This window comes from Caballeronia glebae (assembly GCF_001545035.1).
GTDB lineage: Bacteria > Pseudomonadota > Gammaproteobacteria > Burkholderiales > Burkholderiaceae > Caballeronia > Caballeronia glebae.
In genome coordinates, this window is sequence record NZ_FCOJ02000055.1 from 1 (window position 1) to 52156 (window position 52156).

Sequence of the window (52156 nt, forward strand, 5' to 3'; positions counted from 1 at the left end):
GTCGATGAGCGTCGCGGCCGCATCGGCGCCATCGAGCGTGACGGTTTCCGCGCCGAGTTCGGAGGCGAGCTTGAGCGCGTCGAGCGTGCGGCGGCGCTGGTCGTCGGAGAGACGCTGCAACTTCGGCGTTTCGACGTACACCGCGAGCCAGTCGGCCTTGAGCGCCGCGGCGAGCCGCGCGGCCGCGCGCACGAGCGTCGCGCTCTCCGGTCCCGGCCCGATGCACGCGATCAGCCGTTCGCGCGCGCGCCAGATGCGTTCGATCGACTGATCGGCGCGGTACTCGCGCATCTGCGCATCGACGCGGTCCGCCGTGCGGCGCAACGCGAGTTCGCGCAGCGCGATCAGATTGCCCTTGCGAAAGAAATTGCGCACGGCGTGCTCGGCCTGCGTCGGCAAATAGACCTTGCCTTCGCGCAGACGGTCGAGCAGTTCCTCGGGCGGCAGATCGACGAGCGTGACTTCATCGGCGAGATCGAACACGCGATCGGGCACGGTCTCCCAGACGCGAATCCCGGTGATGCGCCCAACGATGTCGTTCAGGCTTTCGAGGTGCTGGACATTGACGGTCGTATAAACGTCGATGCCCGCGTCGAGCAGTTCTTGCACGTCCTGCCAGCGCTTCATGTGGCGCGAGCCCTGGACGTTCGAGTGCGCGAGTTCGTCGACGAGAATGAGTTGCGGCTTTCTTGCGAGCGCGGCGTCGAGATCGAATTCGGCGAGCAGACGGCCACGATATTCGATGCGCGCGGGCGGCAGCGTTTCGAGGCCTTCGACGAGCGCCAGCGTTTCCTTGCGCCCGTGCGTTTCGATCACGCCGACGACCGTCTCCGCGCCCTCGTCGCGGCGGCGGCGCGCGGCTTGCAGCATCGCGAAGGTCTTGCCTACGCCAGCGGAAGCGCCGAAGAAGACCTTCAGCCTTCCGCGCTGGCGTTTTTCTTCCTCGCGATGGAGTTTGTCGAGGAGTTCGTCGGGTGTTGGACGGGGCATGGTTCAGGTTTTTGCTGGCGCTCGGGGGTTTTCGTTCGCCTGGGGTTTCGTGAAGCCCGGCCGACTCGATGAACCCGCCACTACTTCGCCGCATCCAAAGCGAGATTCAATTTAAGCACATTCACCCTGGGCTCTCCGAGGAGACCAAACTGCCGCCCGCTCGTGACCTGCGCGACGAGCGCCTCGACCTGCGCCGCCGGCATCCCTCGCGCTTTCGCCACGCGCGCCACCTGATACGCGGCCGCCGCCGGACTGATCTCCGGATCGAGTCCGCTGCCCGACGACGTCACCAGGTCGACGGGAACAGCCGCGCCGTTGCCCGGATCGGCATCGTGCAAGGCGGCAATGCGCGCCTTGATTTCATCCGCGAGCGCCGGGTTGGTCGGCCCGAGATTCGAGCCGCTCGAACTGCCCGCGTTATACGGATTCGGCGTCGTCGCGGATAAACGGCCCCAGAAGTATCGAGGCGCATCGAACTGCTGCCCGATGATCTCCGAGCCGACCGCGCGGCCGTCAAGCTCGATCAGACTGCCGTTCGCCCGATGCGGGAACGCCGCCTGTCCGATCGCGGTGACGACCGCCGGATACACCACGCCCGTCACGACGGTCAGCGCGACGAACAGCACCAGCATGGGACGCAATAAGTTCTTCATGATGTTCAACTCCAGCCAAGGGCCGTAATGACCATATCGATGAGCTTGATGAACGGGAACGGCAACACAAGACCGCCCAGCCCGTAGATCAGCAGGTTGCGGCGCAACAGCGACGCGGCGCCCAGTGCGCGATACTTCACGCCCTTCAATGCAAGCGGAATCAGGAACACGATGATCAGCGCATTGAAGATCACCGCCGACAGAATCGCCGATGACGGCGACGCCAGATGCATCACGTCCAGCACGCGCAACTGCGGATACGTCGTCGCGAACGCGGCCGGGATGATCGCGAAGTACTTGGCGACGTCGTTGGCGATGGAAAACGTCGTCAGCGAGCCGCGCGTCATCAACATCTGCTTGCCGATCTCCACGATCTCGATGAGCTTCGTCGGGTTCGAATCGAGATCGACCATGTTGCCCGCTTCCTTCGCGGCCTGCGTGCCGGTGTTCATCGCCACGGCGACATCGGCCTGCGCGAGCGCGGGCGCGTCGTTGGTGCCGTCGCCCGTCATCGCGACGAGCCGTCCCTCGGCCTGATGCGCGCGGATCGTCGACAGCTTCGCTTCGGGCGTCGCTTCGGCGAGGAAGTCGTCGACGCCCGCTTCCGCCGCGATCGCCGCGGCGGTGAGGCGGTTGTCGCCCGTCACCATCACCGTCTTGATGCCCATCTTGCGCAGTTCCGCGAAGCGCTCCTTGATGCCGCCCTTCACGATGTCCTTCAGCTCGATCACGCCCAGCGCGCGCGTCGCATCGTTCACGCGTTCGGCGACGACGAGCGGCGTGCTGCCGCGGCGCGCGACCTCGTCAACCGCGTTCTGCACTTCCTGCGGGAAGCGTCCGCCGCGCTCCTCGATATAGCGCTTCACGGCGTCGGCGGAACCCTTGCGAATCTCGCGCCCGGGCAAGTCCACGCCGCTCATGCGCGTCTGCGCGCTAAACGCGAGGAAGGTCGCGTGCAGCGTCGCCATGTCGCGCTCGCGGATGTTGAAGCGCTGCTTCGCCAGCACGACGATGCTGCGGCCTTCCGGCGTTTCATCGGCGAGCGATGCGAGTTGCGCCGCGTCCGCGAGATCGCGCTCCGCGATGCCCGGCGCCGCCACGAACATCGACGCCTGACGATTGCCGAGCGTGATCGTGCCGGTCTTGTCGAGCAGCAGCACGTCGACGTCGCCGGCCGCTTCGACCGCGCGGCCCGACGTCGCGATCACGTTCGCCTGCATCATGCGGCTCATGCCCGCGACGCCGATCGCCGAAAGCAGCCCGCCGATGGTCGTCGGAATCAGGCACACGAGCAGCGCAACGAGCGCGGTGATCGTGACGACGTGGCCCTGCTTCGCGGCATCGACGGAAAACATCGAGAACGGCAGCAGCGTCGCGGTCGCGAAGAGCAAGACGAGCGTCAGCGCGACGAGCAGAATCGTCAGCGCGATTTCGTTCGGCGTCTTCTGACGCTTCGCGCCTTCGACCATCGCGATCATGCGGTCGAGAAACGCCTCGCCCGGATTCACCGATACGCGCACGACGATCCAGTCCGAGAGCACGCGCGTGCCGCCCGTCACCGACGAGAAGTCGCCGCCCGACTCGCGGATCACCGGCGCGGATTCGCCCGTGATCGCGGATTCGTCGACCGAGGCGACGCCTTCGATCACGTCGCCATCGGCGGGAATCACGTCGCCCGCTTCGACGAGCACGACATCGTTTTTACGCAGATCGGTGGACGTCGTGATGCGGATCGGCGACTTCGGATGCGGCTCGTTGAGCTTCTTCGCCATCACGTTGTGCTTCGCGCTGCGCAGCGATGCCGCCTGCGCCTTCGAACGCCCTTCCGCGAGCGCTTCGGCGAAGTTCGCGAAGAGCACCGTGAACCACAGCCACAGCGCGATCGCGAGGATGAAACCCGCGGGCGCTTCGGCCTGGCCCGCGAGCGCGGCGATCCAGAGCACCGTCGTCAGAATGCTGCCGACGTACACGCAGAACATCACCGGATTGCGCAATTGCGTGCGCGGCCCGAGCTTCCTGAACGAATCGACGATCGCCGGCGTAACGAGCGCCGGATCGAACATCGAGCGTACGGCCGTGCGTGCCTGCCCCAGATTGTCGGGACGGTGCAGCGGCGTTTGATTCTCTTGATTCATGCTGTCCTCGGAAATCAATGGCCTGCGATCATCGTGATGTGCTCGACGATGGGCCCGAGCGCGAGCGCGGGCACGTAGGTGAGCGCACCGACCAGAAGGAGCGTGCCGAGCAGGAGCACCACGAAGAGCGGACCGTGCGTCGGCAGCGTGCCGGCCGTCACGGCGAGACGCTTCTTCGCCGCGAGCGAGCCCGCGATCGCGAGCACCGGCACGATCGAGCCGAAGCGGCCGAACCACATCGCAATGCCGAGCATCGCGTTATAGAACGGCGTGTTCACCGAAAGGCCCGCGAACGCGCTGCCGTTGTTGTTGGCGGCGGAGCTGAACGCGTAAAGCACTTCGGAGAAGCCGTGCGCGCCCGGATTGGCGATGCCCGCGGTGCCCGCCGTCGTGAGCACGGCGATCGACGTGCCCGCGAGCACGATGAGCGGCGTGAGCAGGATCGCGATCGACACCATCTTCATCTCGAACGACTCGATCTTCTTGCCGACGTACTCCGGCGTGCGTCCGATCATCAGACCGGCGATAAACACCGCAAGCAGCGCGAAGACGAGCATGCCGTACAGACCCGAGCCGACGCCGCCGAAGACCACTTCGCCGAGCTGGATGAGGAGCATCGGCACGAGGCCGCCCAAAGGCGTCAGCGAATCGTGCGTGTTGGAGACCGCGCCGCACGATGCGGCCGTCGTCGCGACCGTGAAGATGCCCGATTGCGCGATGCCCAGACGCGTTTCCTTGCCTTCCATGTTGCCGCCCGCCTGCAACGCGGACGCCTTCGTATCGACGTGCAGCGACGCGAAGAGCGGATTGCCCGCCTGCTCCGCCGAAATCTCGCCGACGCACGCGGCCGCGAACGCGATGGTCATCGCCGCGAGCACGGCATAGCCCTGGCGCTTGTCGCCTATCGTGCGCCCGAACACGACGCACAACGCCGCCGGAATGACGAGCATGGCGAGCATCTGCATGAAGTTCGAGAACGGCGTCGGGTTCTCGTACGGATGCGCCGAGTTCGCGTTGAAGAAGCCGCCGCCGTTAGTGCCAAGCATCTTGATCGCTTCCTGCGAGGCGACCGGGCCCATCGGCAGCGTCTGCTTGTCGGCCTTCACGTCCTGCATCACCGGATTGCCTTGGGCGTCCTTCACGGCGTTGCCTTGCGCGTCCGTCTTCGGCGTCTGATACGTCGTGACTTGCAGCGTCGACACGTCCTGATACGCCTTGAAGTTCTGGATCGCGCCCTGACTCACGAAGACGAGCGCGAACACCACGGCGAGCGGCGCGAGGATATACAACGTCGTGCGCGTGAGATCGACCCAGAAGTTGCCGATGGTCTTCGCGCTATGCCGCTTGAAGCCGCGAATCAGCGCGATGACGACCGCGATGCCCGTCGCCGCCGACAGGAAGTTCTGCACGGTGAGCCCGAGCATTTGCGCGAGATAGCCGAGCGTGCTTTCGCCGCCGTAGTCCTGCCAGTTCGTGTTGGTCACGAAGCTGATGGCGGTGTTGAACGCGGCATCGGGCGTCATGCCGGCCATGCCTTGCGGATTGGCCGGCAATACGCCTTGCAGACGCAGCAGCGCGTACAAAACCAGTGCGCCGAGCACGTTGAAGAGGATCACGGCCAGCGCGTAATGCTTCCATGACATCTCGGATTCGGGATCGACGCCGGCGATGCGATAGAGCATCGATTCGACCGGCCGGCCGATCCTGCGCACGACGACGGACGATCCATCGAGCACGTTTGAGATATAGCGGCCGAGCGGAATGGCCAGCGCAATCAGCACGACGATGAAAATCGCCGTCTGCATAAACGTGTTGGCGTTCATTCGAGATCCTCCGCACGCAAAAGCGCGTACACGAGATACACGAAGAGCAGCAGCGTGGAAGCCGCCGCGAGCCACATCATCCAGGCGCTCATGGACGGCCTCCCGTCGCGCGGCGGCTCAGTCGCTCGCAGCCGCGCGTAAGCGCCACGCAAAGTCCCCAGAACAGGACGATGCCGGCGAGGTAAATAAAGTCCATTTTGGTGTTCTCCCCTTGTGCGGTTCAGGACAGGGTGGAGATTAAGGAAATGGACGTAAAGGGCGGGAAAAGAGTCGGAGGCGGGGTGTAAAAATCGTGTAAAGACGCGGGATGCCGCTAAGCGGAACTAGGCGCGCCGCTCCGATAGAATCGAGCCTTCAGCGCACGGCCGCGCTTTACGAAGAAGACAGGCATTCATGAAAATCGCCACCTGGAACGTCAATTCCCTCAAAGTCCGCCAGCAGCACGTCATCGACTGGCTCGCGCTCTCGGGCGTCGACGTACTGTGCCTTCAGGAACTGAAGCTCCCCGACGAGAAATTTCCCCGCGCCGACCTCGAAGCCGCGGGCTACAAAAGCTGGTTCGCCGGACAGAAGACGTACAACGGCGTCGGCATTCTGGTGCGCGCCGACGCGGGCTTCGAAGTCGATGAAATCAGCGTCGTGCGCAACATCCCGGGGTTTGAAGATCTGCAGCAGCGCGTGATCGCCGCGACGATCGACGGCGTGCGCATCGTCTCTGCGTATTTTCCGAACGGACAGGCGCCCGGCTCCGAGAAATTCGCCTACAAGATGCGCTGGCTGGATGCATTGCGCGAATGGCTGCGCGAGGACATGGCGCGTCACCCGCAACTCGCGCTACTGGGCGATTACAACATCGCGCCGGAAGACCGCGACGTGCACGATCCGAAAGCGTGGGAAGGCCAGAACCTCGTGTCGCCCGAAGAGCGCGCGCACTTCGCGCAACTCGTCGATCTCGGCCTGACCGATGCCTTCCGCAAGTTCGAGCAGCCCGAGAAGCTCTTTACGTGGTGGGATTATCGGATGCTGGCGTTTCGGCGCAACGCGGGGCTGCGCATCGACCACATTCTGTTGTCGGCGGAACTGGCTGCGCGCTGCACGTCATGCGAAGTCGACAAGGTGCCGCGCAAGTGGGACCAACCGTCGGACCACGCGCCCGTGATCGCGACGATCGGCTAATCCCGCCAGAGACGCTCACGCGTCGAGATGCAACTCCTGAATCTTGCGCGTGATCGTATTGCGGCCGATACCCAGACGCTCCGCCGCCTCCACCTTGCGCCCGCGCGTGAAGTCGAGCGCCTCGCGGATCACCGCGGCTTCGAAACGGCGCGCGAGTTCGTCCATGACATCGGCGGAATTCTCGCGCAACAGACGCGCCACTTCCGTTCGCAAGCCGTTTTCCCACACGCTCGCCGCAACGCCGGCCGGCGCCGCCGCGATCGGTGCGGACGCCACGCCGTTGACCGAATTCGGAAGCGCCGCGACCGCGCCATCCGTCGATACGGCGAAACTCTCCGCGCTGACGTCCTGACGCGACGTGAGATCGGGCGGCAGATCCTTCTGCTCGATCACCTGCGCGGGCGCCATCACCGTGAGCCAGTTGCACAGGTTTTCGAGTTGACGCACGTTGCCGGGAAACGGTAGCGACGCGAGGTACGCAAGCGCATCGTCCGACACGCGCTTGGGTTCGACGCCCAGATCGCGGGCGCTTTTCTGCAAGAAGTGTCGCGTGAGTAGCGGAATATCCTCGCTGCGCTCGCGCAACGCCGGCAGACGCAGGCGAATCACATTCAGCCGGTGATACAAGTCCTCGCGAAACAGGCCTTGCCGCACGCGCGATTCGAGATTCTGATGCGTCGCCGCGATCACGCGCACGTTCGCCTTGAGCGGATTGTGCCCGCCCACGCGATAAAACTGCCCGTCCGACAGCACGCGCAACAGACGCGTCTGCAGGTCGAATGGCATGTCGCCGATTTCATCGAGAAAGAGCGTGCCGTTCTCCGCCTGCTCGAAGCGGCCCTGACGCATCGCCTGCGCGCCGGTGAACGCGCCGCGCTCGTGGCCGAACAGTTCGGACTCCAGCAGATCCTTCGGAATCGCCGCCGTGTTCAGGGCGATGAACGGCCCGTTCGCGCGTGGGCTATGTCGGTGCAAGGCGCGCGCAACAAGCTCCTTTCCGGTGCCTGATTCGCCCGTGATGAGCACGGTCGCCGCCGAATGCGACAGGCGGCCGATCGCGCGGAACATGTCCTGCATCGCGGGCGCCTGGCCGAGCATCTCGGGCGTCTCGGTCACGCGCTCGTCGATCGCTGCTTCGCCGCGCATGCTTTCGTCGACGGCGCGGCGGATCAACTCCACGGCCTTGTCGACATCGAACGGCTTGGCGAGGTATTCGAACGCGCCGCCCTGAAATGCGGCAACCGCGCTGTCCAGATCCGAGAACGCCGTCATGATGATGACGGGCAAGCCCGGCAAGCGGTCGCGCACGGTCTGCAGCAGCTCCAGCCCGGAGCCGCCCGGCATGCGGATGTCCGAGACGAGCACTTGCGGGCTCTCTCCCTCGAGCGCGGCGAGCGCGTCGCGCACGCCGGAGAAGCTGCGCGTCGTGAAGTTTTCTCGTGCGAGCGCTTTTTCCAGCACCCAGCGGATGGATTGGTCGTCGTCTACTATCCAGATCGGCTTCATATCGTTCGGCGAGAAGTCTTCGTGTGGTTCGGTGTGAGCCCGTCGAAACGGTCGGGCTGTGCGGCCCGATGTGTCACGTGCATGGCGTGAAGTCGCTGGTCGATCGTGATCAACTCCCAAACGGCAACAAGATGGCGAATTCGGTGCAGCCGGGCCGGCTCTCCACTTCGATCAAGCCATCGTGCTGATGCACGAACGACTGCGCGAGCGTGAGGCCGAGACCGCTGCCGTCTTCCCTGCCCGAAACGAGCGGGAAGAAAATCCGGTCGCGGATTTCGCTGGGGATGCCCGGACCGTTGTCAGTGATATGCAAGTCCAATGCCAGTTTGTGCAGCTTTTTGCCGATCGTCACCTTGCGCGCGATGCGCGTGCGCAACTCGATCTTCGCGTCGCCTTGTGAAATGCGTTCCTTAAGCGCTTCGGCCGCGTTGCGCACGACGTTCAGCAGCGCCTGAATCAACTGTTCCTTGTCGCCGCGCAAGTCGGGCACGCTCACGTCGTAGTCGCGCTCGATCGTGAGGCCGCGCGGAAACTCCGCGAGAATCACCGCGCGCACGCGCTCGCAGACTTCGTGGATGTTCACGTCGCCGACGATATGCGGATGCCGGTGCGGCTCCAGCAAGCGATCGACGAGCGTCTGCAAGCGATCCGATTCCTTGATGATGACCTGCGTGTATTCGCGCAGCTCGTCGCGTTCGCGCGCGCCCAGCTCGAATTCGAGCAACTGCGCCGCGCCGCGAATGCCGCCGAGCGGATTCTTGATCTCGTGCGCGAGATTGCGGATGAGTTGCTTGTTGACGGCGGTGAGATCGTGGATGCGCTCTTCGCGGTCCGTGCGCAGATGGCGCTCGTTCTCGAAGAGTTCGAGCAGCACGTAATCGGGCGCCGCTTCGAGATAGCCGACGATCGCGTGCACATGCACCGGCTCGCGATTTTGCCGTTCGAGCACCGCATCGAGCCGCGTCGCGTTGAAGCGATTCTCGGCAATCGACGCGATCGTGGTCGCCAGTTCGTCCGCGTTCGCGAAAAGCTCCGGCCAGTTCGTCTGCGTCAACTGCTTGCGCGACATCTCCAGCATGGCTTCGGCCGAAGGGTTCGCGTATGCAATCCTGAGATTGCGCATGTCCAGAACGAGCACGTTCGTGGGCAGCGCCTCGAAGCCCGGCAGCAGTCCGCTCGCCGCCAGTTGCGTGTCGTCGGAGAGCGCGTCGGCGTGGCCTTTGCGCGCCTTGATCAGATTCTTGAGCACCATCGTGCAGTCAATGAGGTCGTTCGTGATACCGATCTTCTTCTCGTTTTCATGACACTCGGCAGCGATTAAAAAAGGGACGGCGCGCCGTCCCTTTGGTTCACTGCGTAGCGCACGTCGCGCGCTTCATCGGACTGCTCATGACAAAACGCGCTTCGACCATGCTGCTTACAACGAGTAGTACATCTCGAACTCGATCGGATGCACCGCCTGACGATAACGCTGCAGCTCGTTGGTCTTCAGTTCGATGTATGCGTCGAGCATCGAATCCGTGAACACGCCGCCGCGCGTCAGGAACTCGCGATCCGCGTCGAGCGCGTCGAGTGCCTGGTCGAGGCCCGCGCACACGGTCGGGATCTTCTTGTCTTCTTCCGGCGGCAGATCGTACAGATTCTTGTCCGCGGCTTCGCCCGGATGAATCTTGTTCTGCACGCCGTCGAGACCCGCCATCATCAGCGCGGAAAAGCACAGGTACGGGTTCGCCAGCGGATCCGGGAAACGCGTTTCGATACGGCGGCCCTTCGGGTTCGAGACGTGCGGAATACGGATCGATGCCGAACGGTTGCGAGCCGAGTAAGCCAGCTTCACGGGCGCTTCGAAGTGCGGCACGAGACGCTTGTACGAGTTCGTACCCGGGTTCGTGATCGCGTTCAGCGCGCGCGCATGCTTGATGATGCCGCCGATGTAGAACAGCGCGAATTCCGACAGTCCTGCGTAGCCGTTGCCCGCGAACAGGTTCTGACCGTCCTTCCAGATCGACTGGTGGACGTGCATGCCCGAACCGTTGTCGCCGACGATCGGCTTCGGCATGAACGTCGCCGTCTTGCCGTACGTGTGCGCCACGTTATGGATGATGTACTTCATCTGCTGCAGCCAGTCCGCGCGCTGAACCAGCGTCGAGAACTTGGTGCCGATTTCGTTCTGGCCCTGGCCCGCCACTTCGTGGTGGTGCACTTCGACCGGAATGCCGATCTGTTCGAGCAGCAGACACATTTCCGAGCGGATGTCCTGGAACTGGTCGACAGGCGCGACCGGGAAGTAGCCGCCCTTCGTGCCCGGACGGTGGCCGGTGTTGCCGCCTTCGAATTCCTTCGCTGATGACCACGGTGCCTCTTCCGAACCGATCTTCAGGAACGTTCCCGACTGGTCCGTGTTCCACTGCACCGAGTCGAAAATGAAGAATTCCGGCTCCGGACCGAAGAAAGCGGTGTCGCCCAGGCCCGAGTTCTTGAGATACGCTTCGGCGCGTCGCGCGAGGGAACGCGGGTCGCGTTCGTAGCCCTTGCCGTCAGCCGGCTCGACCACGTCGCAGGTCAGCACAAGCGTCGATTCTTCGTAGAACGGGTCGATGAACGCGGTGTCCGCGTCCGGCACGAGCAGCATGTCCGACGCCTCGATGCCCTTCCAGCCTGCGATGGACGAACCGTCGAAAGCGTGGCCGCTTTCAAATTTGTCTTCGTCGAATGCCGAGACCGGCACCGAAACGTGTTGTTCTTTGCCGCGCGTGTCGGTGAAGCGGAAGTCGACGAACTTGACGTCCTCGTCCTTGACGAGTTGCATGACGTCGGCCACGGATTTACTCATTACCTATCTCCTGATTAACAAAAGTCGGCGAATCGCTCCGCCGCCCCGACCAATCCTGTACATCGATCCAATCGAGGATGGAAAAGCAGCTTCCGTGCCAAGCGCACCATCTTTGCGCTAAGCGCTTGAAGCAGCGCGCGTTTTGGGTGAAACAACTTCGCTTTTGGTTGCGGCTGTTGCTTGGTCGCTTGCGTGGCTCGCACCAATTCGGTGCGAGCCAGTTTGTTCGGTATTGCTCAGGCACTTTTATAGTGCATTCGTCAGACTTTGCACCAGTTTCGCGCGCGGCGTTTCTGCCATTCGCCACGCTAGAATGATTCTTTAGGCTTAACGGAGACCCAGACGCCATGAGCACGCTCGAACAGTTATATGCCCAGGCCGGCAAACGCGCCGCCGAAAATAACCTGACCTATGCGGGCGCACTCTCACCGGCCGAAGCCTTCGAATTGCTGCAGCTCGACCCGCGCGCACGCCTCGTCGATGTTCGCACACGCGCCGAGCTCGACTGGGTCGGCCGCCCCGCCATCGACGGCGCGCAGTACGCGCATATCGAATGGATTCGCTATCCCGGCTCCGTGCCGAACGCCGAGTTTATCGAACAATTGCGGCAGGTCGCCACCCCGGATACGCCTGTCGTGTTTTTGTGCCGCAGCGCCGCGCGCTCGAAGCTCGCGGCCGTCGCGGCGCAGAAGGAAGGCTACGCGCAGGCGTATGACCTGCTCGAAGGCTTCGAAGGCGACAAGGATGGGCAGGGGCATCGGAAAACGGTATCGGGATGGTGTTTTCGCAAGCTGCCTTGGATTGGGGCTTGAGCGGTTCGCTCAGGCTCGTGCATCGAGCAACGTCCGCGCGCGCCTCACTCTCGCTTCATCGACAGGCGCCAGCCCCTTTCCATCGACACGCACGCCCGAGCCGAAATGCACCGCGCGCACGCCCGTGGAAGCGACGAACGGCGCAACGGCATCGACCGTTAATCCAGCGCCCGCGAGCACCGTGCAGCGCGTTCCCGCCGCCTTTCCGACGAGCTTCGCAATCGCGCCCTCGGCGTCCAGCACGGAAGGCTTGCCGCCCGAGGTCAGCACGTTCGTGACGGCATCGAATTGCAGGAGCGTATCGAACGCGACGAGCAGATCGCGTGCTTCGTCGAAAGCGCGGTGGAAAGTGAGTTGCAAGCCATCGGCCGCTTCAATCGCGCGCGCGAGCCCGTCCGTGTCGACGGAACCATCGGCGCGCAACATCCCCACGACGATCGCGTTCGCCCGCGTCTTCGAGATCGCGCGCACGTCGCGCAGCATGACCGCGTAGTCGTCGGCATCGTAGACGAACGAGCGGCTGTGCGGCCGCACGATCACGTTCACAGGAATGGCGACCGCCTCGATCACCGATTCGATCAGGCCGATGCTCGGCGTCAATCCGCCCTCGCCCATCGCCGTGATCAGCTCCAGCCGGTTCGCGCCGCCGCGCTCCGCAGCGCGCGCATCGGCGACAGTCGTCGCGATGACTTCCAGCAGCGTCACTTCGTTTCCTCCGCCGGTGCTTCCACGACTTCGCCGCCGAGCGCGATCACGCCCTCGCGCAGCACCTCGAACGCCGCATTCGCCTTCTCCGGATCGCCTTTCACGCCCAGATCGATGTGCGCGCGCTCGTAAAGCGAACCGCGCGCGGCATCGCCGACGCTCGGCAGGCTGAACGCGCGCACGCCGTCGAAATCGCGCTCGATCGCGACCATCAACGGCGTGATGCGCGATTCCGGCAGACCGAACACCAGCAGCGAGCGCTCGACATGCGGGCTCGCGTGATGCAGATGCGCGTACTTCGTGTCGAGCACCCATTCCATCATCGGCCAGGCCATGACCGGGAAGCCCGGCACGAAGTGATGGTCGCCGAACGAAAAGCCCGGAATCCTGTTGTAGCTGTTCGGGATGATTTCCGCCCCGCGCGGGAACGTGCCCATGTTCAGCCGATGCAGGTTCTCGGGCGATTCCAGATCGGCCGGTTTGCCCGCCTGCGCCGCCGTATCGCGAATGCGCGCGCGGATGAGTTCCGCGGCCTCGGGATGCAGTTCGAGCGGCACGCCCAGCGCCTTCGCCGCGCATTGGCGCGTGTGATCGTCGGGCGTCGCGCCGATGCCGCCGGTCGAAAACACGATATCGCCCGATGCGAAGGTGCGCGCGAGCGTCGCGGTGATGCGAGCCGGATCGTCGCCGACGTATTCGGCCCAGTCGAGCGACAGACCGCGCGCGCTCAGCAATTCGATGATTTTCGGCAGATGCTTGTCGGTGCGGCGGCCGGACAAGATTTCGTCGCCGATGATGATGACGCCAATGCCCATGAATGCCCCTTTCTTCTTACAGTGAAACGTCGCGGGATTCGACCGTGATCGCCGGAAAATGCGGCTCGCTCGCGCGCAGACGTTCGAGCGCGTGCAGGCAGTAATGCGCGAACCAGAGCGCCGAAAACACGAGGATGAACGCATACGCCCAGATCGTCACGGCGGCGACGACCGGAAACAGCGGCAAGAGCCATACGGACCATGCCCAGAGCATCGTCGGCACGGAACTGAACAGGCCGCTCACGATGCCGATCGCAAGCAGCGGCCAGCGCGCGTCGCGCACTATCGCGCGGCGCTCGTCCGCGCTCGCGTGGACCGCGAGCGCGTCGTAGGTCATCACGCGATACGTCAGCCAGCCCCACAGGAGCGGTGGAATCAATGCGAAGAACGGCGGAATCAGCCATAAGGGCAGCGTGATGACGAGCAACACGAGACAAACGACCGTGGTCACGACCGAATGCCCGAGACTGCCGTACCACGAGCCGCCGCGCCGCTCTTCCAGCGACGAATAGTGACCTTTCGGCCGACGCGTGAGCAGTTTGATGACGCCGGGCATCGACAGCGTCGCGATGAGCAGCAGCACCGTCACGACGATCAGCGGCACGGTCATGATGACGACGAGAAACGGCGCGATGACCGCGTGCAGCGACGAAAAGCCGACCGCATCGAAGAGACGGTACATCCACGACGTCAGCGCCCAGCCGCTGAGCCAACTATTGGCGGCGCCGGTGAGCGTTTGCCAGAAGAACCAGAGCAATGCGCCCCAGAGCACGGTGGCGACGCCGAAAGGCATCAGCGTCAGCCAGAGCATGCGCGGATGAAAGACGTTCGCCGTCGCGCGCACGAAAGAACGCAGCAAGTCACTCATGCGTAATTCGTAGAAAAGAAAGAGGAACCGACAGGATAAACCAGCGCCGCGCATGGGCGCCGGTCTCGTGGGAAACGCTCAGACGGCGGCCGAGTTGTCCGAAGCGGACGAACCCGCGCGGCGGGCGGAAAGACGCGCGGCGATGCGCTTGAACGCGAGCCAGTGCTGCTCGATGAAGCCGTCGCCGTAATGGACGGGCTTGACGCCCGGCGCGGCGAGCTGGTCGCGGATGCCGGTCGGCTCGACGGTGCGGTCGAACGAGGCCGAGCGGAACAGGATGTCCCAGAACGAAAACAGCACGCCGAAGTTGCAGCCGTAGGTCGTGCCTTCGTGACCGAAGCCGATCGCATGATGGCGGCGATGAAACGCGGGACTCACGATGATCCGATCGCCCAGCCAGCCGAAGTGCAGCCGGATGTTCGCGTGCTGAACGCTCTGCATGAAATTGGTAATAGCGACGAGCACGACGAATTGCGACGGCTCCACGCCGATCACGAGCGCGACGCACGCGAAAAAGCTCGCCTGAAGGATGTCGTCGAGCAAATGGTTGCGGTCGTCCGTCCAGAGCGACATCTTCTGCTGGCTGTGATGCACCGCGTGCAGTTCCCACCAGATGCCGATACGGTGCTCCAGGCGGTGATACCAATAACCCGCCAGATCGAGAATGAGCAGATAGATGACGAACGTGACGAGCGGCTGCGTCGTGACGCCCGGCCACAGATTGTCGATTTCCAGATTCGGCACGTTGTGGAGGCGCAGCCAGCTCTGCATCGAATCGAAGAGTGGCTGGAACGTGAAGAAGAAAAACAGGTTGAGGATGCCGAGCTTGACGATCCACGTGTAGAGCACGTCCACGCGCACGCCTTTGCGGTCCTTCCACGTTTCGGCCGGGCGGAAGGCTTCGAGCGGGCGCAGGATCGCGTACATCGCGAGCACTTCGAGCACGCCGACGATCACCCAGTAGAGCGCGTCGTAGGTGTCCTCGTCGTAGTCCATCAGGCCGATCTGGTACAGCAGCGGCTGCACGACATCGACGTAGAGCAACGTCTGAAGCCAGGAAACGAGACCGTCCAGCGACGAAAGAATGGAATGAAACATGGTGCTCCGTGGTGCTTGCGGCCGTCCGGGTCCGGCCATACCTCAATCGTAGTACAGGGCGCGAAAGCGCGCCCCGTTTGCTTACGCCCCGTTCGGCGCTGTTACCGGCGCGCGGTTGTAGAAGTAGATGCCGTGCGGCGAGCGGCCGACCTTGATGGTTTCGATCAGCTTACGATTCGCCAGGTCGATCACGCCGACGTGCTTCGCGAAGCGGAACGTAACCCACAGATACTTTTTGTCGGCGGAAAGTTCCATATCGTCGGGGCCGGGCAGAAGACCGGTGATGTCGCCGACGTTCGTGAGCGAGTCTTCGTCGATGATGCTGATCGTGTTCGCCACGCGGTTCGACACCAGCACGTGCTTGCCGTCGGCCATCGAGCGGAAGTTGTGTGCGCCCTTGCCCGTCGTGATGGTCTTGACGACCTTCTGGTTGCGCCAGTCGACCACGGCCACGTAGTCCGCGCCGGTCATGCCCACGAGCAGATACTTGTCGCCCGGCGTGAGCCAGACGCCCGCCGGCACCTTGCCGACCTTCATCTTCCATTTCACGGTCTGCGTCGCCAGGTCGATCGCGGCGACTTCGCCCGACACCTGCAGCGAGATGAACGCCGTCGTGCTGTCGTTGGTGAACGCGATGTGGCTCGGCATGGTCGCGAGCGGCAGGCGCTTCGCAATGCTCAGGTTCTTGCCGTCGAAATGGTAGATGTCGAGGCGATCGAGCCGCAGGCCCGTCGACACGAACCACTTTTTGTCCGGCGAGAAGCCGATCTGATACGGATCTTCGATGTCCTGCACCCAGCGCTGGACCGTGCCGGTTTTCGGATCGACGAACATCAGGTTGTTCGACACCGAATTCGCGACGATCAGCGAGGAGTTGTCCGGCAGCGGCATCAAATGATGCGGCTCTTTGCCCGTCGGCACGGTGCCGACGACCTGATGCGTGTTTTCGTCGATGAGGCTCAGCGTGGCTTCCGCCGAGTTGAGCACGATGACGTTGTTGGCGAGTGCTGCGGAGGCGACCAGCGCGGCGGCGGTAGCGATGGCTGCGCGTGCGGTGATCGCACGCAAACGGCCGGAACGGAAAATATTGCGCATGAAATTAGGCTTCGGAGGGCAGGCGTCATTGTAGAACGTTTGCCTCGCGCGGCGGGTTGACCAGGCGCGGCTTTTTGCGCAACACGCCGAGTCGGCGCAAGAAACGGCCGGCTCCGGCGGACTTTTCAGCCCTCTCCTAGCGCTGCATCGAATCCCAGACCTTGTGGAGGCGTTTTACCGAGACCGGCATCGGCGTGCGCAGTTCCTGCGCGAACAGCGACACGCGCAGCTCCTCCAGCAGCCACCGATACTCGGAAAGCCGCGCATCCGCGACGCCGCCGCGCTGCGAAATCGCGCGCTGATAATGCTGCGCGAGCGGCTGCAGATCGGCGTAAAGACGCGCGTCGCGGGCCGGATCGGCCTTGAGCTTGTCGGCGCGCTGCGCAATGCCCTTCAGATAGCGCGGGAAGTGCGCAAGCTGCGCATACGGCGTGTCGATGACGAACCGTTTGCCGATGAGCGCGCCCGCTTGCGCCTGCATATCCGCGTAGGCCGACGCGAACGACTTCGCCTGCGCCAGCTTTTTGGCGAGCGCCGCGTACTCGGTCAGGATCGCGCCGACGAGCCGCGCGATTTCCTGCGCAAGCAGCGTGAGACGCCCTTTCGCGGCGTCGCGGCGAGCGTGGAAACTGGCGTCGTCGTCGGGCAAAGGGTCTTGCAGGCACGCGCGATCGAGCGCCGTCTCGACGATCTGATCGCGCAACTCGTCGGCCGTGCCGAGCGCCATGTATTGCATCGACATTTCGCGCAGGCCCGGCAGATTTTTCTCCAGATAGCGAATCGGCTCGCGCAATTGCAGCGCGAACAGCCGCCGCAGTCCCGCGCGATGGATACGCACCGCTTCCTCGGGCGAATCGAACACTTCGACGTCGCAATGCGTGCCGCGATCGACGAGCGCCGGATAGCCGAAGAGCGTCTGCCCGCGTCGCCGGATTTCGAGCAGTTCGGGCAGCTTGCCGAAATTCCACGTCGTGAGGTTTTCGTACAGCGCGGTGCCTTCGCCGGCCTGCTGCGCCGATTGCGTCTGCGGCGCCGATTCCGACTCCCCCGAAAGCGCATCGAAAGCCGCCGCCGACGTCAGCTTCTGGAACTGCTGCTGCGCCTGCCCGCCCAGTTCCGCGCGCAACTGCGCGAGATTGCGCCCCATCGCGAGCTGGCGGCCGTGCTCGTCGATTACCTTGAAGTTCATGAACAGGTGCGCGGAGAGCGTTTCGAGCTTGAAATCCGCGCTCTTCACGGCGACCTGCGTCTCTTCGCGGATATCGGCGATGAGCGAATCGACGAGCGCGCCCGCGCCGAATTTCGGCCCCGCATGACGCGCCGCGAAACCCGCCGCGTATTCCGGCAGCGGCACGACATGACGGCGCAACTTCTGCGGCAGCGATTTCAGCAGCAGTTGCGTCTTCTCCTTGATCATGCCCGGCACGAGCCATTCGACGCGGCGCGCATCGACCTGATTCAGCCCGTAAAGCGGCACTTGCAGCGTCACGCCGTCGCGCGCGGAACCCGGCTCGAAGTGATACGTGAGCGACATCTCGATGCCCGACATCGTCATGCGCTTCGGGAACAGATCCGTGGTGACGCCGGCGGCTTCGTGGCGCATGAGGTCGTCGCGCGAGAGGAACAGCAGCTTTTCGTTGCCGCCTTTCTTCTGCTCGTCGCGGTACCAGCGTTCGAACGCCGCGCCCGTCCACATGCCTTCGGGGATCAACGAATCGTAGAAACCGTAGATGAGTTCATCGTCGACGAGCACGTCCTGACGGCGCGACTTGTGCTCCAGTTGCTCGATGTCCGCGACCAGCTTGCGGTTATGCGCGAAGAACGGCAGACGCGTGTCGAATTCGCCTTCGACGAGCGCGCCGCGAATGAACAGCTCGCGCGCGTAATTCGGGTCCTGCTGGCCGAAGCTCACGCGACGCCGCGCGTAGACCGTCAGACCGTGCAGCGTCGCGCGCTCGTAGGCGACGACCTGAGCGGCCTTCTTCTCCCAATGCGCGTCGGAAAGCGACTTCTTCAACAGATGCGCGCCGACCGTTTCGAGCCATTCCGGCTCGATCTTCGCAATCGTGCGCGCGTACAGACGGCTCGTTTCCACGAGTTCGCCCGCCATCACCCAGCGCCCCGCTTTCTTCAAGAGCGCCGAGCCCGGCCACAGATAAAACTTGATGCCGCGCGCGCCGAGATAATGCGGCTCGTCGTCGGCCTTGAGACCGACGTTGCCGAGCAGACCCGTCAGGAGCGACAGATGCACTTGCTCGAAGGTCGCATCCGACTCGTTCAGACGCCAGCCGTGCTCGCGCACGACCGTGAGCAGTTGCGAATGCACGTCGCGCCATTCGCGCAAACGCAGATGCGACAGGAAATTCGCGCGGCATGCATCGGTGAGCTGCTTGTTCGATTTCTTGTGCGCGACCGCTTCCTCGAACCACTTCCAGATGCGCGTCCACTGCAGGAATTCGGAGCGCTCGTCGACGAATTGCCGATGCGCCTGATCCGCCTGTTCCTGCGCCTCGATCGGCCGGTCGCGCGGGTCCTGAACCGACACGGCGGCGGCGATGATCAGCACTTCCCTGAGCGCATGATGATCGCGGGCGGCGAGAATCATGCGGCCGACGCGCGGATCGAGCGGCAAACGCGCGAGCTCGCGGCCGAGCGGCGTGAGCGCGTTGTCGTCATCGACGGCGCCGAGCTCGTTCAGCAATTGATAGCCGTCCGCGACCGCGCGGCCGGGCGGCGGCTCGATGAACGGAAACGTTTCGATCGCCGTCAGATGCAGCGACTTCATCCGCAAGATCACGGCCGCGAGCGACGAGCGCAGGATTTCGGGATCGGTGAAGCGCGGCCGCGCCTGGAAATCCGCTTCGTCGTAGAGGCGGATGCACACGCCGTCCGCGACGCGCCCGCAGCGGCCCGCGCGCTGATTCGCCGCCGCCTGCGACACCGGCTCGATCTGCAGTTGCTCGACCTTGTTGCGATACGAATAGCGCTTCACGCGCGCCATGCCGGTATCGACGACATAGCGGATGCCCGGTACCGTCAGCGACGTTTCGGCGACGTTGGTCGCGAGCACGATGCGCCGCGCGTTCGATGGCCGGAACACGCGCTCCTGCTCCTGCGCGGACAGACGCGCGAAGAGCGGCAAAATTTCCGTATGCGGCGGATGATGTTTGCGCAGCGCTTCGGCGGCGTCGCGGATTTCGCGCTCGCCGGGCAGGAACACGAGCACGTCGCCGGGGCCGACGCGGCACAGTTCATCGACGGCGTCGACGATGGCTTCCATCAGATCGCGATCGGCTTTCCGATCGTTGCGCTTGGGCGTGCCTTGCGCGTTCCTGATCGCCTCGCTTTCCTCTTCGATCGGCCGGTAACGCACTTCCACCGGATACAGCCGCCCGCTCACCTCGATCACCGGCGCGGGCTTTTCATCGCTGCCGAAATGACGGGCGAAGCGCGCGGCGTCGATGGTCGCGGACGTTACGATCAGCTTCAGGTCCGGGCGCTTCGGCAGAATCTCTTTCAGATAGCCGAGCAGAAAGTCGATGTTGAGGCTGCGTTCGTGCGCCTCGTCGATGATGATCGTGTCGTAGGCCGTGAGCAGCGGATCGGTTTGCGTTTCCGCGAGCAGAATGCCGTCGGTCATCAGCTTGACGGACGCGCCCGGCGCGAGATTGTCCGTGAAGCGCACTTTGTAGCCGACGACTTCGCCGAACGGCGTGCCGAGCTCTTCCGCGATGCGCCTTCCGGTCGCCGAGGCGGCGATGCGGCGCGGCTGCGTATGACCGATGAGCCCGCCGCCGCCCGCGCCGAGACCGCGTCCGAGCGCGAGGCAGATTTTCGGCAATTGCGTCGTCTTGCCCGAGCCGGTTTCGCCGCTCACGATCACGACCTGATTCTCGCGGATCGCGCGCGCGATTTCCTCGCGCCGGCCGGAGACCGGAAGCGCTTCGGGGAAGGTGATCGGCGGGATGGGGTTCGGCGTGACGACGCGCGGCGGGCGTGGTGGGCGTGATTCTGCCTGGCGCTCGACCCGTCGCGCGGGCTCCGACGCCTCGCGTGGCGGGCGTGATTCGGCTTGGCGCTCAACCCGTCGCGTGGGCTTCGACGCCTCGCGCGGCGAGCGTGATACGGTTTGGCGCTCAACCCGTTGCGTGGGCTCCGACGCGTCGTCTCGCCGCTCGGCAATGCGCGGCGCCCGCGCCGGCTCCGGCTTGCGGCTTTCGGCAGGCTTCGCTTGCTGGACGCGTTCGGGGCGTTCGGTCCGGTTGGTGCGTTCCGATTGCTCGGATCGCTCGCGGCGTTGCGGCAGCGCGCCTCGTTCACCTTGTGCATCGTCGCGCTTCACATGCGGTTGCGCAGCCGCCTGCGCCGGATCGCTCGGTTTCTGCTGACGTGGATTCGATGACGGCAGCGCGACCTGCGCTTTCGCAGGCCGATCATTCGATTGCACCGGATCGCGCGGTTTCTGTTGATGTTGATTCGACGACGGCCGCGCGACCTCTTGCGCTTTCGCAGCCCGCTCATTCGATTGCGCCGGCTTCCGCGCGACAACACCCTGTTTCGGCTGCGCCGGCGCCGTCGCAGCCGCTTTCGCGCCCGCGAACCGCCGCGCGGCGAGTTCCTTCTTGCTCAATCCCGGCGCTTCGTCCGAGTCGCCGGATGCGCCCGCGCCCTCCCGCGCCTCGCGCAGCAGATTTTCACGCAGTTGTCGCAACTGCGCCTGAGGATCGAGGGATTTATCGGCGGACTGAGACTTGCCCGCCGGATCGGGACGTGAGGGACGAGAAACATTCGGCATAGCGTCGCATTATAATCCCGGGATGAATTCCCAAACCGACCTCACGATGACCGCGACGCAGCCGGCGGCAGAGCCCGAAGCGCCGAATCCTCACGCCCAGTTCGTCGACTGGATGCGTTCCGTCGCGCCCTATATTCACGCGTTTCGAAACAAGACTTTCGTCGTCGCGTTCGGCGGGGAACTCGTGCAGGAAGGTCGCCTGAACGCGCTCGTGCAGGACGTCGGCCTGCTGCACGCAATGGGCATTCACGTCGTGCTCGTCCACGGCTCGCGCCCGCAACTCGACGAGCAGTTGAGCCTGCACGGCGTCGAATCGTCGTTCTCGCACGGCTTGCGCATTACCGATGCCCGCGCGCTCGAATCCGCGAAGGAAGCCGCAGGCGAAGTGCGACTCGACATCGAGGCCGCGATCAGCCAGGGCTTGCCGAACACGCCGATGGCGCACGCGCACATCAGCGTCGTGTCGGGCAACTTCGTGACGGCGCGTCCGGTCGGCATTCTGGACGGCGTCGATTTTCAGCACACCGGCGTCGTGCGCAAGATCGACGGCGATTCCATCCGCCAGTCGCTCGCGTCGAACAAGCTCGTGCTGCTCTCGTCGCTCGGTTTTTCGCCGACGGGCGAGGCGTTCAATCTGTCGATGGAAGATGTCGCGTCCGCCGCCGCCATCGCGCTGCGTGCCGACAAGATCATTTTCGTGACCGAAATCCCGGGCCTCGTCGACTCGGAAAACGAACTCATCCGCGAACTGTCGCTCGACGACGCCTATCGCCTGCAGGAAAGCGGCGAATTGCAGGGCGACACGGCGTTCTATCTGAAGCACACGGTGCGCGCGTGCCGCGGCGGCGTCGCGCGTGGCCACATCATTCCGTATTCGCTCGACGGCAGCGTGCTGCTCGAACTGTTCCTGCACGACGGCGTCGGCACAATGATCTCGTATGAGAACCTCGAAAGCCTGCGCGAAGCGACGCCGGACGACGTCGGCGGCATTCTCACGCTAATCGAACCGCTCGAATCCGACGGCACGCTCGTGCGGCGCGGACGTCACCAGATCGAACGCGATATCGACCACTTTTCGGTCATCGAACACGATGGCGTGCTGTTCGGTTGCGCGGCGCTCTATCCATATACGCAGGAGCGCATCGGCGAAATGGCGTGCCTGACCGTCGCGCCGGAAGCGCAAGGTTCGGGCGACGGCGAACGCCTCTTGAAACGCATCGAGCAACGCGCCCGCGCGCGCGGCCTCACGCGCATTTTCGTGCTGACGACGCGCACCGAGCACTGGTTCCTGAAACGCGGTTTCGTGAAAGTAACCGTCGACGATCTTCCAGAAGATCGCCGACGTCTCTACAACTGGCAGCGCAAGTCGCTCGTCCTGATGAAACAGCTTTGAACACGATTTGAGAAGCGCGAACGCGCTTCGCCCCCGATACAGAGGAGAAACTCACAATGGCCCGAATGGTTCAATGCGCAAAGCTCGGCAAGGAAGCCGAAGGACTGGATTTCCCGCCGCTGCCGGGCGAGCTCGGCAAGCGCATCTACGAAACGATCTCGAAGGAAGCCTGGCAAGGCTGGCTCAAGCAGCAGACGATGCTCATCAACGAGAACCGGCTGAACATGGCCGATCCGCGCGCGCGCCAGTATCTGATCAAGCAGACCGAAAAGTATTTCTTCGGCGAAGGCGCCGATACGGCGTCCGGCTACGTGCCGCCGCAAAGCTGAAATCGCGCTTCGATCGCACTGTGAAAACCGGCCCACGCGGCCGGTTTTTTGTTGTCCGCGCGTCGGGAAATTGTTCCGCTTAGTACATCCGATCGCGACCGCGAAACTAGGCGCAATCCTAGGCCTGGCAAGGGTTCGAGCCTGTCCGACGAACCCATTCCGACATGCCGGTTTGCACATCGTCTGTCATCGTGTTATCATCTTGCTCGTTATCAACAGCAATTCACCATCATTCACGCGCTGGTTTTTCCGAGGCACGCTTCGGGCAATTGCGCGGTAGTGACAGTTTTCATACAAAGAGGCGCGTCGGTTTTCTAGCAACAACGCCGGCCTTTTTCGTCTCAGGTTGTTTTTTCACCGACGTCGCGGCTCACCCGCGGCAACGCAGTCCTTCAGCGCTGCGCTCGCCGTCCGCACGTCAAACTCGTTTGTTTCATCCCCGAGTGCAATTTCGCGACTACACCCGCGCGAGGCACCGGCACCGCGTTTCTTTTCGCTCATCGACTTCGCGCCGCTCGGCCCGTGGCCGTGGGAAGCCTTTGCTTTCGTCTTGAAGCGTTCGCGGCGCCGTCTCGAAACTGCACTTTCCCGGCAATTTGCGTCCGTCCTCCGCGGCGACGCGCCCGAAGCTCTCGCGAGTTCTCGGGGTCAAATACGGAGTTTTCCGCACTATGTCTGCACTTCACGAGGGCCTTTGGCGCAATCGCGATTCATCTAGTCAGAAGTCCGCTCTCACCCTCGACGACATCACCATCGTCGATCAGTCCCTGTTGAAGCGCGCGGTCGGCGCCATGGCCATCGGCAACGCGATGGAATGGTTCGACTTCGGCGTGTACAGCTACATCGCCGTGACGCTCGGCAAGGTGTTCTTCCCGTCGAGCAGCCCCGCCGCGCAGTTGCTGGCGACCTTCGGCACGTTCGCCGCCGCGTTCCTCGTGCGCCCGATCGGCGGCATGGTGTTCGGCCCGCTCGGCGACCGCATCGGCCGCAAGCGCGTGCTCGCAATGACGATGATCATGATGGCCGTCGGCACGTTCTGTATCGGCATCATTCCGAGCTATGAAACGATCGGCGTGATGGCGCCGGTGTTGCTGCTCGTGGCGCGTCTCGTGCAGGGCTTTTCGACGGGCGGCGAGTACGGCGGCGCGGCGACTTTCATCGCGGAATTCTCGCCGGACAAGAAGCGCGGCTTCATGTCGAGCTTCCTCGAACTCGGCACGCTCGTCGGCTATGTGCTCGGCGCGGGCGTGGTCGCGGTGTTGACGGCGGTGATGTCGGAGCGCGAGCTGCTGTCGTGGGGCTGGCGCATTCCCTTCATGATCGCGGGTCCGCTCGGCCTGATCGGTCTTTACATCCGGATGAAGCTCGAAGAGACGCCTGCGTTTCAGCGTGAAGCGGAGAAGGCGGAAGCCGTGTCGCACGAGACGACGAAGGAGCAGTTCCGCGAGACGCTGATTCAGCAATGGAAGCCGCTTTTGCAGTGCGTGGGCCTCGTGCTGATCTTCAACGTGACCGACTACATGGCGCTGTCGTATCTGCCGAGCTATCTGTCGGCGACGCTCAAGTTCAACGAGACGCACGGCCTCTTCATCGTGCTCGTCGTGATGGTGCTGATGATGCCGCTCACGCTTCTCGCCGGCCGTCTGTCGGACACGATCGGTCGTAAGCCAGTGATGCTCGCGGGCTGTATCGGCCTGCTGCTGCTGTCGATTCCTTCGCTTTCGCTGATCCGCATGGGCACGGTCCCGTCGATCTTCGCGGGCATGATGATTCTCGGCGCGTTGCTGTCTACGTTCACGGGCGTGATGCCGTCTTCGCTGCCTGCCCTCTTTCCGACGAAGATCCGCTACGGCGCGCTCGCGATCGGCTTCAACGTGTCGGTGTCGCTGTTCGGCGGCACGACGCCGCTCGTCACGGCATGGCTCGTCGACAAGACCGGCAATCTGATGATGCCCGCGTACTACCTGATGGGCGCGTCGATCATCGGTATCGTGTCGGTGCTCGCACTGCACGAGACGGCGAAGAAGCCGCTGAAGGGTTCGCCGCCGTCGGTGGGCTCGAAGTCGGAAGCGTATGCGATCCTGCGCGGCCATCGCGAAGCCGCCGAAATGGACGATGCATTCCCGGAAGGCGCCGTGCGCGCGTAAGCGTTGCGCCTCGAAGGTCGAACTGCGAAGGGCCGGTGCGTGAAGCGCCGGCCCTTTTTTTATTCGACCAGCGAAACGATGCGCGCGTGCACTTGGCCTTCGTCGATATCGAGCAGCGCGAGCGTGATCGGCAACTTGAAGCGGCGCGGCCCCGCGCTGCCGGGATTCACGAAGAGCACGTCGCCGCGTCGCTCGATGAGCGGCTTGTGCGAATGACCGGTCACGACGACATCAATGCCGTCGAGCTGCTTGGGCACATCGGCGATGTCGTGGACGACGTGGATCGTCACGCCGCCGAGTTCGATGCGCGCGTGGCGGGGCAACCGCGCGACGTCATCGCCGACATCGTTGTTGCCGCGCACGACGGTGATCGGCGCGAGAGGCGCGAGCGAATCGAGCACGTCGCGCCTGCAGATATCACCCGCGTGGATGATGTGCGCGCAGCCGCGCAATGCGTCGAGCGCTTCGGGGCGCACGAGGTTGTGGGTATCGGAGATGAGACCGACGCGCATCACGCTTCGTCGTTCGCGAGGATGCGCTCGATGCGTCGATCCGGCACGAGCCACACGGCGGCGACGAGCGCGTAGATGGTCGCGGCGATCCACGGCTGCCAGAACGATACGGCGATCGCGGTGAGATAGAGCAGCACGGAGAGCTTGCCCTTGCGATCCGCGCCGACCGCGCGTTCGAGCGCGGCGTTTTCGCCGTGCATCGATACGAGCGTGCGCGTGAGGATGTGCCACGCCACGGCCGTCATGAAGAGCACGAAACCGTAGCAGGCTGTCGGCACGGGAGTCAGATGATTCTCGCCCATCCAGTTGGTCGTGAACGGAAAGAGCGACAGCCAGAAAAGCAGATGCAGATTCGCCCACAGCACGCGGCCGTTCACGCGCCGGATCGCGTGACAGAGGTGGTGGTGATTGTTCCAGTAGATGCCGACATAGATAAAGCTCAGCACGTACGCACAGAAGACGGGCAAGAGCGGCGCGAGCGCGGCGAAGTCCTCGCCATGGGGCACTTTCAACTCCAGCACCATGATCGTGATGATGATGGCGATCACGCCATCGCTGAATGCTTCGAGCCGGGTTTTGCCCATCGTGTCCTCGCGCCTGTATCGGTGCCGCCGATTATGCGGGAGGGCTGAAATCTTGTCGAACGGGCTGCGTATTGGTAGCGCAGCGTGGCTTTGGCGCGACTTTGGCGCGATGGCCTGCAATGGTAGAATCGCGTCCGCCCTGCCGGGGTGATGAAATTGGTAAACATAGCGGACTTAAAATCCGCCGCCTCACGGCCTGCCGGTTCGAGTCCGGTCCCCGGCACCAAGTAGTTTTCACGCAACGGCAAAGTATCACCAGAAACCCCGACAGCGTATGGCTTTCGGGGTTTTTTGTTGCCCATCGTGCCCAAAGTTGCACCATTGACAGCGGGGGCATATTTGGGGGCACCGCGAGAAACCGCGGGGATGCCCCCTGATATAAGCCCTTCATCGACACTGCCGCACGCAACGCTCCGCGCGAGAAAGCCTGGCGCTTGTGGACAGCGCGGCCATGTATCTCGACGTCACACCTGCGAGCGGCAAGTACTAGCGCATAAAGTACCGGTTCGGGGCAAGGAGAAGCGCCTTGCGCTCGGGGTCTATCCAGACGTGACACCGGCGGCGGCCCGCAAGAAGCGCGATGACGCCCGCGAAAAGCTCGCACACGGCTTCGACCCTGGCGGAGCGAAGAAGGTCGATAAGCGCGCCGCCTTGCGGTCCCTGACAATCTCGGGTCGGCCTACAACCGGACAAAACTCAGCAAGGAACGGCGCGCGATGATGCAGACGCGGGCCGAATACTTGGATCGGATCAAGGCCGGAGCGCAGATCATTCCGCTGAACCAGGCCGCGAGTTGAATCGCGGATTGGCCTAAACAGAATTTAACAATCACCCGTTAGCCCGTCTCTAAGCTAGCCGATATCAAAAGTAACGCGACCGGGCGCGGCTGAATTTCCTGCTCGGGCGAACACGAGTCCGCCTGGCCATGCTAACAATTCCGCGATCGCAACAAGCGGAGGTCGCATGTCTTTTCCCGAATGGGGATATTCCTACAACGCGCTCTATGTGCCACTGTCCGGAGGCTGGCACTGTGCATTGATGCCGGCTCGCGAAGTGCAGGACGTGGATCGGGGATGGCGAATGTCCTACGAAGAGCGCAAGCAGAAGAGAAAAGAGCAAACGGAGCAGATCGAGCAAGATCGGCAGGACTTCGATCGCATGTTCAGGGTCCGCACTGGCCGGCGACACGCGCACACTTGCACCGAGTTTCGCGAGTATGTGGCGTTCATCAGCCGTCACCTACGCGTATCGAGTTGGGACTTGCTTGATGGCGAAGGCGTCACGCGGGCGCTGCGCGCAGCCGTGCGAGACGGCCATATCACGCCCGTGATTGCTCGGAACTGGCAGGGCGGGCGGCGCGTGTTCAAGCGCTACGCACCTCAACACTGGCCGACCGCGGGCGGCGGCGCGCGGACCACAAGCGAAGTTCTGAACTGGCGTGAGTTCGCGATGCTCAAGAAAGCAAATGGCGAGACGGGGTTCGGTTCTCACTTGATTGATTCCGACCTAGAATCCGTCGGCAATCGCACGTCACGTGTGAGCAGTGCAGGCAGCGGTGGAAGTTTCGACTGGTTGAGCGTGATTAAGGCGGCGGGCGGCGCGGTTGCCGGTGCTGCGCTCGATGGCGCGGACGATGCCAGCGACGTCAATCCACTGCTCAAGAGCTTAGGGGCAACAGACGAAGGCGGCTCGTTGTTTGGTAGCGCCCAGCGATTCGAGTACGTGCCGGACGACCCGAGCGGCGATATTGACGAGTTGGCCGGGATGCCTTTCAACGGCGAGCCGGGAGCGTGGATCTCAAGTATGCCGGGCACGATGACGCAGTTGCGTCAATACGGGCCGAACGGCACGCCGCTGACGGACTTCGACCTGGAAGCGCATCATGGCAATCCAAACCCGCACGCGCACAACTGGGACGGTTATCGCCGGGACAACGGTGCACCGGTTTCCCTTCTCCCTTGGTAGATCGAGATGAAAGATGAGGCCTTGCAGGCGTGGGGTTATTTCCACGACTGGTACTTGGACAGCTTGACCATTGGCCCGAACGTCGAACCTCGTGCGCTCGCGCTCGGGCTGCACCTCGGAAGCCGGCGCGCAGTGGTGACTTTCAATGGCGCGACGTGCGTAGCGGTTGATCGTCTCGGTTTGCTGAATATCGTTTATGGGATACACGTCATCGCACCGGATGACGCGAAGTATGAGCGCGCCTGCAGGGTACTTGCCGCCGGCGAACGCCTCACGGACAGGAAGGCGAACTCGCTAGCTTTCGTGTACTCGACACTGGGCGCTGAACTCGCCATTGAATGCGATTCGGTTGACGCGCGCGTATTCGATGAGGGTACCGTCGATCCAGTCTCGCTACCGCTCCCGTGAATCGGAAACGAAACCGCCTGGCCGGCGAACTTGGTTGTTTCGTGCGGAGCTATGCACGCAAGGCGCACGCTAGCCGCGACCCTAACGACCGCCAATATGACAAGAAAATCGAGAGGACTATGAGGGCTCTCCGGCCGGAGGCACTCTCGGAGTTGCTTTCCGGCGACATCAGCGAGGGCGGACGGTCAGAAACAATGGACGATGACACTCTCGGTGATGAATAGCGATAAGCGTCAGCGTGCGCGGCGGGCTCGTCCTTTCCGCGCTTTGTTCAAAGACGGAAACGCCGTTTTCCATGTGTACCTGGCTGCGTACCAGGCCGCACCAACACCCAAAGCACCGCCCCACCCTAATCGTTCAACGGCATCCCGGCAACCAGCGCCACGCCATTGGCCGCCTGCTTGCCGACGGCATCCGCGACTTCCTGAATGCTCCGATATCCCGTCGGCATCCAATAAAGCCACGTATCCTCCTGAACGTCGAAGCTTGCATCGCCGACCGTCACCGTTCCCGACAGCCACTCCGCGCCATCGAAGAAATTGAAGGCCATGCGCGCCGCATCGGACTTCGATCGCACGCTCGTGATATGAATCGTCACCGGCACGCCGTTCGGGTCGATTCGAAGTCCAAGATGAGCGGCGCGCACCGCGAATGCGGACATCATCGCGCTGCGAATCCATGGCGTCACGAGAACGCCATTGCTGTCGATCTTCGGCGTCTGGATACCCTTGACGATTTGCTGCTTCGTTTCGACGCTGCCCACGCGGGGAGAGTCGATGTCCGGTACGGTCGTCAGGCATCCGGAGAGGAACAGGGACAATGCGGCTGCGCTTGCAAAAGTTCTGAATGCCATTCGTCGTTCTTGTTTTCAGGAAAGGATTGGGTCTCCGGTATAACGACCCACCTTCCAAAATCTTGAGCGACACCCTCAAACCGCGTTCAGCAACCGCTCCGCATCCCGCACCGCGTCGAAGAGCGCCTCGATCGCCGTATCGCGGTCTAGCAGGCACACATGCTCGATATCGAACGGCAGCGCGTCCACGCCGATGAAGCGCACCGTTCCGCCGAAGCAATCGCGCGTCTTGCCGCTGCGCACCGAAGCGATGTAGTTCGGGGTGATATAGAGGGCAACGGGCATCATGGCGGCCTCCGCGAGGGTCCGGTCGATGAACCCGAGTCTAGCGACACGCGCCCTCACGCGGCACCCGCCGCACGCGGGGAGCCCTTCCCCTCTTTCGCAGCCCTGCCGCCTACACCGCATGCCCCAGCACGCGCGCGACGTAATGCCGGCCCCACGCCTCGCCGTGCGCGATCGCCTCGGCGACGGTCTCGAACGGGCCGCGGTCGCCCGTCATTTCGCCGGATTCGTCCGCGAGCTTCGAACCGTGCAGCGGCTTGCGGTCGAGGCGCGTCACGCGCACGCGGATCGCGTAGCCCTCGGACGGGGACGCCTGCGCGTCGCCCTCGGCCTCCAGCGGCCTGGGCACGGCCTGCACGGCGAGCAGGTAATCGCCTACTTCGATGTCCTTCTGCATGGCGGTCGTCTCCATCGGTGCGGAACGCGCTGGTCGAATGACAGTGCCGATTGTGCTACCGCATCGCTGCACAAAACAAGCGGTCGCGCGCCGCGATGCACTACAGTGATGCACTGCGGCACGCATGTTATAAAGCATCGCCCGACACTCATCACGCCCCGGCGCGCCTCGCCGCATCGGGCACCGACCGAATTCACCGATGAACCATCGCACCCGTCACCTGCTGCTCCTCCTGCTCGCGACGCCGCTCGCTTATCTTGCCGGCTGCACGTCCTATTACAAGAACGTCGAAGCCTGCAAGGAGAAGGTGCGCGCCGACTATCCCGACGCCGCGAGCGCGCCGCTGAAAATCACGGGTTCCGGCGCGAGTTATCATGGCTCGCGGGTCGTCGTGCACGCCACGATCCAGTATCCGCCGAAGCCGCCGGCCACCAAGCCTTTGCCGATGCCGGCCGCCGCCGAATGCACCTTCAGCGAAACGTCGATGACCGGCTTCCAGTGGCTCGTCCCCGCGAAGCTCGCGCCGAAGCCGCCGATCGCCGAAGCCGACGAGTAAGCCCCGCACCGTCCGCGACGAGGAGATCCACGCGCATGCTGCTCGCCCAGATCAGCGATTTGCACATCAAGCCGCCGGGCACGCTCGCCTACGGCCGCGTCGATACGGCCGCGTATCTCTCCCGCGCGATCGATGTCCTCAATGCGCTCGATCCGCGTCCCGACGCCGTACTCATCACGGGCGATCTCGTCGATGCGGGCGGTATCGACGAATATCGGCATCTGCGTGCGCTCCTCGACCGTCTCGCGATACCGTGGCGCGTGCTCGCCGGCAATCACGACGATCGCGCGAATCTGCGCGCGGTGTTCGGCGACCGCCCCGAACTCGCGGGCCACGACGGCTTCTTGCAATACGCGTTCGACGTGGGCGAAGTCCGCGTGATCGCGCTCGACACGCTCGATCCCGGCTCCGGCGCGGGCCGACTGTGCGCCACGCGCCTTGCGTGGCTTGAAACGCAGCTCGACGCCTGCCGCGAGCGGCCCGTTTTGATCGGGATGCATCATCCGCCGATCGCGTGCGGCATCGGCTTCATGGACGAGATCCGCCTCGCGCCCGACGACAGCCGCGCGCTCGACGCGCTCGTGCGACGTTATCCGAACGTCGAGCGCATCGTGTGCGGGCACGTGCACCGTGCGATCAGCGCGCGCTTCGGCGGGACGGTCGTCTGGTGCGCGCCTTCGACGGCGCATCAGGTCGCGCTGCAATTGCAACCCGGCGGCCCGGAAGCCTTCGTCATGGAGCCGCCGGCATTCGGACTGCATCTGTGGCGCGCCGACCTCGGCCTCGTCACACATTGCATGAGCGTCGAACAGGGCGGCGGGCCGCAGCCTTTCTAAGAGCGCTCTGCGCCGAGTGCGCGTCTTCAGTATGATCGGCGGCTGATCTTCATCGCCTTCGGTTCATGTCCACTTCGCCGCGATCGAATCCTCCGGAGCGCCATCCGCTGGGCTGGAGCGGCGTCTGTCGCGCCCGTCTCACCGCGACAAGTCTCGCGGCGTTCAGCCACTGGCGCGGGCGCGAGCGGCGATAGCGCCTCAGGGCCGCGCGCGCGCGTAGTCGTGCAAAGCGTCGAGCACGCGGTCGAATTCGAGCGATTTGTCGAAGAAGTGACGCACGCCGTACTGCAAGCAACGCTCGCGATATGTAGGCAACGCGTGATTCGTGAGCACCGCGACGAACGCGCGCGGCGCGCCGCATTCCTGGAGCCACGCGAGCACGTCGATGCCCGAGCCGCGCTTCAGTTGCAGATCGACGATCACGGCGTCGAACGTCTGCGTCGACAAGAGCGCGATGGCGTCGTCGGGCGTATCGGCGAACGCGGTCACGCGCCAAGGCCCGAGCGCTTCGATCGCTTCGGTCAGGCTGCGGCGGATGAGCGGCGAGTCCTCGATCAGCAACACCGCGAGCGGTATCCGCCGCGCGCCCGGCTGCTCGATTCGGTCGTCAGTGGTGATGTGATTGCCCACGGCGGGCGCCTCCGGCAGTGCTTTCGCGAATTCCGAACGATGCGCCGCTACTCGATCAGGCCGTTCTTGATCGCGTAATACGTGAGGTCGGCGTTACTGGAAAGCCGCATTTTTTCGAGCACGCGCGCGCGATACGTGCTCACCGTCTTCACCGACAAATGCAGTTCCTGCGCGATCTCCGTCGGAAGCTGGCCGCCCGCGAGCTTGCAGAAAATCTGAAACTCGCGCTTCGACAGCAGTTCGTGCGGGCGCTCGGCGGCGGGCTTGTCGAGTTTATCGGCGAGCGCATCCGCGATGAACTCCGACAAATAGCGATGCCCGCGCGCCACCGTGCGGATCGCGCGCACCAGCTCGTCGGGCGCGGTGTCCTTGTTCAGATAGCCGTTCGCGCCCGCCTTCAGCAAGTTGATCGCGTACTGGCTCTCCGGAAAGCCCGAGAGCATCAGCACGCCCTGCTCCGGACGGATCTGCTTGATCACGCGCAAGGTGTCGATGCCGTTCTTGTCGGGCATCGCGATGTCGAGCAACACGACCTCGAACGCCTGTGCGCGCACAAGCGCGATGGCCTCGTCGCCGGTGGCGGCTTCGGCCGCGACTTCCATGTCGGGCTCGTCCGCGACGAACTGCCTGAACCCGCTGCGCACGATGGCATGGTCGTCGGCTATCAATACTCGAATCATTCGCGTGGTCCGCGCGGCCGGCGGTTCTTGTAGTAGTGGATCGGCCATTTTACGCGTGCGCCGGACGCGCGCGACGCGTCCCCGGCCACCTCGTCATCATCCGTCGCGGCCTTCCAGCAGGTCCGCCATGTCGTCCGCGTGCTCTTCCTCGACGGCCAGAATGTCTTCGAAGATGCGGCGCGTCGTGACGTCCTTGTCGCCGAGATAGCGAATGATCTCGCGATACGTGTCGATGGCGATGCGCTCCGCGATCAGGTTCTCGCGGATCATGTCGATCAGATCCTTGCCTTCGCTGTACTCCGAGTGCGAGCGCGACGAGAGACCATCGGGCGCGAAATTCGGCGCGCCGCCCAGTTGCACGATGCGCTCGGCGAGCGTGTCGGCGTGCTCCTGTTCCTCGTTCGCGTGCTCAAGAAACTCCTGCGCGACGGCTTCCGAGTGAATCCCCTTCGCCATGAAGTAGTGGCGCTTGTAGCGCAGCGTGCAGACGATTTCTGTCGCAAGCGAGTCGTTGAGCAGCTTCAGCACGGTCTCGCGATCGGCGCCGTAGCCGGTCGTCACCGCGCCTTCGTCCATGTGCTGCCGGGCGTCGGCGCGGATTTTCTCGACGTCCAGAACGAAGGCGTCCGTGGATTGGCCCGGTTGGCCCGGCGCGGCTTTTACAGCAGACGATTTGGACATTTGGTTCGCTCCTCTGTGAACGGATGAAATGATGTTTTTCGCTGTAGCAGGCGCTTGGGTGCATCGGTTTGGCATAGCGCGCTGCTATCCAATCAGACAACGCGATGCACGCTCCATGCCTGGTCTCTCCGGATAACCGCGCGAAGTTGCTGAAACCCGCGCGCGGCTTGCTGGCTCATGGTTTGAGCCTTTCCGGGCGTCACGTTCGGAACACGCCGAGCAGCAAAGTGACCACGAACACGACGAGAAAAATGAAGAAAAGAATCTTCGCGATTTCCGCCGCGCCGGCCGCGATGCCCGTGAAACCGAACACGGCCGCGATGAGGGCGATGACGAAGAAGACGGCTGCGTAGTGAAGCATGTGCGCTCCTTTATGAATGTTTGAGAACGGTTCGACGATGCCCGCCAAGCGACGCTAATCGATGGCTTTTTTCGTGATGACGAAGCCGAGCACCAGGAACACGACGCACAGAATCAAGAACAGCACGAACAAAAACTTGGCGATGGCTGCGGCTCCGGCGGCGACGCCGGTGAAACCCAGCACGCCCGCGATCACGGCCACGATCGCGAAAAACAATGCCCACTTCAGCATGATCGTTCCCCGTAAGAATGAATGACTGAACCATCGTAGCCATGCATTTGGCGGCGCGCATTAGGGCAGGCTCCTTTTTTGCTGTGGGAATCCACCGACACTTGCTTTCAATTCGGCTGCTCGAAACGAAACGCCGAACGACCGACCCCATGAGCCACGTACCGCGCGCCGCGATGCCGCCGATCCTGCCCGACAACACGCCGCCCTTCGCGGTCGACGAACCCGCCATTAAGCCGCCGGTGCAGCCCGCGCCGACGGGCATCGCGCGCCGGGCAACGCGCCTGAACGAGTGGATGCGCCGCTATAGCTGGGCGGTCGCGATGACGGTCGCGATCGTCATCACGGTAGGCGGACTCATCATTCTGGAATCGGGGCGCATGCGCATCGCGTCGGAATACGAGACGGCGCTCGAAGCGAAAGGCGCGACCACGCAACTCTCGATGCTCGCCGCCGATATCGCCAGCCTCACCGCCGACGAACGCGGCTTCGCGCTAAAAGCTGACGGCGCGTATCAGTCGCATTTCCGGGACGCGACCGCGCGCGTGCGGCGCACGCTGGCGTGGCTCGATGCGTATTACCGGCGCATCGGCGACGACACCGCGCTCGCGAGCTTCGCGCAAATCCGCGCCGCCGCCGACGCTGCAATCGCGCAAGGCACGGCGCGCCTCACGAATCCGCCCAGCGACGCCGCCGCGCGCAACCGCACGCTCGCGCTGCCGCCCGACACGAGCGCGACGCTCGATGCGGCGCTCGCGCTTTTACGCCTGAACGAAGAGCAGCGCGCGCAACACGCGCTCGACGCGAGTCGCGCCGATCAGCGCATTTCGACGCTTTGCGTCGCCGCCTTGTGCGCGCTCAACATCGTGTTGTTCATCCTGCTCTTTCGCAATCTCGGCATTCAGCTCGACAAGCAGGCGCGCGTGCAGAAGGCGCTCATCACGCAACAGGAAGAGCTCGACAACCTCGTGTTCGCGCGCACGCGTCAGCTCGAAGCGCTCGCGTGGCATTTGCAGTCCGTCAGCGAAAACGAGAAGACGGAGCTTGCGCGCGAGCTGCACGACGAACTCGGCTCGATCCTCACCGCGAGCAAGATGGATGTCGCTTGGGTGCGCGGCAAGCTGAAGGACAGCGAGCCCGCGATGGCCGAAAAACTCGCGCGCGCGCTCGGCAATCTGGATCAGGGCATCGCGTTGAAGCGCCGCATCATCGAGGACATGCGCCCGACCGTGCTCGCCAACTTCGGTCTCGTCACGGCGCTGCGATCGCTCGTCGATGAAGCCGCGCAACGCAATGGCTGGAGCGTCGAATTCGATCTGCCGGGCGAGGACATGAAGCTCGGCGAGGCGGTCGAGATCGCGCTTTTCCGCGTCGCGCAGGAGACGCTCACGAACGCGGCGAAATATGCGCGCGCGAGCCGCATCCGCGTGGCGTTGACGATCGATGAAGCGAACGTGTCGCTCTCGATCACCGACGACGGCATCGGCATTCGTCCGCAGGATTTGAAGCGCACGCAGACGCACGGGCTCGTCGGCATGCGCCAGCGCGTCTCGGCGCGCGGCGGGCGCTTCGAGATCGAACGCGCCGCGCCGCGCGGCACGGCGATCAGCGTGTCGATGCCGCGCGAACGCAGCGCCGATGCGCCCATCGCAGAGCCGTCCGCGTAGGACGATGCCGACACGAAATGCGGACGCCGCCGACACGAAAATCGCATGCATGCCTACAGCCTGCGGAACGCCGCTTTTTTATGATTGATTACACCGGTAAGGCGAGATGTCAGTCAGATGTCCGTCAACCAGACACTGATGCGCGAACCCAATTCCTGTCACGCATTTCAACTCCAAGGGGAATCCACATGACTCGACTCATCGCTCTACTTCTCATCGCCGGCACCGCGGCTCTCGCAGGTTGCAACACTGTTTCGGGAGCCGGCCAGGACATCTCGAAGGGCGGCCAGGCCATCTCGAACTCGGCGGAGGAGCACAAGTAACAAGTAACGCGCGAAGGCGCCGCGTGATCGCGGCATGATCGCGGCGTTCCCGCTCAGACGTTCCATAGCGTTGATGCAGTGCCCTGTCTTCCCGCCACGTTTCGCGTGGCGGGAATTTTTTTATGTCGTCGCCGATTGCGCGACATTTGCGCGACATTTGCGCGACATGCGAAAAAAGGCCCGGTCGATTCGTTCGGCCGGGCCTCGCGTTGCGGAACGCGTCGTTACGTCATTGCGTGTCGGGCAGTTCGATCGCCGGCTGCTGCGTGTTGCCGCCCTGCGCGACCAGCACGCGAATCTTCTCCGGCACCAGTTGCGTGACCGCATTCCCCGAAGGCAGCGTCGTCACGAGCCAGTCCGCGTTGTTGCCGAGATCGAACGAGGCCGACGTATAGACCGTCGTCTTCGAGCCGGGCAGCGTCACGATCAACTGATACGTCCCGCCCGACACGTAGATCGAATCCTGCGTCGTCGCGGGCACGGCGTTCTTGTAGGCGACGCCTGCCATCGTCGGGCTGACGGTCGAGATGTTCGTGCCCGGTGCGACGAGATAGATGTCGAGGTTCGGCGCATTCGTCGACGCGTTGAACGCCCGCACCCGCGCGCTGCTCGATAGCAGGCCCTTGTCGAACGGGTCGTCGATCACCGCGATCGACGGCAGGAAGCCCGCGTCCGGCAGCGCAATCACCGTGTATTCGTGCCCTTTCGCCGCGTTCGTGATGCTCGTATCGGTGGCGAGCTGGGTCGTCGTGTTGACGGCCGCATAGGAGAAGTTGTGCTGGCCCGTGTCGATGTTCGCGAAGTTCGTCACTGCCTTGTAGGCGAGATTCGGCTGCAGGATCTTGGCGTTGTCGTAGAAGTCGACGTTCGGGCCGCTCGGAATCGCGTGAACGAAATGAACCTGCGGCTGAGTGACGCCGATTTCCTTGCCGACGTCGTCGGAACTTCCGCCGCAAGCGGAGAGCAAAGCGGCGACAGCGGCAAGCGCGGCAGCGGTGCGGATGAGCTTCATGGTTCCACCTTTCCTTGTTTTGATTTGATCGACCACATCGTCATCCGGGTCCGGACGATCAGGCGTCCGCAGGACTTTGCGCACTCGCTCGCCGGCCCCGATTCGGGTTTCCCTCTTGCCAGATCGACCGGCGCCGGAGCGCCGCCGAAGTGGCGTCTGCGTTCAGCAATGAGCATGCCCCGAGACGGTGCGGCAAAGCCGTGCGCCGGCCGGTGAGCCTTATGCAGCAAGGGTTTCGAATTCGTTAGAGGAAATGCTCTGGAGCGGAGGAACGCATTCGCCAAGCTGCATCAATCGATGCAACATAGCGGCCAAACGCGAAGTGGTTTTACAAGGAAGGAACGTTCAGAGTCGCCCGCGCCGCTGCTGATCGAACCAGAAGGAAAGCCCGACGGACAACAGAATCACGACCGTCGCGATGACGGTCCACCGCGTGACGATTTCGCCGAGCAGCGCGGCGCCGAGCATCACCGCGACGAGCGGATTCACATAGAGACAACTCGTCGCGACAATCGTGCTCGTATTGCGGATCAGGAAGTTGTACGCGATATACGCGGCCATCGAGCCGATCACGACGAGATACAGAAACGAAAATCCCGCGCCGACGCCGACATGCGCGAGCCGCTCACCCGACGCGAGCGCGATGGCCGTCGCGATCAATCCGCCCAGCCCGATTTGCAGCGCCGTCGACATCAGCAGATCGGAAGGCTGCGGCAGGCGCGTCGCCAGATGCGCGCCGCCCGCCCAAAAGATCGCGGCGCACAGAATCGCCAGCGTGCCGACCGTGGAACTCGGCGAAGGATCGCCGTGATTCAGCAATACGATTCCGACCAATCCGAGCGCCACCGCCAGCCACTCGCCCTTCGCGACGCTACGGCCACTAAGCGCGGTAAAGATGGTCGCGAAGAGCGGCACCGTGGCGACCATCACGGCGGCCGTGCCGGTTCCCACCGTGCGCATGCCGTAGGCCATCATTCCGCTCGACAGGCCTTCCAGCAACGTGCCGACGATCGCCGCATTGCGCACTTCGCGCGCGCTGGGCCACGCCGCCTTGCGATGCACCGCGATCGCGAATACCCCGATGCCGGCGAACAGATTGCGCAAACCGCCGAGCATGAGCGGCGGAAACGAATCGAGCGCGAGATGGATCCCGAGATAGGTCGATCCCCAAACGAGATAAACGACCGTGAGCGCAAGCGCGACCTGCCCTTTGAAGGAGCGCGGCGCGCGAAACGGAAAACGGTCGGGAAAACTGAACGGCAGGCGCGGCGGCCGAAGAGCGGACATGCATCACTCCGCGACGGCTGCGCGCCGGACGACTGCGGGAACGAACGGGAGACACGCTGCGGCAGAAACCAGACTGAACGACATGACGAAACTGAAGAGTGCGATTGGCGCGAAGGAGAACCGCGCGACTCCGGGAAAACCCGGAAATCCGCGGCGCCCGACATTATGCAGTAAGCGCACAACGCGGCCGCACAACTTTTCGAATGGTTGCCAAGACGCCACGCCGCGGTGTAACGTGTCGGCTGCTAACGCGGGGGTCCTGCGTTGCACATCGCGGTTTCGCTCGGTTTCATCGACGAAATCGCTTCGTGTGGCGTGGGTGAGAAATACCCTTTGAACCTGATCTGGATAATGCCAGCGCAGGGAAGCGTTCGGGTTCTACGGCATGCAGCATCCACGCCACTTCAACCGAACCCGTACCTTTCCGTCTCGTTCTTCCCTGTTTAGCTCCTGAATCAGCCGAGCTCGGCGACGTTCGTTCGCAGTTCGTCGAGCGCGGCAAATAAACCATCCCTACAGGAGAGACAGCACATGAATGCCAACCCCAAATTCCTGTCCGAGAACGCCGTCGTCGACGCCGCCGCCGTCGCGCCGCTGCCGAACTCGCGCAAGGTCTACGTGACCGGTTCGACGCCCGACATCCGTGTGCCGATGCGCGAAATCACGCAATCAGACACGCCCGACGGCTTCGGCGGCGAAAAGAATCCGCCCGTTTATGTGTACGACACGTCCGGCCCGTACACCGATCCGGAAGCGAAAATCGACATCCGCTCGGGTCTGCCCGCGCTGCGCGGCGCGTGGATCGAACAACGCGGCGACACGGAGGAACTCGCCGGTCTGTCCAGCGAATTCGGCCGCGAGCGCGCCGCCGATCCGAAAACGGCCGAACTGCGCTTCCCCGACCTGCATCGCCATCCGCGCCGCGCGATCGCCGGCAAGAACGTCTCGCAGATGCACTACGCGCGGCAAGGCATCATCACGCCGGAGATGGAATACATCGCGATTCGCGAGAACCAGCGGCGCGCGGAATATCTCGAAAGCCTGCGCACGAGCGGCCCCAACGGCGAAAAGCTCGCGAACATGATGGGCCGCCAGCATCCCGGCCAGGCCTTCGGCGCGGCGGCGTTCGGCCGTGACGCGGCGAAGGAAATCACGCCCGAATTCGTGCGCGAGGAAGTGGCGCGCGGCCGCGCGATCATCCCCGCGAACATCAATCACCCGGAAAGCGAGCCGATGATCATCGGCCGCAACTTCCTCGTGAAGATCAACGCGAACATCGGCAATTCGGCGGTGAGCTCTTCCATCGGCGAGGAAGTCGACAAGATGACCTGGGCGATCCGCTGGGGCGGCGACACGGTGATGGATCTCTCGACCGGCAAGCATATTCACGAGACGCGCGAGTGGATCATCCGCAATTCGCCGGTGCCGATCGGCACGGTGCCGATCTATCAGGCTCTGGAGAAGGTCAACGGTAAAGCCGAAGATCTGACGTGGGAAATGTTCCGCGACACGCTCATCGAGCAGGCCGAGCAAGGCGTCGATTACTTCACGATCCACGCGGGCGTGCGCCTGCAATACGTGCCGCTGACGGCGAACCGCATGACGGGCATCGTGTCGCGCGGCGGCTCGATCATGGCGAAGTGGTGCCTCGCGCATCACAAAGAGAGCTTCATCTACGAGCACTTCGAAGACATCTGCGAAATCATGAAGCAATACGATGTCTCGTTCTCGCTCGGCGACGGCCTGCGCCCCGGCTCCATCTACGACGCCAACGACGAAGCGCAACTCGGCGAACTGAAGACGCTCGGCGAGCTTACGCAGATCGCGTGGAAGCACGACGTGCAGGTGATGATCGAAGGCCCCGGCCACGTGCCGATGCAGCTCATCAAGGAGAACATGGACCTGCAACTGGACTGGTGCGACGAAGCGCCCTTCTATACGCTCGGGCCGCTCACGACGGACATCGCGCCGGGCTACGACCACATCACGTCGGGAATTGGCGCGGCGATGATCGGCTGGTTCGGCACCGCGATGCTCTGTTACGTCACGCCGAAGGAACACCTCGGCCTGCCGAACAAGGACGACGTGAAGGTAGGCATCATCACGTACAAACTGGCGGCGCACGCGGCCGATCTGGCGAAGGGTCATCCGGGCGCGCAGGTTCGGGACAACGCGCTTTCGAAGGCGCGCTTCGAGTTCCGCTGGGACGACCAGTTCAATCTCGGCCTCGATCCCGACAAGGCGCGCGAATTCCACGACGAAACGCTGCCGAAGGATTCCGCCAAGGTCGCGCATTTCTGCTCGATGTGCGGCCCGCACTTCTGCTCGATGAAGATCACGCAGGACGTGCGCGACTTCGCGGCGAAGCAAGGCGTGAGCGAAAACGAGGCGCTCGCCAAGGGCATGGAGACGAAGGCGATCGAGTTCGTGAAGAAGGGCTCGGAAATCTATCAGCCGACTTGATGCTTTTGCCGCGCTGACAACGGCCTGTCGCACGACGCGTGCGACAGGCCGTTTTTTTGGGTGGTAACGGGCGCAAAGCCTTGTCGCACCTGATCGAACGGCTCATATGACGATTCGGGCATCTTTTCTGCTGAGCGAGTGAACGAACCGGCGAAAAAACGTGACGGCCACTTTGTTTCTCGGTCGACGCCGAAACGGTCGCGCCGCGCCTTCAGGATGGCGGCCGAACCGCAGCCGATTCATCTCATCATCGAACTGGAGAGTCGACATGAAAAACATCAAAGAGATCGGCGCCGCTGCAATGGTCGTTGCGTTTCTAGGAGGCTTGACCGCTTGCGGCGACATGACCACGCGTCAACGGGACACCGCTATCGGCGCCGGCGTGGGCGCGGCGGGCGGCGCGGTGATCGGCGGCAGCGCGCTTTCGACGCTGGGCGGCGCTGCGGTCGGCGGTGTCATCGGCAATCAGGTCGGCAAGTAGCGGAAGCCGCGTTTGAGCGACGAAATGGACGCGATTCGCCGCCATAAACAACGCCTTGTTTCATCCTTGTTACATAAAGGCGCGTCGTAATGCTTTGTGACATGACGCCGCGCGTCTCTGTGCTGCCGTTCGACTAAGCTGCTTCTTAACGGGCCAATCTCATTCGATCCGAAGCCCGCAAGTCGTAACGCAAGGAGCAGCATCATGATTTCCGCCCGCAGCATTCCCGGACCCCGGATGGCCGCCGCAGCGCTCGCCGCCGGGCTTCTTCTCAGCGGGTGCTACTACCCTTACGGGTATCCGGCGTATCCGCCTTATCCGCCGGCTTATCAGCCCGCGCCGGTCGTCGGCACGACCTACACTCAGCGCCAATTTTCGTTGCCTGCGTCCGGCACGGCGGCCACGGCCACGTCGTCCGCGACATTGCCGCCGCAGTACGAGTACGCGGTCGGCACGCCTTATTCCGACTACTACCAGACGTATCCGTATCCCTATCCCTATTACCCGCCGTATGCGGCTTATCCGTACTACGGCTATCCGGCCAATTATGGCTACGGATACGGATACGGCTATCCGGCCGTGTCTTTCAGCTTCGGTTATTGGGGCGGCGGCGGAGGTTGCTGCTGGGGCCACGGCGGCGGCTGGCATGGCGGCGGTGGAGGCTGGCATGGTGGTGGCGGCGGCTGGCATGGTGGCGGCGGTTGGCACGGTGGTGGCGGGGGTGGCAACAACTGGCATGGCGGTGGCGGTGGTGGCGGCGGTCGCGGTCATTGAACGTCATGCCGCGATACGCAAAATGAGACGAAAAGCGATTTGACGCGCCGCCGCGTAACACTGCTGCAACACTTTCTCGTCGACACGGGCATGTGAACGCGAATCGCCCGACCGTGCGGCAGCGCACTTTCCTTATCCGACAAGGCTTAGGCACTATTCGCCAGATGATTGGCACGATTTTGGCTACATAGATTCCCTGCATCGAGCCGCAACCGCGATTGAGCATCACGAAGTTCGCGACGCGGCATCGGCGCACCTTCAGCGCATTTTTCCGTATCGGGGGATCGGACATGATGGCCTTTGTGTTTTTTCTGCTGTGGATGCTCGCCTCGCTCGGCCTGTTGACCGTGTGGGTCTTCCGCCAGTCGCCACCGGCCGGCCGCGACGACCGCGCGCCGAGCGTGGCCGCCGAGGGCTGAAGAAGCTCGTCCGCCTTTCTCCGTCTGCATCGACGACGCGCCCGCAAGCGGCGCGTCCCTTCGCGCGCAAGGGCTTACGCCACTGCCGCAATGCGCGGGCATTCACGCCTTGACGCACGCCGTTCGCGCCCTATTCTTAGTGAGCGCGTTATGCGGTTGCTTAAGCCGGCGGCCGCCTGCTGACGAACATCGAACTCCACGCGCATCGCGGCTTCGCCTCGCGCCGCTTCGGCTCACCACAAATCGAAGGAGACCCGATGTTCCACCAGCTGCTCACTCCGATCGCCAATTCCCTGTTCGCGTCCTTCATCGTTGCCGCGCTGCCGATCATCCTCGTGCTCGTGCTGCTCGGCTGGGCGCGCCGCCCCGCGTGGCAGGCGTCGCTCGCGGGGCTGGTTCTCGCGCTCGTCATCGCCGTGGCGGGCTGGCATTTTCCGGTCGGGCTCGCGCTCGATTCGATCGCGGCCGGGGCCGTGTTCGCGCTATGGCCCGTCATGTGGATCGTCTTCGCCGCGATCCTGCTCTACAACGTCGCGCAGCGCTCGGGGCGCTTCGAGGCGTTTCGCCAGTGGATGGTCGATAACCTGCCGAACGACCGGCGCATCGTGCTCGTGGTGATCGGCTTTTCGTTCGGCGCGCTGCTCGAAGGAATCTCGGGCTTCGGCACGCCGATAGCGATCACGAGTTCGCTGCTGATCCTGCTCGGCTTCCCGACGCTCGAAGCGCTCACGTTCACGCTGATCTTCAACACGGCGCCGGTCGCGTTCGGCGCGCTCGGCGTGCCGATCACCGTGCTCGGCGCCGTCACGCACCTGCCGACCGATGCGCTCGCGAAAATGGTCGGACGCCAGTTGCCGTTCTTCGCGCTCTTCCTGCCCTTCTATGTGATCGGTATCTACGCGGGCTTTCGCAACATGATGCGCATCTGGCCTGTGCTGCTCGTCTCGGGCGGCGCGTTCGCACTGACGCAGTTCGTGACGTCGAACTACATCAGCTATGCGCTGACCGACGTGCTTTCGTCGCTCGTCTCGTTGATTCTCACGATCGCGTTCCTGCGCGTATGGAAGCCCGTCGCGGACGAGCGCTTCGCCGTCAACGTCGAGCGCATCGGCGCCGAGCGTTCGGCGATTCCGGGCGGCCAGGGCTGGCTGCCGTGGATCGTGGTGTCGGTGGTCGTGATCGTGTGGACGGTGCTCAAGATCTTCCTGATCGGCGACGTGAAAGTCGCGTGGCCGGGCCTCGACAAGGCCGTCTACATCACGCTCTACAACCAGCCCTACGGCGCGATCTGGGACTTCCAGCCGCTCGCGACCGGCACGGCGATTCTGGTGGCGTCGATCATCACCGCGCTCATCGTGAAGCTGCCCGCGCGCGAGTACGGCGCGGCGATCGTCGATACCTGGGTGCAAACGCGCATCGCCATTCTCACGGTGGCGACGATCGTCGGCCTCGCGTATCTGATGAACTACTCGGGCATGAACTACACGCTGGGTCTGGGCGTGGCGTCGGTCGGTCCGTTCTTCCCGCTCGTGTCCGCGTTCCTCGGCTGGGTGGCGGTGTTTCTCTCCGGCAGCGACACGTCGGGCAACGCGCTCTTCGGCAATCTGCAGGTGGTCGCGGCGAATCAGCTCAACCTCAATCCCGTGCTGATGGCGGCGACCAATTCCTCGGGCGGCGTGATGGGCAAGATGATCTCGCCGCAAAACATCTCGACCGGCGTCGCGACGACCGAACTGAAAGGCAAGGAAGGGCTCGTGTTCGCGCGCACCTTCAAGCATTCGATCCTGCTCACGATTCTGCTCGGCGTGCTCGTGTGGCTGCAGCAGAACGTGCTGACGTGGATGATCCCGCCGCATTGACCGCGCGGCTTTCTCCCGCCGTTCTCCCGCTTCTTGCGCTTTCGTTCGGCGGGCGCATTTTGGTGTGAACACGGTGCTAACATGCGCGGACTTTCGATGAACCTCCCGAAGTCCGCCCGCCATGTCCCCCGCCAACTTGTTGCAACTGATCGTGCTCGCCGCCCTGTGGGGCGCGTCGTTTCTCTTCATCCGCGTCGGCGTCGCCGAGTTCGGCGTGGCGCCGCTAATGGCCTTGCGCGTGAGCATCGGCGCCGTGTTCCTGGTCGCGATGCTGCTCTCCCGCCGCCCGCTCGCCGCCACCCTCGCGACGCTGCGCGCGCGCTGGCTCCCGTTGCTCGCGGTGGGCATTCTCAACTCGGCCGCGCCCTTCTGCCTCTTCGCGTATGCCGAACTGACACTGTCCGCCGGCGCCACGTCGGTCATCAACGCGACGACCCCGCTTTTCGGCGCGCTCGTCGCCTTCATTTGGCTCAAGGACCGTCTGACGACCGCGCGCACGATCGGCATGGCGATCGGCTTCGCGGGCGTGCTCGTACTCGTGTGGAACCAGATCGCACCGGAGCACGGCGCGCAAGACGCCGCGCTGCCCGTGCAAGGCATGCTCGCGGCGGCCGCGGCGCTCGCGGCATCGGCGCTTTACGGTGTCGCGGGCAACTTCGCGAAAAAGTACCTGATGGACGTCGACGCGATGACCAACGCGGCCGGCAGCATGATTGGCGCGACGCTCACGCTCGCGCCGATCGCGATCTTCACGTGGCCGTCCGCGCCGGTTTCCGCGCACGCGTGGGGCGCGGTGCTCGCGCTCGGCATCGCCTGCACGGGCATCGCGTATTTCATCTATTTCCATCTGGTCGCGGTCGCCGGCCCCGCGCGCGCGATGACCGTCACTTTCGTGATTCCGCTCTTCGGCATTCTGTGGGGCGCGCTCTTTCTCGGCGAGCACGTCTCGCTCGTCATGATCGCGGGCTGCGCGATCGTGCTCGCGGGCACCGCGCTCGCGACGGGCGTCGTGAAACGCATGCCGTTCGCGGGGCGGCGCAAGCTCGCGCGATGAACGTCGCGTGATCGAAAAGTAGCCTATTCTCCGCGCACCGGCCCTCGCCCCGCCTTGATCGCGCCGCGCTTCACCTTGCCTTCGACGCGGCGCGTCTGCGATGCGCGCGTCGGCTTGGTCGCGATGCGCTTGCGACGCGTGATCGACACGCTATGGATCAGCTCGTCGAGCCGCGCGAGCGCCGCGGCGCGATTCATGTCCTGCGTGCGATGCTGCTGCGCCTTGATGACGATCACGCCGTCGCGCGTGACGCGGCTGTCGGCGAGCGCGAGCAAACGCGCCTTGATGTGCTCCGGCAACGACGACGCGCGGATGTCGAAACGCAGATGGATCGCGCTCGACACCTTGTTGACGTTCTGACCGCCCGCGCCTTGCGCGCGCACGGCCGTCAGCTCGATTTCATTGGGCGGCACGGCGAGGCTGTCGGTGATGCTCATCGGTCGGCTCCTTTATCGGCCTTTTTGATACGCACTTCGCGCGCTCCGTTCATGTCAGGCGGCGCATTCGCGCGGCAAGCCCGGAATCGCGCCGCGTCGGTTCCCTGACGGCCTGCGCGAAGATCGCCGCCGATCCGATCACGTCGACCCTTCGTTTCGCCCGCGTGATCGCCGTGTACACCAGCTCGCGCGACAGCACGCGCACGAACGCGCCCGGCAACACGAGCGCGGCGTGCTCGAACTCCGAGCCTTGCGACTTGTGCACGGTGAGCGCGAACGCGGTGTCGTGCGGCGGTAGCGCGGCGGGCGACACATAACGCAGCGCGCCATCGGCCATGCGGAACGCGACGCGCAACAAGCCGTCGGCGCCGGGCAGCGCGATGCCGATATCGCCGTTGAAGAGCCCGAGCGCGTAGTCGTTGCGCGTGACGATCACCGGCCGCCCGGCGAACCACTGCGCACCGAGCGCCAGCGCGATGCCCGCCTGCTCGCGCACTTTCGCGGCGATGCGCGCGTTCACGTCGTCGACGCCGCGCGGCCCCTTGCGCGTCGCGCACAGCACGCGAAATCGATTGAGCGCATCGAAGAGTCGGGCGTGATCCGCCTGCGCGCTGTCGAGCACGGTCGAAAGCGCTTCGGCGTAGGGCGCGAAGCCTTTCGCGAGCCGCGCGAGCGTGCGTTCGGACAGCGCCGCGTCGCCATCGTCGAACAGCGCGGCCGCGCGCTCGCCGGACGGATCGAGTGCATCGAGCGCGGCCTGTTCGTCGCCGTCCCGGATCGCGATCGACAGACGCCCAATGTCGGAATCGAGCCCGAAGCGATAGTTCTTCTGCAACCACACGACGCAATCGGTGAGCGCGGGTTCCGCTCTTTCGCCGATGTCGCTCCAGTCGCCGGGCAGCCTATCGAAGAGATCGGCGTAGCCTTCGGAGTCGAAGAGTCCGCGTTGCTGCGCCCGCGTCTGTGCATGCGGCAACGCGGCTTCGAGGCGCTTCGCATCGACCGAAAGCGCAGCCGCGACGCGCGCCACGCCCGCATGGCTGAACGACGGCTCCGCGCTCAGTTCCGCGAACACCGCGCCCGCCTCCACCGCCGACAACTGATCCTTGTCGCCGAGCATCACGAGACGGCTTGCCGGCGCGACGGCTTCGAGCAAGTGCGCGGCGAGCGCGACGTCGATCATCGAGGCTTCGTCGACGACGATCACGTCATACGGCAAGGGATTGTCGCGATGATGCCGGAAGCGCCCGTCCGACTGCACGCCGAGCAGACGCTGCAAAGTGAACGACGTGCGCGGCAGGCGCGCGGCAAGTTCGGACGGCAACTTGTCCGCGCGTTCGATGAGCGCCTCCTGCATGCGCTGCGCGGCCTTGCCGGTCGGCGCGGCGAGCGCGATGCGCAGGTCCGGATCGGCATCGAGCAGGCACGCGAGCACGCCGACGACGGTCGTCGTCTTGCCGGTGCCCGGGCCGCCGCTCACGATCGTCAGCCGTCCCGCCAGCGCGACGAACGCGGCGACGCGCTGCCAGTCGATATCGTCGTCGGCGGGCGGACCGAAATAGCGCGCGATGCGGGCCGCCTGTTGCGCGATGTCCGCCTGCGAGACCGGCATGCGCGCATCGCGCGAGCGTTCGACGAGCGCCCGCGCGAGCCGCCGCTCGTAGTCGAAGTAGCGTGCGAGATAGAGCCGCCCGTCCTCGTCGATGACGAGCGGCAGCAGGTCGGCCGCTTCCGCGCGCGCGCCGCTTCGCACGAGGCACGCGACGCCGCTCGCAAGCAGCGCGTCGCGCGCCTCGTCAAAACGCGCGTCGTGACGGCGGGCGAGCGCGGCGAGCGGCAGGCACACGTGGCCTTGCGCGGTCGCGCGGCTCATCGCGCTCGCGGCGCGCCCGGCCCACAGTACGCCGTGCTCGCCCGCGCCGAGCCGCGCCGCGAGCGCGCTCATGCGCCGCGCGAAACCTTCGGCGAGCGCCGCGCTTTCGTCGGCGGGCGCGGGCACGGGGCGCGCCGCCTGCATGACATTGAGCGTGCTCATGCCGCGCCTCCCGACATCAATCGATCGAGCGCTTCGACCAGTTCCAGCGATGGCCGCCCGGAATGCACGCCGCTTGGCTGCCCGCCATCGCGCCAGCCGGGACGCACGCCGCGCACGAACAGATACAGATAGCCGCCGATATGCGTCTCATACGCATAGCCCGCGAGCCGCGCGCGCAAATATCGATGCAGCGCCACCACGTAGATGAGCGCCTGGAGGTGATACGCGTGTTCCGCCATCGCCACGGCGAGCGGCGCGGCGGCATAGTCCGATGCGGCATCGCCCAGATGATTCGACTTCCAGTCGATGATCCAGAAACGGCCTTCATGCTCGACGATCATGTCGATGAAACCCTTGATGAATCCGCGCAACGCGCCCGACTCCAGCGCGACGTCCGGAAAACCGTGCGCGGCGAGCACGCGGCGCAACGCGGTGAAATCGAGCGAATCGGCGGAGAACAGAAACTCCAGTTCGTTCATGCGGCGCGCCGGCGCGATGGTTTGAAGCCGCATGCCGGGCGCGATTTCGCTCGTCACGGTATCGGCGAGCAAACGCAGCATCATCGGACGCAGACGCGGCGCGAGTGTTTCCGGCGCGGGCGTCGGATGCTCGCGCAACGCGCGCTCGACGGCCGCCGGCCATCCCGACGGCTCCGTGAAATCCGCAAGCTCATACATGCGATGCAGGCACTCGCCCGCCGCCGCGCCACGCGGGAACGCGAGAATGTCGTCGGAATCGAGCGGAGCTTCGTCGCGCGCGGTGGAATCCGTGCGCATGGCGTCGTCGAGCGCGGCGAGTTCGTCGTGATCCGGACGCGCTTCCACCGGCTGCGCCTGATTCGCCTCGTCGCGCGCGCCCGCCGCGATCAGCGAACTGAAGCTCGCCATGCGCCAGCGATCGCGCAAGATGCGCCGATTCGTGCGCGCGGCGATGTCGTGTTCGTGAGACGCATCGGCCGCGAGCGGCTCGCGCACGTCGATAACCGGCAGCGGCGCGACGCTAATCGCGCCGTCGGACTGCGCCGCAACCGCATGCCACGCCGCGACGATCTCCGCTTCCTCCGGCGGCTCGTTGCAGAACGCATCGAAGTCATTCGCGCCGCCGGCGACAAGCCAGTTGAGCACGCTGCGCCGCGACTCCTTGGTCGACCGGTTCGACAGATAGAAACCCGCGACGACATAGCAGCGAAACACCGCGCGCGTCAACGCGACATACACGAGACGCGCGCGCTCGGCCGCCTGTTCGCGCGCGATGGCCGCGCTCGCGTGATCGTCTTCGTCGCCTTCCATGCCGTAATGCAGCACCGCCACGCCCGCGTCGTCGTGGTACTCGCGTGCATCGGGCAAGCCGGATTTCGACGCGTCGCGCGACGCGCCGTCGTTCAGGAACGGACAGAACACGACCGCGTATTCCAGCCCCTTCGACTTGTGCACGGTCACGATCTGCACGAGATTGCGATCCGATTCGAGACGCAGTTGCGCTTCCTCGCCGCCGCCCTGCTGCTCGCGTTGCGCGGCGAGCCAGCGCAGCGTCGGCGCGATGCCGGGCTGCTCGGCCGAACGCGCCTGCAGCAACTCCGCCAGATGATTCACGTTCGTGAGCCGGCGCTCGCCATCGGGCCGCGCGACGAGGCGCGTCGCGATCGACAGTTCGCGCGCAAGCGTGCGCCACATCACCGCGAAACCGCGCTCGTGCCAGATCGTGCGATAGCGCGAGAAGCGCTCGACCCAGCTCGTCGAATCGATCGGCTCGCCGTGCGGATCGGCGGCGTCCGCGTGTTCGAGCCGCCAGAGCGCGGCGGCGTCGAGCCCGAACCAGTCGGTCGCGAGCGCGGCGCGCAGACGTCGCAAATCGCCCGGCGTGTCGATGGCGGCGAGCACGCGCTCGATCTGCTCGGCGTCGAGCGAGCCGAACACGGACGCCTGCGCAAGCTCCACGCTGCCAATGCCCCACGCCGCGAGCACGCGCTTGACCAGGCTGCCTTGCCGATGCGTCTGCACGAGCACCGCGATGTCGCCCGCCGAAAGCGGCGCGTGGCCGATGGTCACTTCGCCGCGCTGCGCACCGCGCAACAGCCGCGCGATCTCGGCGGCGCACGCTTGCGCCGCGTCGCGCTGCGCATTGACCTTGAGCAGCGCCGATTCGCCGTGCGGCAACATCCAGACGCAAAAATCCGCGATATCGGAATAGGCGGCGGCCGGCGTGTCGTCGACGAACGGACCGCGCTTGCGCGTGCCCGCGCGCACCGGCTGATAGTCGAGCCCATCGAGAATGAACGCCGCCGGATTCGCCCCGAATACGCGGTTGCACGCCTCGATGAGCGGCGGCGTCGAGCGCTGGTTGACCGCGAGCGTATAACGCGCGCTCGCGCCGTCGCGGGCGGCGAGATACGTGTGCAGATCGGCGGCGCGGAAGCTGTAGATCGCCTGCTTCGGATCGCCGACGAGAAAGAGCGGCCCGTGCGGCGCGAACACGCGGTTGAAAATCGCGAACTGCAGCGGGTCGGTGTCCTGAAATTCGTCGATGAGCGCTGCCGGATAACGCGCCCGCAACGCCTCGGCGAGCCACGCGTGTTTCACGAGCGCGTGATGCAGGTTCGACAGCAGATCGTCGAACGACACGACGCGTCGCGCGCGCTTTCTCGCGGCGAGTTCGGCAGGCGCGTGATCGAGCCACTCGCGCACGATGCCGAGCCACGTCGCGCGCTGCGATGCCTCGGCCGCGACGGCGGACGCGGCGAGCGAGTCGGCGTGATCGAAGAAGACGTGCGCGGGCGGCGTGTTCTTCGCCTTCGTGCCCTTAGCGAGCGCCGTCGCGGTGAGCTTCAGCGCTTTCTCGGGCGGCGGCGCATGGCAATCCGCGTCGGCGAAGTACGCGGTCCACGCGTCGATGGCCGCGTCGATGATCGTGCGCTTGTGCGTCGTCTTGTTGAGGATCGCTTCGGCGTCGAAGAGCAGCTTCGCGATGCTGTCGCGCTCGGCGTTCCACAGCGCGCAGGCTTGGTCGAAGAGCGCTTGCATGTCGGCGGCTTCGGCGGCATCCATGTCGCCGAAACGCAGCGCCGCCAGCGGCTTTTTCAGACGCCGCGCGAGTTGCGCATCGAGCGATGCCGGTCCCGCGCCCTTCGCCACGAGCCACGACGCGAACGAAGGCGTGCGCGCCGCCACCGGCTCCACGCGCTCGCGCCAGAAATCCGCGGCAAGTTCGAAGCGCAGCGCGCTGTCGTCGGCTTCCATGTCGAACGCGAACGGCATCGCGGCCGCGAAGGGCGCTTCCTGCAGCGCGCGCTGGCAAAACGCGTGAATCGTGTGGATCGCGGCCTGATCGAAGGTCGATACCGCGATGCGCAGGCGCTTCGCGGCTTCGTCTGCGTCGATCTCGGCGAGCGTCGTGTCGAAAAGCTGCTCGATGAACGGATCGCCCGCCGCGTCGCCGTTTTCAATCGCATGCGCGACGCCCACGAGCCGCGAGCGGATGCGCTCGTGCAACTCGGCGGTCGCCGCCTTCGTGAACGTCACGACGAGAATCTGCTCGACGGACAAGCGCTTTTCGAGCAGCAGCCGCACGTAAAGCGCGCAGATGTTCCAGGTCTTGCCGGTGCCGGCGGAAGCCTCGATCTGGTTCACGCCGTCGAGCGCGCAAGAGAAGACGTCGAGTTCCCGCACGTCGATGTTATCCACGGATGAAATCACGTTCGTCATGCGCCGCTCCGCAGATGCTGCACGAGCGGTTCGAACACGATGCGCGCGAGCGCGGCGAAGGCTTCGTCGAGTGCGAGGTCCGCGCCGCGAAATGCGATACGGAACACGGGATCGTCGGATTCGGCGCGCGTGCGCTCGGATTCCCACGCGGCCTGCGCTTTGGCATCGCCCTCCTTCACCTTGAGCCACGCGCTCTTCGGAAAGAAGCGCAACGGCATGCGGCGTCCCGCGCGATAGAGCGACGCGAGCGCGGCAAGCTGCGCGAGCGGATCGGCGACGGGCAGCAACTCGAAATCCGCCGATGGCGAACCGCGCCCGTGCCAGATCGTGCGGCGCGGGCCGTCGGGCAGCGCCGCGCAATACGCGAGATGCGCGAGCCACGCGGACAAATAATCCCGCGCGCGCGGCGCGTCGTAGCGATAGATCACCTGGCCTTGCGGTGTGAGCGCATTGAGCGTGCCGACGAGCGTCATCGGACGGACATCGACGAGCGAG

Annotated in this window: 46 protein-coding genes, 1 tRNA gene, 2 pseudogenes and 1 riboswitch; of the genes and pseudogenes, 19 read left to right on the top strand and 30 right to left on the bottom strand. The window is 64.3% G+C overall.

What is annotated here, in order from left to right; all coding sequences use genetic code 11:
• From AWB82_RS28365 to kdpF, 5 genes and pseudogenes are all read right to left on the bottom strand, one after another.
• Positions 1-990 (bottom strand): annotated as a pseudogene (locus AWB82_RS28365) (two-component system sensor histidine kinase KdbD); the annotation flags it as partial.
• Positions 991-1070: 80 nt separating this feature from the next.
• Positions 1071-1643, bottom strand: coding sequence for a potassium-transporting ATPase subunit KdpC (gene kdpC / locus AWB82_RS28370; protein ID WP_086972690.1), 573 nt, complete (start codon positions 1641-1643; stop codon positions 1071-1073).
• 5 nt (positions 1644-1648) lie between these two features.
• Positions 1649-3778, bottom strand: a complete 2130-nt coding sequence (kdpB, locus tag AWB82_RS28375) for a potassium-transporting ATPase subunit KdpB (RefSeq protein WP_086972691.1) — start codon at positions 3776-3778, stop codon at positions 1649-1651.
• Between the two features lie 14 nt (positions 3779-3792).
• On the bottom strand, positions 3793-5601 hold the full coding sequence (gene kdpA, locus AWB82_RS28380) for a potassium-transporting ATPase subunit KdpA (RefSeq protein ID WP_086972654.1): 1809 nt from the start codon (positions 5599-5601) through the stop codon (positions 3793-3795).
• Entirely contained in the window at positions 5598-5693 is a 96-nt protein-coding gene (gene kdpF, locus AWB82_RS28385; protein WP_061138515.1) for a K(+)-transporting ATPase subunit F, read from the bottom strand. The genes kdpA and kdpF overlap by 4 nt, the downstream gene beginning before the upstream one ends.
• 301 nt (positions 5694-5994) lie before the next feature.
• Here kdpF and xth point away from each other — a divergent pair, with 301 nt between their 5' ends.
• Complete coding sequence (gene xth, locus AWB82_RS28390) at positions 5995-6777, top strand: exodeoxyribonuclease III (RefSeq protein WP_086972655.1); 783 nt, start codon at positions 5995-5997, stop codon at positions 6775-6777.
• 15 nt (positions 6778-6792) lie between these two features.
• Here xth and ntrC read toward each other — a convergent pair whose 3' ends face one another.
• From ntrC to glnA, 3 genes are all read right to left on the bottom strand, one after another.
• Complete coding sequence (gene ntrC / locus AWB82_RS28395; RefSeq protein WP_086972656.1) at positions 6793-8283, bottom strand: nitrogen regulation protein NR(I); 1491 nt, start codon at positions 8281-8283, stop codon at positions 6793-6795.
• A 109-nt stretch (positions 8284-8392) separates the two neighbouring features.
• On the bottom strand, positions 8393-9535 hold the full coding sequence (gene glnL, locus AWB82_RS28400; RefSeq protein ID WP_086972657.1) for a nitrogen regulation protein NR(II): 1143 nt from the start codon (positions 9533-9535) through the stop codon (positions 8393-8395).
• Positions 9536-9700: 165 nt separating this feature from the next.
• Positions 9701-11116 carry a type I glutamate--ammonia ligase gene (gene glnA / locus AWB82_RS28405; protein ID WP_086972658.1) on the bottom strand — a complete coding sequence of 472 codons (1416 nt, stop codon included), beginning with the start codon at positions 11114-11116 and terminating at the stop codon, positions 9701-9703.
• Between the two features lie 347 nt (positions 11117-11463).
• On the opposite strand from glnA, the gene AWB82_RS28410 reads away from it, so the two are divergent.
• Entirely contained in the window at positions 11464-11928 is a 465-nt protein-coding gene (locus AWB82_RS28410) for a rhodanese-like domain-containing protein (protein ID WP_086972659.1), read from the top strand.
• Between the two features lie 9 nt (positions 11929-11937).
• Here the strand turns inward: AWB82_RS28410 and AWB82_RS28415 are convergent, their stop codons facing one another.
• The 6 genes from AWB82_RS28415 to hrpA all read right to left on the bottom strand — a co-directional run bounded on the left by AWB82_RS28415 (position 11938) and on the right by hrpA (position 21304).
• Positions 11938-12633, bottom strand: a complete 696-nt coding sequence (locus tag AWB82_RS28415; RefSeq protein ID WP_086972660.1) for a copper homeostasis protein CutC — start codon at positions 12631-12633, stop codon at positions 11938-11940.
• Positions 12630-13448 (bottom strand): competence/damage-inducible protein A, encoded by an 819-nt coding sequence (locus AWB82_RS28420; RefSeq protein WP_086972661.1) that lies wholly within the window; start codon positions 13446-13448, stop codon positions 12630-12632. Before AWB82_RS28420 ends, AWB82_RS28415 begins: the two co-directional genes overlap by 4 nt.
• Positions 13449-13464: 16 nt before the next feature.
• Positions 13465-14316 carry an EI24 domain-containing protein gene (locus AWB82_RS28425; RefSeq protein ID WP_086972662.1) on the bottom strand — a complete coding sequence of 284 codons (852 nt, stop codon included), beginning with the start codon at positions 14314-14316 and terminating at the stop codon, positions 13465-13467.
• A 78-nt stretch (positions 14317-14394) separates the two neighbouring features.
• On the bottom strand, positions 14395-15414 hold the full coding sequence (locus AWB82_RS28430; protein WP_086972663.1) for a sterol desaturase family protein: 1020 nt from the start codon (positions 15412-15414) through the stop codon (positions 14395-14397).
• A gap of 81 nt (positions 15415-15495) precedes the next feature.
• Positions 15496-16509, bottom strand: coding sequence for a YVTN family beta-propeller repeat protein (locus AWB82_RS28435; RefSeq protein ID WP_096031468.1), 1014 nt, complete (start codon positions 16507-16509; stop codon positions 15496-15498).
• Between the two features lie 136 nt (positions 16510-16645).
• Positions 16646-21304, bottom strand: coding sequence for an ATP-dependent RNA helicase HrpA (gene hrpA / locus AWB82_RS28440; RefSeq protein WP_235023476.1), 4659 nt, complete (start codon positions 21302-21304; stop codon positions 16646-16648).
• 22 nt (positions 21305-21326) lie between these two features.
• On the opposite strand from hrpA, the gene argA reads away from it, so the two are divergent.
• From argA to proP, 3 genes are all read left to right on the top strand, one after another.
• Positions 21327-22697: an amino-acid N-acetyltransferase gene (argA, locus tag AWB82_RS28445; RefSeq protein WP_086972665.1), complete on the top strand. Its 1371-nt coding sequence runs from the start codon at positions 21327-21329 to the stop codon at positions 22695-22697.
• A gap of 56 nt (positions 22698-22753) precedes the next feature.
• On the top strand, positions 22754-23026 hold the full coding sequence (locus AWB82_RS28450) for an oxidative damage protection protein (protein WP_008350541.1): 273 nt from the start codon (positions 22754-22756) through the stop codon (positions 23024-23026).
• A gap of 671 nt (positions 23027-23697) precedes the next feature.
• Positions 23698-25173, top strand: a complete 1476-nt coding sequence (gene proP, locus AWB82_RS28455; protein ID WP_086972666.1) for a glycine betaine/L-proline transporter ProP — start codon at positions 23698-23700, stop codon at positions 25171-25173.
• 59 nt (positions 25174-25232) lie between these two features.
• Here proP and AWB82_RS28460 read toward each other — a convergent pair whose 3' ends face one another.
• Both AWB82_RS28460 and AWB82_RS28465 read right to left on the bottom strand, forming a co-directional pair.
• Positions 25233-25685, bottom strand: a complete 453-nt coding sequence (locus tag AWB82_RS28460; protein ID WP_086972667.1) for a metallophosphoesterase family protein — start codon at positions 25683-25685, stop codon at positions 25233-25235.
• Positions 25685-26269, bottom strand: coding sequence for a TMEM175 family protein (locus AWB82_RS28465; protein WP_086972668.1), 585 nt, complete (start codon positions 26267-26269; stop codon positions 25685-25687). Before AWB82_RS28465 ends, AWB82_RS28460 begins: the two co-directional genes overlap by 1 nt.
• A gap of 141 nt (positions 26270-26410) precedes the next feature.
• On the opposite strand from AWB82_RS28465, the gene AWB82_RS28470 reads away from it, so the two are divergent.
• From AWB82_RS28470 to AWB82_RS28485, 4 genes are all read left to right on the top strand, one after another.
• Positions 26411-26495, top strand: a tRNA-Leu gene (locus tag AWB82_RS28470).
• Between the two features lie 140 nt (positions 26496-26635).
• A complete protein-coding gene (locus AWB82_RS39255; RefSeq protein WP_407643053.1) occupies positions 26636-26989 on the top strand; it encodes an Arm DNA-binding domain-containing protein in 354 nt (117 codons plus the stop codon).
• Positions 26990-27232: 243 nt separating this feature from the next.
• Entirely contained in the window at positions 27233-28234 is a 1002-nt protein-coding gene (locus tag AWB82_RS28480; protein ID WP_143756897.1) for a hypothetical protein, read from the top strand.
• A gap of 6 nt (positions 28235-28240) precedes the next feature.
• A complete protein-coding gene (locus AWB82_RS28485) occupies positions 28241-28642 on the top strand; it encodes a hypothetical protein (protein WP_235023477.1) in 402 nt (133 codons plus the stop codon).
• A gap of 349 nt (positions 28643-28991) precedes the next feature.
• Here the strand turns inward: AWB82_RS28485 and AWB82_RS28495 are convergent, their stop codons facing one another.
• The 3 genes from AWB82_RS28495 to AWB82_RS28505 all read right to left on the bottom strand — a co-directional run bounded on the left by AWB82_RS28495 (position 28992) and on the right by AWB82_RS28505 (position 30177).
• Positions 28992-29495 (bottom strand): hypothetical protein, encoded by a 504-nt coding sequence (locus AWB82_RS28495; protein ID WP_143756899.1) that lies wholly within the window; start codon positions 29493-29495, stop codon positions 28992-28994.
• Between the two features lie 75 nt (positions 29496-29570).
• Entirely contained in the window at positions 29571-29783 is a 213-nt protein-coding gene (locus AWB82_RS28500; protein ID WP_061119886.1) for a hypothetical protein, read from the bottom strand.
• Positions 29784-29892: 109 nt separating this feature from the next.
• Entirely contained in the window at positions 29893-30177 is a 285-nt protein-coding gene (locus AWB82_RS28505) for a hypothetical protein (RefSeq protein ID WP_086972672.1), read from the bottom strand.
• A 199-nt stretch (positions 30178-30376) separates the two neighbouring features.
• On the opposite strand from AWB82_RS28505, the gene AWB82_RS28510 reads away from it, so the two are divergent.
• Both AWB82_RS28510 and AWB82_RS28515 read left to right on the top strand, forming a co-directional pair.
• Complete coding sequence (locus AWB82_RS28510; RefSeq protein ID WP_086972673.1) at positions 30377-30733, top strand: hypothetical protein; 357 nt, start codon at positions 30377-30379, stop codon at positions 30731-30733.
• Positions 30734-30768: 35 nt separating this feature from the next.
• Positions 30769-31569, top strand: a complete 801-nt coding sequence (locus tag AWB82_RS28515) for a phosphodiesterase (RefSeq protein ID WP_086972674.1) — start codon at positions 30769-30771, stop codon at positions 31567-31569.
• A gap of 198 nt (positions 31570-31767) precedes the next feature.
• Here the strand turns inward: AWB82_RS28515 and AWB82_RS28520 are convergent, their stop codons facing one another.
• From AWB82_RS28520 to AWB82_RS28540, 5 genes are all read right to left on the bottom strand, one after another.
• The gene (locus AWB82_RS28520) at positions 31768-32199 is read right to left on the bottom strand and encodes a response regulator (protein WP_086972675.1); all 432 of its coding nucleotides are present in this window, start codon (positions 32197-32199) and stop codon (positions 31768-31770) included.
• 47 nt (positions 32200-32246) lie between these two features.
• Complete coding sequence (locus AWB82_RS28525) at positions 32247-32879, bottom strand: response regulator (protein WP_086972676.1); 633 nt, start codon at positions 32877-32879, stop codon at positions 32247-32249.
• Positions 32880-32975: 96 nt separating this feature from the next.
• Positions 32976-33560, bottom strand: coding sequence for a ferritin-like domain-containing protein (locus AWB82_RS28530; protein ID WP_086972677.1), 585 nt, complete (start codon positions 33558-33560; stop codon positions 32976-32978).
• A gap of 199 nt (positions 33561-33759) precedes the next feature.
• Positions 33760-33921 carry a DUF1328 family protein gene (locus AWB82_RS28535; protein WP_008350559.1) on the bottom strand — a complete coding sequence of 54 codons (162 nt, stop codon included), beginning with the start codon at positions 33919-33921 and terminating at the stop codon, positions 33760-33762.
• Between the two features lie 54 nt (positions 33922-33975).
• Positions 33976-34152, bottom strand: a complete 177-nt coding sequence (locus tag AWB82_RS28540) for a DUF1328 domain-containing protein (protein ID WP_074171271.1) — start codon at positions 34150-34152, stop codon at positions 33976-33978.
• A gap of 149 nt (positions 34153-34301) precedes the next feature.
• Between AWB82_RS28540 and AWB82_RS28545 the strand changes: the two genes are divergently transcribed.
• Together AWB82_RS28545 and AWB82_RS28550 are read left to right on the top strand one after the other, a co-directional pair.
• Complete coding sequence (locus tag AWB82_RS28545) at positions 34302-35816, top strand: sensor histidine kinase (protein WP_086972678.1); 1515 nt, start codon at positions 34302-34304, stop codon at positions 35814-35816.
• 188 nt (positions 35817-36004) lie between these two features.
• Positions 36005-36139, top strand: coding sequence for an entericidin A/B family lipoprotein (locus AWB82_RS28550; RefSeq protein ID WP_016344885.1), 135 nt, complete (start codon positions 36005-36007; stop codon positions 36137-36139).
• Positions 36140-36368: 229 nt separating this feature from the next.
• Here AWB82_RS28550 and AWB82_RS28555 read toward each other — a convergent pair whose 3' ends face one another.
• The gene (locus AWB82_RS28555; protein ID WP_086972679.1) at positions 36369-37151 is read right to left on the bottom strand and encodes a DUF4397 domain-containing protein; all 783 of its coding nucleotides are present in this window, start codon (positions 37149-37151) and stop codon (positions 36369-36371) included.
• A 345-nt stretch (positions 37152-37496) separates the two neighbouring features.
• The gene (locus AWB82_RS28560) at positions 37497-38438 is read right to left on the bottom strand and encodes an EamA family transporter (RefSeq protein ID WP_086972680.1); all 942 of its coding nucleotides are present in this window, start codon (positions 38436-38438) and stop codon (positions 37497-37499) included.
• Positions 38439-38680: 242 nt separating this feature from the next.
• A riboswitch (TPP riboswitch) is annotated at positions 38681-38822 on the top strand.
• Positions 38823-38969: 147 nt separating this feature from the next.
• Between AWB82_RS28560 and thiC the strand changes: the two genes are divergently transcribed.
• The 6 genes from thiC to AWB82_RS28590 all read left to right on the top strand — a co-directional run bounded on the left by thiC (position 38970) and on the right by AWB82_RS28590 (position 45488).
• Positions 38970-40901: a phosphomethylpyrimidine synthase ThiC gene (gene thiC, locus AWB82_RS28565; protein ID WP_086972681.1), complete on the top strand. Its 1932-nt coding sequence runs from the start codon at positions 38970-38972 to the stop codon at positions 40899-40901.
• A gap of 301 nt (positions 40902-41202) precedes the next feature.
• A complete protein-coding gene (locus AWB82_RS28570; RefSeq protein ID WP_374728691.1) occupies positions 41203-41382 on the top strand; it encodes a glycine zipper 2TM domain-containing protein in 180 nt (59 codons plus the stop codon).
• Positions 41383-41586: 204 nt separating this feature from the next.
• The gene (locus AWB82_RS28575) at positions 41587-42156 is read left to right on the top strand and encodes a hypothetical protein (RefSeq protein ID WP_086972683.1); all 570 of its coding nucleotides are present in this window, start codon (positions 41587-41589) and stop codon (positions 42154-42156) included.
• 218 nt (positions 42157-42374) lie between these two features.
• Positions 42375-42575: a hypothetical protein gene (locus AWB82_RS37760; protein ID WP_086972684.1), complete on the top strand. Its 201-nt coding sequence runs from the start codon at positions 42375-42377 to the stop codon at positions 42573-42575.
• Positions 42576-42832: 257 nt separating this feature from the next.
• Positions 42833-44434 (top strand): L-lactate permease, encoded by a 1602-nt coding sequence (locus tag AWB82_RS28585; RefSeq protein WP_086972685.1) that lies wholly within the window; start codon positions 42833-42835, stop codon positions 44432-44434.
• Between the two features lie 121 nt (positions 44435-44555).
• Complete coding sequence (locus tag AWB82_RS28590) at positions 44556-45488, top strand: DMT family transporter (RefSeq protein WP_086972686.1); 933 nt, start codon at positions 44556-44558, stop codon at positions 45486-45488.
• 23 nt (positions 45489-45511) lie between these two features.
• On the opposite strand, the gene arfB is transcribed toward AWB82_RS28590, so the two are convergent.
• The 4 genes and pseudogenes from arfB to AWB82_RS28610 form a co-directional block, all read right to left on the bottom strand.
• Positions 45512-45925: an alternative ribosome rescue aminoacyl-tRNA hydrolase ArfB gene (gene arfB / locus AWB82_RS28595; protein WP_086972687.1), complete on the bottom strand. Its 414-nt coding sequence runs from the start codon at positions 45923-45925 to the stop codon at positions 45512-45514.
• A 49-nt stretch (positions 45926-45974) separates the two neighbouring features.
• Positions 45975-47960, bottom strand: coding sequence for an exodeoxyribonuclease V subunit alpha (gene recD, locus AWB82_RS28600; protein ID WP_086972688.1), 1986 nt, complete (start codon positions 47958-47960; stop codon positions 45975-45977).
• The gene (gene recB, locus AWB82_RS28605) at positions 47957-51661 is read right to left on the bottom strand and encodes an exodeoxyribonuclease V subunit beta (protein WP_086972689.1); all 3705 of its coding nucleotides are present in this window, start codon (positions 51659-51661) and stop codon (positions 47957-47959) included. The genes recD and recB overlap by 4 nt, the downstream gene beginning before the upstream one ends.
• Positions 51658-52156, bottom strand: a pseudogene (locus AWB82_RS28610) (exodeoxyribonuclease V subunit gamma); the annotation flags it as partial. The pseudogene AWB82_RS28610 and the gene recB, both read right to left, overlap by 4 nt.

Coding starts and splice junctions, on each gene's coding strand:
- kdpC (WP_086972690.1), bottom strand. CDS start 1,643: ATGAAGAACTTATTGCGTCCCATGCTGGTGCTGTTCGTCGCGCTGACC.
- kdpB (WP_086972691.1), bottom strand. CDS start 3,778: ATGAATCAAGAGAATCAAACGCCGCTGCACCGTCCCGACAATCTGGGG.
- kdpA (WP_086972654.1), bottom strand. CDS start 5,601: ATGAACGCCAACACGTTTATGCAGACGGCGATTTTCATCGTCGTGCTG.
- kdpF (WP_061138515.1), bottom strand. CDS start 5,693: ATGAGCGCCTGGATGATGTGGCTCGCGGCGGCTTCCACGCTGCTGCTC.
- xth (WP_086972655.1), top strand. CDS start 5,995: ATGAAAATCGCCACCTGGAACGTCAATTCCCTCAAAGTCCGCCAGCAG.
- ntrC (WP_086972656.1), bottom strand. CDS start 8,283: ATGAAGCCGATCTGGATAGTAGACGACGACCAATCCATCCGCTGGGTG.
- glnL (WP_086972657.1), bottom strand. CDS start 9,535: ATGGTGCTCAAGAATCTGATCAAGGCGCGCAAAGGCCACGCCGACGCG.
- glnA (WP_086972658.1), bottom strand. CDS start 11,116: ATGAGTAAATCCGTGGCCGACGTCATGCAACTCGTCAAGGACGAGGAC.
- AWB82_RS28410 (WP_086972659.1), top strand. CDS start 11,464: ATGAGCACGCTCGAACAGTTATATGCCCAGGCCGGCAAACGCGCCGCC.
- AWB82_RS28420 (WP_086972661.1), bottom strand. CDS start 13,448: ATGGGCATTGGCGTCATCATCATCGGCGACGAAATCTTGTCCGGCCGC.
- AWB82_RS28425 (WP_086972662.1), bottom strand. CDS start 14,316: ATGAGTGACTTGCTGCGTTCTTTCGTGCGCGCGACGGCGAACGTCTTT.
- AWB82_RS28430 (WP_086972663.1), bottom strand. CDS start 15,414: ATGTTTCATTCCATTCTTTCGTCGCTGGACGGTCTCGTTTCCTGGCTT.
- AWB82_RS28435 (WP_096031468.1), bottom strand. CDS start 16,509: ATGCGCAATATTTTCCGTTCCGGCCGTTTGCGTGCGATCACCGCACGC.
- hrpA (WP_235023476.1), bottom strand. CDS start 21,304: ATGCCGAATGTTTCTCGTCCCTCACGTCCCGATCCGGCGGGCAAGTCT.
- argA (WP_086972665.1), top strand. CDS start 21,327: ATGAATTCCCAAACCGACCTCACGATGACCGCGACGCAGCCGGCGGCA.
- AWB82_RS28450 (WP_008350541.1), top strand. CDS start 22,754: ATGGCCCGAATGGTTCAATGCGCAAAGCTCGGCAAGGAAGCCGAAGGA.
- proP (WP_086972666.1), top strand. CDS start 23,698: ATGTCTGCACTTCACGAGGGCCTTTGGCGCAATCGCGATTCATCTAGT.
- AWB82_RS28460 (WP_086972667.1), bottom strand. CDS start 25,685: ATGCGCGTCGGTCTCATCTCCGATACCCACAACCTCGTGCGCCCCGAA.
- AWB82_RS28465 (WP_086972668.1), bottom strand. CDS start 26,269: ATGGGCAAAACCCGGCTCGAAGCATTCAGCGATGGCGTGATCGCCATC.
- AWB82_RS39255 (WP_407643053.1), top strand. CDS start 26,636: ATGCCCCCTGATATAAGCCCTTCATCGACACTGCCGCACGCAACGCTC.
- AWB82_RS28480 (WP_143756897.1), top strand. CDS start 27,233: ATGTCTTTTCCCGAATGGGGATATTCCTACAACGCGCTCTATGTGCCA.
- AWB82_RS28485 (WP_235023477.1), top strand. CDS start 28,241: ATGAAAGATGAGGCCTTGCAGGCGTGGGGTTATTTCCACGACTGGTAC.
- AWB82_RS28495 (WP_143756899.1), bottom strand. CDS start 29,495: ATGGCATTCAGAACTTTTGCAAGCGCAGCCGCATTGTCCCTGTTCCTC.
- AWB82_RS28500 (WP_061119886.1), bottom strand. CDS start 29,783: ATGATGCCCGTTGCCCTCTATATCACCCCGAACTACATCGCTTCGGTG.
- AWB82_RS28505 (WP_086972672.1), bottom strand. CDS start 30,177: ATGCAGAAGGACATCGAAGTAGGCGATTACCTGCTCGCCGTGCAGGCC.
- AWB82_RS28510 (WP_086972673.1), top strand. CDS start 30,377: ATGAACCATCGCACCCGTCACCTGCTGCTCCTCCTGCTCGCGACGCCG.
- AWB82_RS28515 (WP_086972674.1), top strand. CDS start 30,769: ATGCTGCTCGCCCAGATCAGCGATTTGCACATCAAGCCGCCGGGCACG.
- AWB82_RS28525 (WP_086972676.1), bottom strand. CDS start 32,879: ATGATTCGAGTATTGATAGCCGACGACCATGCCATCGTGCGCAGCGGG.
- AWB82_RS28530 (WP_086972677.1), bottom strand. CDS start 33,560: ATGTCCAAATCGTCTGCTGTAAAAGCCGCGCCGGGCCAACCGGGCCAA.
- AWB82_RS28535 (WP_008350559.1), bottom strand. CDS start 33,921: ATGCTTCACTACGCAGCCGTCTTCTTCGTCATCGCCCTCATCGCGGCC.
- AWB82_RS28540 (WP_074171271.1), bottom strand. CDS start 34,152: ATGCTGAAGTGGGCATTGTTTTTCGCGATCGTGGCCGTGATCGCGGGC.
- AWB82_RS28545 (WP_086972678.1), top strand. CDS start 34,302: ATGAGCCACGTACCGCGCGCCGCGATGCCGCCGATCCTGCCCGACAAC.
- AWB82_RS28550 (WP_016344885.1), top strand. CDS start 36,005: ATGACTCGACTCATCGCTCTACTTCTCATCGCCGGCACCGCGGCTCTC.
- AWB82_RS28555 (WP_086972679.1), bottom strand. CDS start 37,151: ATGAAGCTCATCCGCACCGCTGCCGCGCTTGCCGCTGTCGCCGCTTTG.
- AWB82_RS28560 (WP_086972680.1), bottom strand. CDS start 38,438: ATGTCCGCTCTTCGGCCGCCGCGCCTGCCGTTCAGTTTTCCCGACCGT.
- thiC (WP_086972681.1), top strand. CDS start 38,970: ATGAATGCCAACCCCAAATTCCTGTCCGAGAACGCCGTCGTCGACGCC.
- AWB82_RS28570 (WP_374728691.1), top strand. CDS start 41,203: ATGGTCGTTGCGTTTCTAGGAGGCTTGACCGCTTGCGGCGACATGACC.
- AWB82_RS28575 (WP_086972683.1), top strand. CDS start 41,587: ATGATTTCCGCCCGCAGCATTCCCGGACCCCGGATGGCCGCCGCAGCG.
- AWB82_RS28585 (WP_086972685.1), top strand. CDS start 42,833: ATGTTCCACCAGCTGCTCACTCCGATCGCCAATTCCCTGTTCGCGTCC.
- AWB82_RS28590 (WP_086972686.1), top strand. CDS start 44,556: ATGTCCCCCGCCAACTTGTTGCAACTGATCGTGCTCGCCGCCCTGTGG.
- arfB (WP_086972687.1), bottom strand. CDS start 45,925: ATGAGCATCACCGACAGCCTCGCCGTGCCGCCCAATGAAATCGAGCTG.
- recD (WP_086972688.1), bottom strand. CDS start 47,960: ATGAGCACGCTCAATGTCATGCAGGCGGCGCGCCCCGTGCCCGCGCCC.
- recB (WP_086972689.1), bottom strand. CDS start 51,661: ATGACGAACGTGATTTCATCCGTGGATAACATCGACGTGCGGGAACTC.